The sequence below is a fragment of the Streptomyces sp. NPDC007025 genome, assembly GCF_042869455.1.
In the GTDB taxonomy this organism is placed as follows: domain Bacteria; phylum Actinomycetota; class Actinomycetes; order Streptomycetales; family Streptomycetaceae; genus Streptomyces.
In genome coordinates this window covers 1-57537 of sequence record NZ_JBIAFT010000013.1, presented here as the reverse complement: position 1 = coordinate 57537, position 57537 = coordinate 1, and the positions used below count along the sequence as shown (strand labels likewise).

The window sequence follows — 57537 nt, the reverse complement described above, 5'->3', positions numbered from 1 at the left end:
GGCGGCCGTCGTCGAGCCGTTGGTAGCCGCGGTTGTGCGGACCGTGGATCCGCGGGTCGGTGCCGCGGGGGAAGGACGTGTGCCGCATCCCCGCCGGGCGCAGCACGTGCAGCCACGCCTGGTGCGCGTAGGAGTCGCGGGTGACCTTCTCGACGAGCAGGCCCAGCACGGTGTAGTCGATGTTCGCGTACCGCTGCTTCTTTCCGGGCCCCTCGTCCGCACCCCGGTAGGGCCCCTTGGCGACCGACGAGGCGACGACCTGCTCGGGGGCGAGGGTCTTGAAGCGGTTCTCGTACCCCTCTCCCGAGACCGGGCCGAGGCCGTCGCCGGGCTGGAGTCCGCTGGTGAAGGTGAGCAACTGCCGTACGGTGACGGGCTCGAACGCGTCGGTCAGCAGCCCGGGAAGGTAGTGCTGCACGGTGCCGTCGAGGTCGATGCGGCCCTGTGAGGCGAGCTTCAGCACCAGCGCCGCGGTCACCACCTTGGTGGTGGACCCGGCCCGGAACCGCCCGTGCTCCAGCGCCTTCCGGCCGGTGCGCAGATCCCGTACGCCGGAGCTGCCGTGCCAGCTCCCCTTCCCGCCGACCCGGGCGAGCGCCGCGGTGGTCGTCCCGTCCGGCACTCCGCGCAGTGCCTTGTCCAACGCGGCGGTGTCGGGGCCGCCGTCCTGCTGCCGCGTCACCTCCGCCTGTGGGCTGCGCTGCTGGGCGAGCGCGGGCGCCGCGGCCGGGCCGGTGAGTCCGGCGACCACGAGCGCCGCGAGGAGGGTGTTCCGCAGACGTATGGGCACGATGCACTCCGCGAGGGGAAGGGGATCCGGTACGGAGAAGATCCTTCCGCCGGACGGCGGGCCCCGGATCACCGCCGCGGACGACCTGCTCCCCTGACTCCGCCCCGTCCCCGCGCCGGAACCGGGTCGGGGCAGGTGGAGGGATCGTCCCTAGGTGTATTGGCCTGGAGCGTTGTTCACGCGGGTGCGGCGCGGCGAGCCGGTCGCCCCGTGCGCGATCTGCCGGGTGCCGTCGGTGAACCGGGCAGAGGGCGGTGCCGACGTGGCCGGCCTGCGGGAGTCCCGTGCACCCGGGCGCGGGTACGTTGACCGGCGGACAGGAGTTGGTTGTAGAGTCACAACTGTTGTATTCGTATAAGCGATGGGGGACTGCTGTGTCCGACGCCGAACTCCCGCCGCGCCGCCGACAGCTCGTGCTGGCGATCTGCTGCATGTCGCTGCTGATCGTCAGCCTCGACACGACGGCGCTCAACGTGGCGCTGCCCGACATCCGCGCCGAACTGGGCGCCTCGGTGTCGGGCCTGCAATGGGTGGTCGACGCCTACACCCTGGTACTGGCCGCGCTGCTGATGCTGTCCGGCTCCACGGCGGACCGGCTGGGCCGCCGGCGGGTCTTCCGATGGGGGCTGTTGCTCTTCGTCCTGGGCTCGCTGCTGTGCAGCCTGGCCCCGGGGCTCGGCTGGCTGGTGGCGGCCCGAGCCCTGCAGGCGGTGGGCGGCTCGATGCTCAACCCCGTCGCGATGTCGATCATCACCAACACCTTCACCGAACCCCGCGAACGAGCCCGCGCGATCGGCGTGTGGGGCGGGGTCGTCGGCGTCAGCATGGCGGCCGGACCCCTGCTCGGCGGGCTGCTGGTCGACGTCAGCGGCTGGCAGGCGATCTTCTGGGTGAACGTGCCGGTCGGCCTGGCCGCGTGGCTGCTGACGACCCTCTACATCCCCGAGTCCCGCGCGCCCCGGGCCCGCAGGGCCGACCCTGTGGGCCAGCTCCTGGTGATCGTCCTGCTCGGCACCCTCACCTACGGCATCATCGAGAGCCCGCAGCACGGCTTCGGCTCGCCGCTGGTGCTCGGCTGCCTGGCCGCCGCGCTCGGCGCCCTGGCCGGGCTGGTGGCCTACGAGTCGCGCCGCGCCGAACCCCTCGTCGACCCGCGCTTCTTCCGCAGCCTGCCGTTCACGGGCGCGGTCGCGGTCGCGGTGTGCGCGTTCGCGGCGCTGGGCGGCTTCCTCTTCGTCACGTCGCTCTACCTCCAGGAGATCCGCCAGCTGAGCGCGCTGCGTGCCGGACTGTGCATGCTGCCGATGGCGCTGATGACGCTGGTCTGCGCGCCGCTCTCCGGCCGCCTGGTGGGCTCCCGCGGCGCGCGGCTGCCGCTGGCGGCCGCGGGCGCGGGGATGACCGCCGCGGGGACACTGCTGGCCTGCACGGTCTCGGCCGACCTGCCGCTGGGGGTGCTCTTCACCGGGTACGTGCTCTTCGGTATCGGCTTCGGACTGGTCAACGCGCCGATCACCAACACCGCCGTCTCGGGCATGCCCCGCGCGCAGGCGGGCGTCGCCGCCGCGGTCGCCTCCACCAGCCGGCAGGTCGGCTCCTCCCTGGGCGTGGCCGTCATCGGCGCGGTGATGGCGGCGGGCGGCTTCGGCGCGGGCGGCGGCCTCCAGCAGGCCGCCGGGTTCCAGGAGACCGAGCGGGCCGCCTGGTGGATCGTCTCCGCCTGCGGACTGGCCGTGCTCGCGCTCGGTATCCTCTCCACCGGCAACCGGGCCCGGGAGACGGCACGCCGCGCGGCCCACCTGCTGGACGGGGGCGACGGGGGTGACGAGGCGGCGCGGCGTCCGGCCGCGGGGCGTACGAGCAGCGAGGCAGCGGGATGAACAGCACGGAGTCCGCGCACGGCGGACCGGAGGGCACCGAGTCCGGGACCTGGGCCGGAGCGCCCGAGAGCGCGGGCGCGGGTGCTCCGGGGGCCGACGCCGTCGAGCAGGAGGCCGTCCGGGTCTGGCGCGGCATGCGCACCCTCGTCCTGGAGACCGCGGACGTGCGGCCCCGGGTCGTCGAGGCGCTGGGGATGAGCTACTTCCGCGCCAAGGCGCTGCGGTACGTCGCGGACGAGGGCCCGCTCACGCTCAGCGCGCTGGCCGCCGCCCTGTTCGCCGACGCGCCGTACACCACGCTCTCCGTCGACTACCTGGTGCAGCGCGGGCTGGTCACGCGGGAGCCGAATCCGGCCGACCGCCGCTCCAAACTGGTCGAGGTCACCGGGGCGGGAGCCGCGGCGGCGGCCGAGATGGCGCGGATCACCGACACCCCGCCCCCGGCCCTCCGCGGCCTGGCGGCGGCTGACCTGGCGGCCCTCGCCCGCATCCTGGACCGGGCCCTGCACACCGGCCCCGCGGACTGAACCGGCATTCCGGAACCTGAACCGGGGGCCGTACCGGGCCGGTGGCTCGCGTTCCGGCCGGGTCCGCCGGCCCGGCCCGGCCTGACCCGGGTTCGCCGCCCCGGACAGGCCGAGGGCCCGGCCGGACTGCGTCGTCCGGCCGGGCCCTCGGCACACGGAGCGGGCCGCACCTCGTGGGGCGGCACCCCGCGTCACTCTTCGACCATCAGCCCCTTGCGGAGCTTGCCCAGGGTGCGGGAGAGCAGCCGTGAGACGTGCATCTGCGAGATGCCGAGCTCCTCACCGATCTCCGACTGGGTCATGTTCGCCACGAAGCGCAGCGAGAGGATTCTGCGGTCCCGCGGGGGGAGTTCGGCGATCAGCGGCTTCAGGGACTCCACGTACTCGATGCCCTCGAGCCCGTGGTCCTCGTAGCCGATCCGGTCGGCCAGCGCGCCCTCGGTGTCGTCCTCCTCGGGCTGCGCGTCCAGCGAGCTGGCGGTGTAGGCGTTGCTCGCCGCCATGCCCTCGATGACTTCCTCGCTGGAGATGTTCAGCCGCTTGGCCAACTCCTCCGCGGTCGGCGCCCGGTCCAGCTTCTGGGCGAGTTCGTCGCCCGCCTTGGCCAGGTCGAGCCGCAGCTCCTGGAGGCGCCGGGGTACCCGCACCGACCAGGACGTGTCGCGGAAGAAGCGCTTGATCTCGCCGACGATGGTCGGCATCGCGAAGGTGGGGAACTCGACGCCGCGGTTCAGCTCGAAGCGGTCGATCGCCTTGATGAGGCCGATGGTGCCGACCTGGACGATGTCCTCCATCGGCTCGCTGCGGGAGCGGAACCGGGAGGCCGCGAACTTCACCAGGGCGAGGTTGAGCTCGACCAGGGTGTTGCGGACGTAGGCGTACTCGTGGGTGCCCTCGTCGAGGTTCTCCAGCCGCTCGAACAGCGTCTTGGACAGGGCCCGCGCGTCCAGCGGACCGACCTCGTCATAGGGTGGGATCTCGGGGAGCTGGAGCTGGTCGAAGAGGTCGGCTTCCACCGCCTCCGCGATCTGCTCGGCGCTCGCCGGATCGCCGAGGGTTTCGGGGGCCAGGGACCGGGAATCCGGCAGCCGGTCCGTGCTGCGCTGCTCCGGAACGGCGGGAAGGGCCTCGACCTGCGCGTGCGCGGGGTCGGATATCCCATTGTCGAGCCGGGGTGACATGGCTGTCCTCCATGGTTTCTCGGCATATGGCTGCCGAAGCCGTGACGTGCACTACGGGGTGCGGCGCCTCCAGGGCCGACGTTGTTTCGGTATCCCTACTAGACCTACCTGTTCCTGCACAGCGAGGGCAAGCTCCTTATGTCCATCTGTGACCAATCTGTCCGATGTTCGGCTACCGGTAAGGCTGTCGAAGGCGTAGGGTTGCCAACCGCTCGACGGGGGAAGCAGTGAAGGCCCTCACATGGATCAGAAGGGGTGTGCATGGACCGCGGGATGCCCGGCAGCACGAGCCAGGGTCGGCTGACGGTCGAGGTGCGGCACGAGGGGATCAGTGCCGTGGTGACCCCTGAAGGTGAGCTCGACCACCACACCGCCGAGCTGTTGCGCGAGCCGCTGGAGCGGAGCGTCGAAGAGGGGTACACCCGCCTCGTCGTGGACTGCTCGCGGCTCGAATTCTGCGACTCGACGGGATTGAACGTGCTGCTCGGCGCCCGCCTGAAGGCGGAGGAGGCCGACGGCGGCGTCCATCTGGCGGGGATGCTCCCCGTAGTGGCCCGCGTCTTCGAGATCACCGGGGCCAGCGCGGTCTTCACCGTGCACGACACCCTCGAATCCGCGCTCCGGAACCCCTCGGGAACGGAACAGCAGCCCGAGTCGTAATCAGGGCGTTACGCGCATCACACAGGTCCGGCCGAATCCGTAAGTGTTCTCACGGTGCGTCCGGGCAGGAGTCCATCGAATCTGTCAGACATTCGTGTACAGCGCGTCACGGCCCCGCACTGCTGCGGGGGGCGCGGGACGGCGAAACGCAACCGGTGATCGGTGAGGTGAACCACTGATGAGCACCACCCGGCCGCAACCGGCGGGCGACCGCGGTCCGGAGCCCGAGGGCACTCCGGCGACCGCGGGCCCGGGGTGCGGTGCCGCCGGGAGTGCTGACGCACGGGTGCGTACCGGTACGGACACGGGGCGTGAGCAGCTCTCGGGAGCCGCGGGCTCCGGGGCCGCCAACACGTCCGCACCCGAACCCGAGGGGGGGAGTGGCGCCATGGGGACCGCTGCGGAGAGCACGGCCTCGGCCGCGGCAGGGGCCGCACGCCGGGCAGGGCAGCCGATGCGGCAGGTCCGCAGGCTGCGGCTGGTCGGCGCCAGCGGAGCCGTGCCGCGGGCCCGGGACTTCACCCGCCGAGCCCTCCAGGACTGGGGTTGGCTGCCCGCCGCCACCGCGGACCAGCGCGCGGCCGCCGAGGACGTCCTGCTCGTCGTCTCGGAGTTGGTCACCAACGCGTGCCTGCACGCCGACGGCCCCGAAGAGCTGCGCGTGGGTGCCAACGCGAAGGTGCTGCGCCTGGAGATCGTCGACCCGGGGAGCGGTTCCCCGTCCCCGCGCACCCCGCACCGCGCCGGACGGCCCGGCGGGCACGGGATGTTCATCGTCCAGCGGCTGTGCCTGGACTGGGGTGTCGTCCGCAACCCCGAGGGCTCCGGCAAGACCGTGTGGGCGGAGCTCGCCGCTCCGCACTGAGGCGGCCCGCCGCCTCATCCGCTCTTCCCTTTTTCGCTGCTGTCCTCCCCGTCACCTTCCCGCCTCCGGGCCACGGTGCCGCTCGCGATCCACCGGCCGCCGGTCACCGTCCGTCCGGGGACCATCCGCCGCGAGCCGGGCGGCCCTCGTCCGGACGCCGTCGGACCCCGCCGCGCGGCTGCGGCGGGGTCCGACGGATCAGCAGGGGGCCGGCGTGCCCGACGGGAGCCGGTGCGGCCCGGCCGGGGTCCGGGCGCGGAGGCCTACTGGGGTTCGTCCATGGTGGCCGCGATCTGCCGCCGGTACATGTAGATGGCGAAGCCCGCCAGGGCGGAGAGGGTGGCCTCGACGGCGACGACGCCGGTGGTGCTGAGGTCGGCGCCGCCGATGGACAGCAGGCCGGTGATGCTGTCGCCCGCCGTCACGGCGAGGAACCAGACACCCATGAGCTGGCTCGCGTACTTGGCGGGGGCCAGCTTGGTGGTCACCGACAGGCCCACCGGCGAGAGGCACAGCTCCGCGATCGTGTGCAGCAGGAAGATGAGGACCAGCCACATGGGGCTCACCTTCGTCCCGCCGGAGGCCATGCCCATCGGGATGACGAAGACGAAGAACGACAGGCCCATCACGACCAGCGAGAACGCGAACTTCGAGGTGGTCGACGGCTCCTTGCCGCGCCGGTTGAGCGACAGCCACAGTGCGGCGAAGAGCGGCGCGAGCAGGATGATGAAGAGCGGGTTGATCGACTGGAACCAGGTCGAGGGGAAGTGCCAGCCCAGCACCTGCGTGGTGGTCTTGGCGTCGCCGAAGGCCTGCACGGTCGAGGCACCCTGGTCGTAGATCATCCAGAAGATCGCCGCGGCGGCGAAGAACCAGATGTAGCCGGTCATCCGGCCCTGCTCGGCCCGGGTGAGGTCCTTGTCGCGCTTGATCCGCACCAGCATGCCGAGCGGGATCAGCAGGCCCAGGACGGTGAGCGGGACCATCGCCCAGTTGAGGGTGAAGGTACCGGTGGCCACCACGACGCCGTAGAAGAGGACGGCGACGATCAGCCACAGCAGTGCCTTGCGCAGCACGGCCGACTTCTCCTGCGCCGAGAGCGGCGAGGGGATCTGGCTGCTGCGCGGGTCCAGGTGGCGCGAGCCGACGAGGAACTGGATCAGGCCCAGGCCCATGCCGACGGCGGCCATGCCGAAGCCCAGGTGCCAGTTGACGGTCTGGCCGACGGTGCCGATGGCGAACGGGGCGAGGAAGGAGCCCGCGTTGATGCCCATGTAGAAGACTGTGAAGCCGCCGTCCCGCCGCGGGTCGTCGGGGCCGTTGTACAGGTCGCCGACCATCTTGGAGATGTTGGCCTTCAGCAGCCCGGAGCCGGTGGCCACGCAGGCCAGGCCGACGAAGAAGGCTCCCTCGCCCGGCACCGCCAGGGTGAGGTGGCCGAGCATGATGATCCCGGCGCCGACGGTGACCGTCTTGCGGGGTCCCCAGAGCCGGTCGCCGAACCAGCCGCCCGGCATGGTCAGCAGGTAGACCATGGCGTTGTAGACGGAGTAGATCGCGGTGGCGGTCGCCAGGTCCATGGCCAGGCCGCCGCCCTGGTGGCCCGCGCCGCCCTCGCCCGCGTCGGGCCCGCCGGCCACGAGGTAGACGACGAGCAGGGCGCGAAGGCCGTAGAAGCTGAAGCGCTCCCACATCTCCGTCATGAAGAGCGTGGCCAGACCTCGTGGGTGGCCGAAGAAGGTCCTGCCGCCGGTGTTGCCGGGGGCGTCCTTCGTCAGGCTGGGCGCCATAATCGGTGTTCCTTGCCGTTGCGCTGCGGGGCCGCGCTGACCAGCGGCGTTGCTCGCAAGCGGGGCCCGTACACGGAGAAGGACCCCTGGCCGTGGTGCTGTGGCGCCAGGAGTCCTCGACGTTCACTACATAAGTGCATTCACCATAAGTCACCGTTCGCGGTACGAGGGAAGGCCTTGCGAGACAGATCACAGGTGAACCGTGCAACCCTCCCGCTGTTTCGACGGTGTCGTGTTCATATCACCTGGAGATCGACAGTGCCGGTGAAGGGAACGCACCATGTCCCCACTGGCGCTCTGCCACGCGGATTACCATCGGTGCATGACCCGTGTACTGCTCGCCGAGGATGACGCATCGATCTCGGAACCCCTGGCCCGCGCCCTGCGCCGGGAGGGATACGAGGTCGAGGTCCGCGAGGACGGCCCCGCCGCGCTCGACGCGGGGCTGAGCGAGGGAATCGACCTCGTCGTGCTCGACCTGGGGCTGCCCGGCATGGACGGCCTGGAGGTGTGCCGCAGGCTGCGCAACGAGGGCCACGCCTTTCCCGTCCTCGTGCTGACCGCGCGCGCCGACGAGGTGGACACCGTCGTCGGCCTCGACGCGGGTGCCGACGACTACGTCACCAAGCCCTTCCGACTCGCCGAGCTGCTCGCGCGCGTCCGCGCCCTGCTGCGCCGCGGCACGCCCGCCGAGCCCGCCCAGCCCCCCGCCACCCACGGCGTACGGATCGACGTCGAGTCCCACCGCGCCTGGATGGGCGAGGAGGAACTCCAGCTCACCGCGAAGGAGTTCGACCTGCTGCGGGTGCTGGTGCGGGACGCGGGCCGGGTCGTCACCCGGGACCAGCTCATGCGCGAGGTGTGGGACACCACCTGGTGGTCCTCGACCAAGACGCTCGACATGCACATCTCCTGGCTGCGCAAGAAACTCGGCGACGACGCGGCCAACCCGCGCTACATCGCCACCGTGCGCGGCGTCGGCTTCCGCTTCGAGAAGAGCTGACGCCCCTCGGACCGCGCAGGGAGCCGGGGAGCCGGGGTCGCCCGGAGGAGCCCGTCCCGGGCCCCTCCGGGCGGCCGCGGGAACCCCCGGCCCGGAGACACCCCTCGCACACCGTCCCCTCGTGAACAGCCGGCCCCCGAAAACAGCCAGGCCCCCGGAAACAGCTAGGAAAGAAGCCAGCACGTGCGCCGTCGGCTCATCCTGTCCATCCTCGCCGTCGTCCTGGTCGTCGTCGCGGTCTTCGGGATCTCGCTCGTCATCGTGGAGTCCCGCACGATCGAGAACAGCACCAAGGAGAACGTCCGCTCCGAGGCGGTCCGGCTGGTCTCCACCGTGGAGAGCCGGCTGGTGGCCGGGGAGCGGGTGACCGAGGAGTCCATCGGCGTCACCACTTCCAAGGACCGCTACGTCCGCTACATCCGCGTCGAACTGCCCGGCCGGCGTCCCATCGAGGTCGGTGACAAGCCCTCCGGCGAGGTCGTCGAGTCCCGGCAGACCGGTGCGCACGGCGAACGCATCACGGTCCAGGCCTCCCGGTCGGCGGTGCGCGCCGAGGTCGGCCGTACGCTGCTGATCATCCTCGCGGTCGCGCTGCTGGCGGTGGTCGCCGCCGCCGTGCTCGCGGTCCGCCAGGCGCACCGCGTGGCGGCCCCGCTCACCGACCTGGCCGAGACCGCCGAGCGCCTCGGCTCCGGCGACCCGCGCCCCCGGCACCGGCGCTACGGGGTACCGGAGCTGGACCGGGTCGCGGACGTGCTGGACGGCAGCGCGGACCGGATCGGCCGGATGCTGACGGCCGAGCGCCGACTGGCGGCGGACGCCTCGCACCAGCTGCGGACGCCGCTGACCGCGCTGTCCATGCGGCTGGAGGAGATCATCGCGATGGCCGAGGGCGACGAGCCCGAGGACCGCGCCGTGGTCAAGGAGGAGGCGACCATCGCGCTCGCCCAGGTCGAGCGGCTCACCGACGTCGTGCAGCGGCTGCTGACCAACTCCCGCGACCCGCGTACCGGCTCGGCGGTCAGCTTCGACCTGGACGAGGTGGTCAAGCAGCAGATAGAGGAGTGGAAGCCCGCCTACCGCAGCGCGGGCCGGGCCATCGTGCGCTCGGGCAAGACGGGCCTGCGGGCCGTGGGCACGCCGGGCGCGGTGGCGCAGGTGCTGGCGACGTTGATCGAGAACTCGCTGATGCACGGCGCCGGGACGGTCGCGCTGCGCACCCGGGTGACCGGGAACCAGGTCGTCGTGGAGGTCACGGACGAGGGCCCCGGGGTGGACGAGGCGCTGGGCTCGCGCGTCTTCGAGCGGACGGTGAGCGGCCACAACTCCACAGGCCTGGGCCTCGCGGTGGCGCGGGACCTCGCGGAGGCGGACGGCGGGCGGCTGGAGCTACTTCAGCAGCTGCCGCCGGTCTTCGCGCTGTTCCTCAGCCGTGAGGCCGCCGACCTCGAGGCGTCCGGCGCCGGCTGAAGCCGCCGCCCCGACGGCCAACCGGACCCCGGCCGCGTCCCCCTCCCGGAACCCGGCCGGTTCCGCGCCCCGGAGGGCTGCCGCGCCGCCGCCGACCCCTGCGGCGCCGCCCGCGGGCCGGCGCTGCTCGGGGGCAGGACCGTCGGTCGGCGGTCCCGCGGCGTCGGCCCCGCGGATCCGCGCGGGCGCCTTCGTGCGCGCCCGGAAGACCCAGGTGCGGTACGCCCAGAAGCGGAAGGCGGTGCCGACGGCGAGCCCGATGACGTTCTTGGCGATGTTGTCCGCGAGTGTCGAGGTGTAGCCGAAGCCGTAGTGCGAGAGGGCGAGGATGCCGTTCTCCAGCACCAGCCCGGCCCCGCTGAAGAGGAAGAAGAGGACCGTCTCGCGGTGGATCCGGTTCTTGTCGGTGTGCCGGTAGGTCCAGTAGCGGTTGCCCAGGTAGTTGGTGCCGATCGCGACGACCTGCGCGATGACGCCGGAGCGGATGGGCGCGAGCTGGAACGTGTGCATGCACAGGTTGAAGATCGCGACATTCACCAGGAAGCCCAGCGCACCGACGGCGCCGAACTTGCCCAGTTCGCGCACAAGCCGTTCCAGCCCCGGGCGCATCGTGCGCCGTTCACCCATAGCGATACTGAGCCCCGTTTCGGTCGGTGTCGAAGCTGCCCCATGCTAACCAGGCGCGCATTCGCCCTGTAGGGCGATTGACGCACACAGGTGTGCCGAAGGTTGCGCCCGCGGCGGTGCGCTGCCGGACGCGGTGCCGGTCGAACCGCGGCCCGGTCACGGTCGGTCCACGACCGTGATCCGGAAAGTGACGACCCGGACGGGGTGGTCCTCGTCCGCCCGCGGATGCCCGGTCCCGCACCCGAAGCACTCCCGCAGCGCGAGCTCCGTGCTTCCGGACCGCTCGGCCCGGAGGGTGTACCAGCGCTCGCCGCGGTCGCCCGGACGGTCAGGCGTGAAGCCGTGGCTGGTGGTGCTCAGCCGGGTGAGGATCCGCCGGTCGGGCCGCTTTCCGCGGACGACCCAGCCGTATCCCTCGGAGGGCCGGTAGGGGACCTTCAGCACGAACGTCTCGTGCGGGCCGACCCGCACCCGGGTCCGGTCGGTGCCGAACTCGCGGGGCCGCGGGACGCCGGTGCCGCCGTCGTCCCCGCCGCTGCCACCGCCCGCGCCGCACGCCGTGGCGGCCAGCAGGACGGTCAGCGCCAGTGTGGCTGGTTTCATACGCCGCAATCCCGGCCCCCGTTTTCCGCAGGTCCCTGTCAGGACCGACCGGCGCCGAGCATAGGGCAGCGGGGCTGCCGGGACCCGGGCGGACCGGGCGCCCTCTCACGCGCCGTACCCTGGAGCCGTGACATTCCCGGTGGTCGGCATGGTCGGCGGTGGCCAGCTCGCTCGTATGACCCACGAGGCGGGCATCCCGCTCGGCATCAGGTTCAAGCTCCTCTCCGATACGGCGCAGGACTCGGCGGCACAAGTCGTCAACGAGGTTGTCGTTGGCGACTACCGAGATCTGGACACGCTGCGGCGCTTCGCCGAAGGCTGCGACGTGATCACTTTCGATCACGAGCACGTGCCCACCGAGCACCTCCGCGCCCTGGAGGCGGACGGCATCCCCGTCCGCCCCGGGCCGGACGCGCTCGTGCACGCGCAGGACAAGGGCGTGATGCGCGCCCGGCTCGCCGGACTCGGCGTGCCCGCCCCGCGCAACCGCCTGGTGAGCGACCCCCGGGACGTCGCGGCCTTCGCCGCGGAGGGCGCGGCCCCCGGCACCGGCGACGGCTTCCCCGTCGTCCTCAAGACGGTGCGCGGCGGCTACGACGGCAAGGGCGTGTGGGTCGTGCGCGGCGCCGACGACCCGAACGCGGCCGAGCCCTTCAAGGCGGGCGTCCCCGTGCTCGCCGAGGAGAAGGTCGACTTCGCGCGGGAGCTGGCGGCGAACGTCGTGCGCTCCCCGCACGGGCAGGCCGTCGCCTACCCGGTCGTGGAGTCCGTGCAGGTCGACGGGGTCTGCGACACCGTGATCGCCCCCGCGCCCGAACTGGCCGAGGACCTCGCGCTGGGAGCCCAGCAGATCGCGCTGAAGGTGGCGCACGAACTGGGAGTCGTCGGGCACCTGGCCGTGGAGCTGTTCGAGACCGCCGACGGTCGGCTGCTCGTCAACGAGCTGGCCATGCGGCCGCACAACTCCGGCCACTGGACCCAGGACGGCGCGGTCACCTCGCAGTTCGCCAACCACGTGCGCGCCGTGCTCGACCTGCCGCTGGGCGACCCGCGCTGCCGGGAGCGCTGGACGGTGATGGCCAACGTGCTGGGCGGCGACTACCCCGACATGTACGCCGCGTACCTGCACTGCATGGCCCGCGACCCGCAGCTCAAGATCCACATGTACGGCAAGGACGTGAAGCCCGGCCGCAAGGTGGGGCATGTCAACGTCTACGGTGACGATCTCGCCGAGGTGCGGGAGCGCGCCGCGCACGCCGCCGGGTATCTGCGCGGCACCGTCGTGGAGTGAGCCCGCGGGCGGCGCGCACCGCAGGGCGGATCGCCCCCGGCGAGCCGGTCCGGACCAGCTACCTAGGAGCCGTATGAGTACTGCTGCCAGCCCCCTCGTGGGGATCGTCATGGGGTCCGACTCGGACTGGCCCGTCATGGAGGGGGCCGCCAAGGCGCTGGAGGAGTTCTCGGTGCCCTACGAGGTGGACGTCGTCTCCGCGCACCGGATGCCGCGCGAGATGCTCGCCTACGGCGAGGACGCCGCCGACCGCGGCCTGAAGGCGGTCATCGCGGGCGCGGGCGGCGCGGCGCACCTGCCGGGCATGCTCGCGTCGGTCACCCCGCTGCCGGTCATCGGCGTACCCGTACCGCTGAAGCACCTGGACGGCATGGACTCGCTGCTGTCCATCGTGCAGATGCCCGCGGGGGTCCCCGTCGCGACCGTCTCCGTCGGCGGAGCGCGCAACGCCGGGCTGCTCGCCGTCCGGATGCTCGCCGTGCACGACGGCGAACTCCGCGAGAAGATGCGCGACTTCCAGCAGGAGCTCAACGAGCAGGCCACCGAGAAGGGCAAGCGGCTGCGGGCCAAGGCCGCCGGGGAGACCGGGTTCGGCTTCGGCCAGGCGGGAGGCAACCGGTGACGCGGCCCGACAGCCCCCGCCTGGAGCACGCCCGCGCGCTGCTGACCGCGCACCCTGTCGTGGACGGGCACAACGACCTGCCCTGGGCGCTGCGCGAGCAGGCGCACTACGACCTGGACAAGCTCGACATCGCGCTCGACCAGCGCGAGAAGCTGCACACCGACCTGGCGCGGCTGCGCGCGGGCGGGGTCGGGGCGCAGTTCTGGTCCGTCTACGTACCCGGCGAGCTGACCGGGGACGACGCGGTGAGCGCCACCCTGGAGCAGATCGACGCCGTACGGCTGCTGGCGGCGCGCTATCCGCAGGATCTCCAACTGGCCTTCACCGCCGAGGACGTGGAGGCGGCGCACGCGCAGCGGCGCATCGCCTCGCTGATGGGCGCCGAGGGCGGGCACTCCATCAACAACTCGCTGGCCGCGCTGCGCGCTCTCTACCAGCTCGGGGTGCGCTATCTGACGCTCACCCACAACAACTCGCTGGACTGGGCCGACTCGGCCACCGACGAGCCGCGTGCGGGCGGCCTGAGTCGCTTCGGCGAAGAGGTCGTCCGGGAGATGAACCGGCTCGGCATGCTGGTGGACCTCTCGCACGTGGCGGCCGGGACGATGCGCGACGCGCTGCGGGTCACCGAGGCGCCCGTCATCTTCTCGCACTCCTCGGCGCGCGCGGTCTGCGACCACCCGCGCAACATCCCCGACGACGTGCTCGCCCAGCTCCCCGCCAACGGGGGCGTGGCGATGGCCACCTTCGTGCCGAAGTTCATCCTCCCCGAGGCGGTGGCCTGGACCCGGGCGGCCGACGAGAACATGCGGGCGCACGGCCTCGACCACCTCGACCTGTCCGACGAGGGCCGTGCGGTGCAGCGCGAGTTCGAGCGCGCCAACCCGCGGCCGATCCCGGACGCGAGCACCGTCGCCGACCACCTCGACCACATGCGCGAGGTCGCGGGCATCGACCACATCGGCATCGGCGGCGACTTCGACGGCACCGCCTTCACCCCGGCCCAGCTCTCGGACGTGGCCGGCTACCCGCACCTGGTGGCCGAGCTGCTGGACCGCAACTGGTCCGAGGCCGACCTGGCCAAGCTGACCTGGTCCAACGCCCTGCGCGTGCTGCGCGAGGCGGAGGAGGCGGCCCGGACGCTGCAGACGCAGCGCGGACCCTCCATCGCCACGATCGACCAGTTGGACGGCGCCCGGCGCGCGAGCTGACCGGCCGGCACCGGTTCGGTGGGCCGATTCCGCGCCGGGAGGGCCGCGCGGCCCGGCGCGCCGGGCACCGCCACGGGCGTGCCCGGTGCGCACCCCGGAACGGGCCGGGGCCCGGGGAAGCACCCTGTGCTGCCCCGGGCCCCGGGCGGGAACCGGTCTCCCGGACGCCGGACGCCGCCGACCTGCGAAACCGCTACGGCAGGTTCCGCGCCATCACGATCCGCTGCACCTGGTTGGTGCCCTCGTAGATCTGGGTGATCTTCGCGTCCCGCATCATCCGCTCGACGGGGTAGTCGCGGGTGTAGCCGTAGCCGCCGAGGAGCTGGACGGCGTCGGTGGTGATCTCCATGGCGGCGTCCGAGGCGTAGCACTTGGCGGCGGCGCCGAAGAAGGTCAGGTCCTCCTTCTCGCTGCCTTCCGAGACCCGCTCGGAGCGCGCGGCGGCCGCGTAGGTGAGTTGCCGGGCGGCCTCGATCTTCATGGCCATGTCGGCCAGCATGAACTGCACGCCCTGGAAGTCGCCGATGGGCTTGCCGAACTGCTTGCGCTCCTGGACGTACCCCTTCGCGTAGTCCAGCGCCCCCTGCGCGATGCCCAGGGCCTGTGCGGCGATGGTGATGCGGGTGTGGTCGAGGGTCTTCATGGCGGTGGCGAAGCCGGTGCCCTCGGCGCCGATCATCCGGTCGGCCGGGATGCGCACGTTGTCCAGGTAGACCTCCCGGGTGGGGGAGCCCTTGATGCCCAGCTTCTTCTCCGGGGCGCCGAAGGAGACGCCCGGGTCGTCCTTCTCCACCACGAACGCGGAGATGCCCTTGGTGCGCTTCTCCGCGTCGGTGACGGCCATCACCGTGTAGTAGTCGGAGACCCCGGCGTTGGTGATCCAGCGCTTGACCCCGTCGAGGACCCAGTGGTCACCGTCCCGCACGGCCTTGGTCTTCATGCCGCCCGCGTCGGAACCGGCGTCCGGCTCGCTCAGGCAGTAGGAGAACATCGCGTCGCCCTTGGCCAGCGGCGTCAGGTAGCGCTTCTTCAGCTCTTCCGAGGCGGAGAGGATCACCGGCAGCGAGCCGAGCTTGTTGACGGCCGGGATGAGGGAGGACGAGCCGCAGACCCGGGCGACCTCCTCGATGACGATGACGGTGGCCAGCGCGTCGGCCCCGGCGCCGCCGAAGGCCTCGGGTACGTGCACCGCGTGCAGGTCGTTGGCGACCAGGGCGTCCCGGGCCTCCTGCGGGAACCGCGCCTCCTCGTCCACTTCGGCGGCGTGCGGCGCGATCTTCGCCTCGGCGAGCGCGCGCACCGAGTCGCGGAGCATCTCGTGCTCCTCGGACGGCCGGTAGAGGTCGAAATCAGACGCCAAGGTGTCTCACTCCTTCGAGAGGATGCGGAATGCCTGGGGTGCCACGGACTGCTGGGTGCCTCGGGAGTCGTGCCGGGTGCCCCGGGATTGCTAATTACCGTTAAGTAACCCCAATTTTAGTGGCCGCCGGCTCCTCGGGGGTACGTGAGGTTCGCGACAGCAGCGGTCCCGTTATGCTCGCGGACAGCGTTCTGCCGTCACAAGGAGCTCATCGCATGGCCTCGCCCAAGATCACCGTGATCGGCCTCGGCTATCTCGGCGCCACCCACGCGGCCGCCATGGCCGAACTGGGGTTCGAGGTGCTGGGGCTGGACGTCGTCCCGGAGAAGATGCGCAAGCTGGAACAGGGGCAGGCGCCCATGTTCGAGCCGGGCCTGGAGGAGCTGCTGCGCGCACATGTCGCCGGGGTCGAGGGCTCCACCGGCCGGCTGCGCTTCACCGACTCCTGGGAGGAGCTGGGCGCCTTCGGTGACGTGCACTTCCTGTGCGTCAACACGCCGCAGAAGCACGGCGAGTTCGCCTGCGACATGAGCTACGTCGAGCGCGCCGTCGACTCCCTCGCGCCGCAGCTGCACGGGCCCGCGCTCGTCGTCGGCAAGTCCACCGTCCCGGTCGGCAGCGCCGAGCGGCTCGCGACCCGGATCGCCGAGCTGGCGCCCGCCGGGCAGCAGGCCGAGCTGGCCTGGAACCCCGAGTTCCTGCGGGAGAGCTTCGCCGTCAAGGACACCCTCCACCCCGACCGCATCGTCGTCGGGGTCGGCGGGCCACGCGGCGAGGAGCTGCTGCGCGAGGTGTACGCGCAGCCGGTCGCCGAGGGCACCCCCTTCCTGGTGACCGACTTCCCGACCGCCGAGCTGGTCAAGACCGCCGCAAACTCCTTCCTGGCCACGAAGATCTCCTTCATCAACGCCATGGCCGAGGTCTGCGAGGCCGCGGGCGGCGACGTGGTCAAGCTCGCCGAGGCCATCGGCCACGACGACCGCATCGGCCACAAGTTCCTCCGGGCCGGCATCGGCTTCGGCGGCGGCTGCCTGCCCAAGGACATCCGCGCCTTCATGGCCCGCGCCGGCGAGCTGGGCGCCTCCGAGGCGCTCACCTTCCTGCGCGAGGTCGACTCCATCAACATGCGGCGCCGCGCCCAGATGGTCGAGCTGGCCCGGGACGCGCTGGGCGGGGTGCTGCTCGGCAAGCGGATCGCGGTGCTGGGCGCCACCTTCAAACCCGACTCCGACGACGTACGCGACTCGCCCGCGCTCAACGTCGCCGGGCAGCTGCACCTCCAGGGCGCCCAGGTGACGGTCTACGACCCGAAGGGCATGGAGAACGCGCGGGCCGTCTTCCCCACGCTGGGCTACGCGGACAGCGCGCTGGACGCCGCACGCGGCGCCGACGTGGTGCTGCATCTGACGGAGTGGCCGGAGTTCAAGGAACTCGATCCCGCCACGCTGGGCGACGTCGTCGCCTCCCGTCACCTCCTCGACGGCCGCAACACCCTGGACTCCGCGCTCTGGCGCAAGTCCGGCTGGCTCTTCCGCGCACTCGGCCGCCCCACCGCGTGACCCCGGCGGCCCACGCGGCCTGACCACCCGGCGCCGACCGGCCTCGCCCCGCTCCGGGCCGGGACGCCCCGTCCCGCTCCGGGCCGGCCCGCGAACCTGTGGCCCGCGCCTCCGCGCCCGGAGGCGCGGGTCGGGCCCCGGGCCCGCTAGCCGCGCCGGGCGCGGTAGGCGCGCATCTTGGCGCGGCTGCCGCAGACGGCCATGCTGCACCAGCGGCTGCGGCCCGCGGGGCTGCGGTCGTAGTAGACCCAGCGGCAGTCGTGCGCCTCGCACGCCTTCAGCCGCTGCCAGGTGCCCTCGCCCGCCGCGGTGGCGATCCGGGCGGCCAGCTGGGCCGTGAGCGCGGGCAGGCCCGTCAGGCCGGGTGCGGGGCGCAGCACGGCCGCACCCCGGGAGTCGAGGCGCAGCGCGAGCGGTGCCGCGTTCAGCAGCCGCTCCAGGGATGCGGCCGCCTCCGGCGGGACCGCCGTGCCCGTGTGGGCCGTACAGGCCGCGCGCAGCGCCTCCCGGAGCTCGCGCAGCTCCACCAGGTCGGCCGGGCCGAGCCGGTACCGCGCCAGCCCGTGGTCGTCGGCGAACCCGGCCAGGTCCGCCGGGGAGGCCAGCTCGTCGATGCCGGATTCGATGTCGAGGGTGTTCACCAGCTCCTGCACCAGGCGGAGGGACTCCGGCGCTTCTCTGTCTCCCACTCTTGTGACGTTACCGGTCTTCGCCCATCATGGGGTAACTCAGGCCGTTACCCCATACACCTTTCTGCCGGTAACGGTTCGCGGCGGTCGAGACGGTGGCCGCCGAGCAGCGGAGAGAGGAATCACGATGGCCATCCCCACGATGGGCGTAGTCGTACTCGACTGTCCCGACCCCCTGCGCCTGGCGGACTTCTACGCCCGGATGCTGGGCTGGAAGGTGGATCCGGGCGGCGACAGCACGTGGGCCGAGGTGCTGGACACCGACGGCCGCAGGCGGCTGGCGTTCCAGGAGGCGCCCGGGTTCGTCCCGCCGCAGTGGCCGAGCGGGGAGCACTCCCAGCAGCTCCACCTCGACCTGGACGTGCCGCGGGCCCACCTGGCGGAGGCCGAGCGGGAGGTGCTGGCGCTGGGCGCCCGGCTCATCCAGGGCGACGCGGACGGTGCCCGGGACTTCCGCGTCTACCTCGACCCGGCGGGGCACCCCTTCTGCCTGTGCCTGTGCGACCACTGAGCCGCCGGGTGGCCGGCCACTGAGCTGTCGAGGGGGAGCCTGCCGCGGTGCGGAACGACGGCGGCCAGGCCCCCTTCCGGGAGCCCGGCCGTCCTGCGTGCCGCGGGGTGGCCGCCTCGGCGGTCACCTCAGGGTGTGCCTCAGCGGTCGGAGGTCACCGTCACCTTCTCGTCGTTGTTGAGCTGGTCGACGAGCTTCTTGACCTTGGCCTCGTCCCACTGCAGGTTGCCGTTCGGCGTCGAACCGGAGATCGGCATGTTCATGGAGGTGCCGTCGCCGCCGGAGACGCCCTTCATCGCCCAGAACATCGAGGCGACGTTCCACAGGCTCATGTCCTTGTCGACCTTGAGGGTGTCCAGACCCGCGCCCATCGTCGGGTAGAGCTTGAACGGGTTGAGTACGGTGCCGGGGGTCGCGGCCTGGTTCGCCAGCGCGGCGAGGAACTTCTGCTGGTTCTTGGTGCGGTCCAGGTCGCTGCCCGGCAGCGCGTACCGGGTGCGGACGAAGGCGAGCGCCTCCCGGCCGTCGAGGGTCTGCTTGCCCTTCTCGAAGTCGGCGCCGGACTTCTTGTCCTTGATGTCGCGGGGGATGTCCATCTCCACGCCGCCGACCGCGTCCACGATCTTGGCGAAGCCGCCGAAGCCGATCTCCGCGTAGTGGTCGATCCGCAGCCCGGTGTTGTGCTCGACGGTCCGGACGAGAAGCGTGGGGCCGTCCTCGGCGTAGGTCGCGTTGATCTTCGTGTGGCGGTGCCGGGCCGGGTACTTCTTGCCGGACTCGGAGCCGGTGTAGGACGGCACCTCGACGTTGGAGTCACGGGGCAGCGAGATCATGGTGTTCCCGTTGCTGCCGACGTGCAGGATCATGATCGAGTCGGTGCGGCCGCCGTCGGTGGGCCCGCCGGTGTGCAGGTTCTGCCGCTCCTCGTCGCTCATGCCCTCGCGGCTGTCCGAGCCGACGATCAGATAGTTGGTCCCGTCGCCCGCGTCCGGACGGTCCTCGACGATGCTGAGGTCCACCTCGCGGCGCAGCTTGGAGTCCGCCCAGAAGTAGGTGCCGACCGACCACACCAGCAGGACGACGACCAGGGTGAGCAGCGTCCACTTGGTGCGGCGGCGCCAGTCGGGGCGGGGGCGGTCGCCGTAGTCGCCACCGCCGCGTCCGCCGCCGTAGACCTGGCCCTCGCTGTAGCCGGAGTCGTAGCCGTCCTGCGGCTGTCCGTAGCGCGCGTCGTGGCCGCCCGGGCCGTACCCGGGGCCGCCCTGCCCGGAGCCCCGGGTCTGCGGGGGCACGCCGGGGGCCGATGTATGGGGCATGACACGTGTGGGGTCGGGCCGGGGCGCGCCGCGGCCACGACCTTCCCGGCCCCGCGAGCTGTCGGTCCAACCATCGGGCCACTGATTCATGCCCGCAGTGTGCCTGCACTCCGGGGGAGGAACACAGGCCGGGTACCACTTCGGGGGAAGGCTGTAGCAGTTCTGATGCAGAATGCCGGGTTCTGAGGGGCTTCCTCCGCGCGCATAGGGTGGTGCACATGACCCACCAGGCGCACACGGCGCACGGCGAGCTCCCGGGCAAGCCGACGGCCGCCTCCCGTACCACCCTCTCCCACATCATGACCGCGGGTGACACCAACCTGCTCGGGACCGTGCACGGCGGGGTGATCATGAAGCTGGCCGACGACGCGGCCGGAGCCGTGGCCGGGCGCCACTCGGAGGGCCCGGCCGTCACCGCCTCCATGGACGAGATGGTCTTCCTCGAACCTGTCAGAGTGGGCGACCTCGTCCATGTGAAAGCCCAGGTCAACTGGGTCGGACGGACCTCCATGGAGGTCGGTGTGCGGGTGCTGGCGGAGCGCTGGAACGAGTCGACGCCCGCCACCCAGGTCGGCTCCGCCTATCTCGTCTTCGCGGCGATCGACGAGGACGGCAAGCCGCGTTCCGTGCCGCCGGTGATCCCGGAGACCGAGAAGGACCGGCGCCGCTACCAGGAGGCGCAGATCCGCCGGACCCACCGGCTGGCCCGCCGCCGCGCCATCAAGGAGCTGCGCGCCAGCCGCTCCCCGGACTGAGTCCGGCGCCCCGGCGGGCACGCGGCCCGGGCCCCGGGCTCAGCCGCAGTCGGCCTCGTCCCCGCGCATCGGGGCCTCGTCCGGGGTGCCGTGTGCGGCCGGGGCGCGCACGGGCCTCACGCGCTGGTCCGGGGCGCCGACCGTGACCTTCATCCGCGCTCCGCGGTGCGGGTCCTTCACCAGCTTCGCCCCCGGCAGCGCCGCTGCCAGCGAGCGGGCCGAGCGGTCCCAGCGCGGGTCGTAGGCGATGGTCGTCCGGGCGTGCTCGGCGTGCCGGGCGTTGGAGGGTGCGCCGGTGGTGGCGAAACCGGTGCCGCGCAGCTCCCGGTCGATCCGCGCCCCGAGCCCCCGGTGGCCCGTGGCGTTCGCGACCTCCACGCGGATGTCGCGTGGGGCGACCTCGACCCGCGGTCCCGCGTCCCGGTCGGAGTCGTCCTGCTCGGAGGCGTCCGTGTCCGACGCCGCCGGGTCGGACGCCGCCGATCCGGGTTCGGCCGGCGCGGAGAGCGGCCGGTCCGCGCGCAGCGCCGCGAACAGCTTCGCGGCCCTGGACCGGTCCCACTCGACCGTGGAGCCCAGTCCGGGCACCCGGTGGTCGACGTCGGACAGCGGTACCGAGGCGAACTCCGAGGAGGCGAGGCTGAAGCCGCGCATCGCCCGGCCCAGCGCCATCATCTGCTCGGTGCCGAACCCGGGGTCGGCGCGTACCGACTCCAGCAGGGTGGCGGCCACCTTGTTGAAGCGGACGGGGTTCATCAGGACCCCGGTGTCCGTGGCCCGGGAGATGACCGAGGCGAGGAAGTGCTGCTGCCGCTTCATCCGGCTCAGGTCCGAGCCTCCGTCCAGGTGCCGGGCCCGCACGTACTGCAGGGCCTGGCCGCCGTTCAGCTTGGTGGTGCCCTTGGGCAGGTCGAGCCCCGAGTAGCTGTCCTTGAGCGGCTCGGTGGTGCAGACCGGAACGCCGCCCAGGACGTCCACCGTGCTCATGAAGCTGGTGAAGTCGACCTCCAGGTAGTGGTCGATGTGCACATCGGTGAGCTTCTCCACCGCTCGCACGGTCAGCGGGGCGCCACCGGCGGTGTAGGCGGCGTTCAGCTTGGCCGGCCGCGCGGCCACCCGCTTGCCGGTGGCGCGGTCCTCGTGCGGCGGGAGCTTGGTGTAGGTGTCGCGGGGGAGGCTGACGACGGTGGCCCGGTCCCGGTCGCCGGAGAGATGCACCAGCAGCATCGTGTCCGTGCAGTCGCAGGCCGAGCCGCCCAGGTTGTACCGCTCCTTCTGGGTCGCCGAGATCCCGTCCCGCCGGTCGGTTCCGACGACGAGGAAGTTGACGCCGTTGTCGCCCCTGGGGCGGCTGTCGGTGTCGAGGTCGTCGAACGGGTCGACCCTGCGCACGTCCTCGCTCAGTCCGGTCACCATCGCATGGCCGACCCCGCCGGCGGCCAGCAGCAGCACGGAGGCGCCCGTGGCGATCCGCAGCCCCCAGCGCGGGCCCGGACGGCTCCAGCTCGGGCGGCGGCGGCCCCCGCGGCGGTTCCGGCCGGGGCTCTTGCGGGTTCCCCGGGTGCTGCCGTGGGGACTGCTTGGACTGCCAGGAGGGGAGGAGGCGCGTCGAGGCAAGGGTGGCCGCCTTCCGCGAGAGAAGAACAGGGACAATACCTAGAGTGACAATAAGGTGACGTGAAGTTCCCACACTGTATGCCGGTACGATCTCCGGATCGTGCGTACACGCCGTCCCGTCCCGGGAGCCGCCTGCCGCGGGGCGCCGTGCGTACGGACCGTTCGCCCGATCGCGGTAACGTGAGCGCCGTGACTCGCGAGAACCGACGTCCTTCCGCGGACGAAGCCCCGCCCCCCGTTTCCGTGATCATGCCGGTACTCGACGAGGAACGGCACCTGCGCAGCTCCGTGCGGCACATCCTGGAGCAGCGCTACGAGGGTGAGCTGGAGGTGATCATCGCACTGGGTCCCTCCACGGACCGCACGGACGAGATCGCCGCCGAGCTGGTCGCCGAGGACCCCCGCGTGCGTACGGTGCCCAACCCCACGGGCCGCACCCCCGCGGGGCTGAACGCCGCCATCGGGGCGTCCCGGCATCCGGTGGTGGTGCGGGTCGACGGGCACGGCATGCTCTCCGCCGACTACATCGCCACCGCCGTGCGGCTGCTGGAGGAGACCGGTGCGGCCAACGTCGGCGGCATCATGCACGCCGAGGGTGAGAACGCCTGGGAGCACGCCGTCGCCGCGGCGATGACCTCGAGGATCGGGGTGGGCAACGCCGCCTTCCACACTGGAGGCGCCGCCGGCCAGGCGGAGACGGTCTACCTGGGGGTCTTCCGCCGCGAGGTGCTGGAGCAGCAGGGCGGGTACAACGAGGAGTTCATCCGCGCCCAGGACTGGGAGCTGAACTTCCGCATCCGCTCCGCGGGCGGGCTGATCTGGTTCTCACCCGAGCTGCGGGTCTCCTACCGCCCCCGGCCCAGCGTGCGCGCCCTGGCCAAGCAGTACCGCAACTACGGCCGCTGGCGGCACGTCGTCGCCCGCTACCACGCGGGCTCCATCAACCTGCGCTACCTGGCCCCGCCGGTCGCCCTGTGCGCGGTCGCGGCGGGCCTGGTGGCCGGTGCCGCCCTCACGCCCTGGGCGCTGGTGGTCCCCGGCGGCTACCTCGCGGCCATAGCGGCCGGTTCGCTGCCCGCGGGCCGGGGCCTCCCGCTCGCGGCGCGTGCGCAGATCCCCGTCGCGCTCGCCACCATGCACATGTCCTGGGGCTGGGGCTTCCTGACCAGCCCGAAGAAGCTGGCCCGCAAGGTCATCGCCAGCCGCCGCGAGCCGGTGCCCGCGACGCGGTAGCAAAGCCGCGGGCGGCCGCGACCCCGGCAGCCCGGCACGAGCAAGGGGCGCCCTCCCGCGGGAGGGCGCCCCTTGCTCGTGCCGACGTGGTGTCAGGTCCTCAGCACGCGGTCCTGTGTCAGGGCCACGTTCAGGACCTCACCATGTGTAGTTCGGGTTGACGTCCATGCACGCCTTCTTGTTGTCGCCCCGCAGCGTGTCCGCACTCTCGGGCGCCTTGTGGTGGCCCTTGTCCGCGCCCCCGCCGCCGTCGCCCTTCGGATAGCTCGTGCCCTCCCGCCAGTCGGCGCCGATCACCAGGGTGACCTGCTGCACGCCCGTGGAGTGCTTCACCAGTCGCTCGGGGATGCCGAGCGTCTCGGCGACGGCCAGCGCGTCACCGCGCAGCTCCTCGCGCGGGTAGCGAATGGTGGTGTCCGCACGGGACTGGGGCGTCGGGTCGGCCGCGGCCCGGCCGAAGCCCTCGCGGGTCAGGGTCTGTGCGACCTGGCCCGCGCGGCCGGTGACCGGCCGCTGGAGCGAGGTGCCGGTCCCGTTCATCACACTGACCGGGATGTCGGCCTTCGGCCGGGACGGCTCCGTCGGCTGTGCGGACTTGCTCGCCTCCGCCTTCTTCTTGTCCTTGCCGTCGAGCGCCACATCGTTGCGTATGAGGGAGAAGACCTGGTCCGCGTCGTCCTTCTTCGGGACGACGTAGCTGCCGCCGCCCCCGTACACCCACGGCATCGTGGCCATGGTGATCCGTTCGGTCGGCACCTGCTTGAGGTCGTTGCCCAGGTCGTAGAGCTTCTTGACCGTGCCGATCCCCTTGTCGACGGTGAGCGCCTTGGTGGCGGACTCCGCCAGGCCGCGCAGCTTGCCCGGGTCGCTCAGCTTCGTCCCCGCTTTGAGCTGGCGCACCATCGCGTTCATGTACATGTGCTGGGCCCTGGCCCGCCCTATGTCCGTGCCGTCGCCGAAGCCGTGCCGGGTCCGCAGCCAGCTCAGCGCCTGCTCGCCCTTGATGACGGTGGTGCCCTTCTCCAGTTTCAGCTTCGACTTCGGGTCGTGCACGTTCTTCTTGACGCAGACCGGGACGCCGCCGACCGCGTCGGCCATGGAGACCACACCCGAGAAGTCGATCATCATGAAGTGGTCGACCGGAATGCCGGTCATCTCTTCCCAGGTCGCCACGGTGCACCCGGGGCCGCCGTGCTGGAGGCTGGTGTTGATCTTGTCCGTGGTCGTCGGATAGACCTTCCCGTCGTCCGGGTCGGTGCACTTGGGAATCGTCGTCCTGGTGTCCCGTGGTATGGAGACGACGGACATGTTGCTGCGGTTCGCGGAGACGTGCAGCAGCATCTGCACGTCCGCCAGCGGCGGCCGGTCGCGGTCGGCGCGGGAGCCGCCGAGCCGGACGTTCTCCTTGGAGGCCCGCGAGTCGGAGCCCAGCAGCAGGATGTTCAGCGGGGTCTGCCCCGCGGCGTTCGGGTCCGAGTGGTGGAGCTTGCTGTCCCCGAGGTTGAGGTCGTCCTTGTGCAGGTTGCCGTTGAGGTGCTGGTAGTAGAAGTAGCCCGCCGCCGCGGTCGCGAGTATGAGCACCGAGAGGACGGCCACGGACCAGCGCAGCACCCGGCGGCCGCGGCTGCGCCGCGGGGCGCCGCTCACCGCCGCCGGACTCTCGCCGCCGGCTCCGGAGGGGCCGCCGCCGTCCGGTCCGCTCCGCCCGCCGCCGGCACCGGGTGCGGTACCGGGCGCGGACGCGGCGGAGGCGCGCCCGGGGCGGGGGCCGGGCTCCGCCGGGGGCTCCCCGTACAGGCTCTCGTCCCAACCGCGGTCGGCGGCGGTGGGGGCGCCGCGCTGCGTCTGTCTGCCGCCGTCGGTGTCGTCGTGCCGCACGGGACCTCCCAGGGATGTTCATGTTGTGCTGCCCCCGGGCGTCCGGTGGGACCTGCCGGAGGGGTCTGCGTCATTTCGCGCACTTCTTCTCGTTGGCGTTGACCTCTTCGACCCCGGACGGTGCCTTGTCGGGAGCTCCGACCGACTCGCCCGGGGCGGTGAAGTCCTTGCCGAGGGTCAGCTTCATGCTGGGACCCGCTCCCTCGGTCTTCTTCAGGGCCGAGGCCGGCAGCTTCAGCATGTCGGCCAGCCTGGCGGCCGCGCCCTCCTGGGAAGGGGCGAATTCCAGCCGCGTCTTGGAGAGCTGCTGCGGTGCGTTGCCGCCCGAGACCGCGTTGCCCGCGCCCTTGTTCACCAGCCACTCCACCGTCCCGGCCGCCGCCCCCGAGGGGCCGCCGCCGTTGAGCACGGAGACGTCGACCTCGGATACCGGGGCCTTCTCCACCTTCGGCTTGTCCGACTTCTTCTTGTTCTTCCCGGTCAGGGACTTGTCCTCCTGGACCATCCTGAACAGCGGGTTGGCCTTGTTCTGGTTCAGGAGAACGGTGGCCTTGTTGTTCGGGTTGTCGACGACCGGGACCGTCGCGAAGGTGATGTTCTTGATGTTGACCCGCTTGAGGTCGTTCGCCAGGGCCATCAGCTTCTTGACGCTGCCGATGCCGGGGTCCACGGTCAGAGCCTTGGTCGTGGCGTCGCTCAGCTTGAACAGCTTGGAGGGGCTGCTGAGGGTGTCCCCGGACTTCATCTTGCGGATCATCGAGCTGAGGAACTGCTGCTGCAGCTTGATCCGGTCCAGGTCGCTGCCGAAGCCCACCGCGTGCCGGGTCCGGACGAACGCGAGCGCCTGCTCGCCCTGGACGATGTGCTTGCCCGCCGTCAGCTTCAGATGCGACTTGGGGTCGTTTATCGCCTTCTTGGTGCAGACCTCGACGCCGCCGACCGCTGTCGAGAGCTCCTTGACGGCATTGAAGTCGGCCATCATGAAGTGGTCGATCTTCACCCCGACCAACTCCTCGACCGTGTTCCAGGTGCAGGTCGGGTCCCTGTCCTTCTGGCCGAGGCTGGTGTTGAAGCGGACGTTCTGGTCCCCCCGGATGACCTTGGTGGAACCGTTCTCCTGCTTGATCTCGCAGTCCGGGATGTCGGTGATCATGTCGCGCGGGATGGACAGCGCGGTGGCGTTGGAACGGTCCTCGGACACATGGAAGAGGAAGGTGGTGTCGGCGTGGCCGACGCTTCCCGCGTCGCCGTAGCCCGTGTTGCCCTTGCCCTCGCGGGCGTCGGTGCCGATCACCAGGATGTTGACCGGGCCGTCCTTGACCGCGGGGTTGTTCCTGCCGACGTCGACCTTGTTGATGTTGCCGTTGAGCCGCTGGTACCAGACGACGCCGCCGACGCAGCCGGCGACCATCAGCAGGCCGACCGTGCCGCCGCCGATGCGCAGCACCTTCTGCTTCCGGGAGAGCTGGCGCTTGGCCTTCCGGCGTCCCCGGCCGCCGCCCTTGCCCGGTGCCTCGCCGGAACCGGTCCGCTCGGAGGCGCGGGCCCGCCGCTGGGCGGGCAGCCGTGCCTCGGCCCGCCGCGCCGAGCGGGACCCGGCGCCGTCGCCGCCCTCACCCGTCCGGGAGCGCGGACGGTCCCCGTCGGAGCCCTCGGAGCGCCTTCCGTCGCCGGCGGGTGTGTCCGTGCTCTCGTCCGGGGAGGCGCTTCTCTGGCGCGGTGCGGAAGTGCGGCGGGAACCGGGCCGACGGGGAGAGTCGTCGGCGTCGGGGTTCAGTCGCAGTTCGTAGCTGCCGGTGTCCGGGTTGAACACCCACTGATCCGCGGGATCGACATTCCCCGCGTGCCCACGGCCTTGCGCGTCCACGATTGCGTAAGTCCTCCATAGAACCGGCTGCTGATGCCGCCCCGGGGCTGACCGGAGCGCTCACACTATCCGGCAGGTTCCGCGGCCAGCGACGGCGGTGACAAGTTCTGTGCAGCCGGAAACGGTCAATTCGCCTCAATCTCAGCGTGCTGTGTTCGCGCAGATGTCCAGGTCCGCCGTCGTCCCGCGGTACGACCCGTCCGCCTTCTCCTTTCCGTCCTTCTCCTTCGGTCCGTCTCCGCCGACGGTCACCGGGCTGTCCTCGCGCAGCTTGGTGAAGAGCTCGTCGGCGGCGGGCTGTACCAGCTCATCCCGATTGATGTCCAGTTTGTACGACTGCCGGGGCACCGTAAGGAAACGGATGTGGTCTTCCGGGATATCGCGTACGCTCCGCACCAGTTCGTACAGTTCGGAGAGGGAATCAAGTCCGGAATCCGCGGTCAGTGACGAGGTCGCGGCATCCAGCACGGGATAGGCGCGTGTGGGGTTCAGCAGAACTCCCTTGCTGCGCACCTTCTTCACCAGAGATCCCAGAAATCGTTGCTGGCGCTCGATGCGCTGGGTGTCGCTGCCGTTCCCCAGGCCGTGCCGGGCGCGGACGTAGCCGAGCGCGTCCTCCCCGGCGAGGGTCTGCCGCCCGGCGGGCAGGTCGAGCTTCGCCTCCCGGTCGTGCACCGGCTCCGCCAGGCAGACCTCCACCCCGTCCACCGCGTCCACCAACTTCTTGAAGCCGTTGAAGTCCACGACCAGGTGGTGGTCGACACGGATCCCGGTCAGCTTCTCCACCGTGCGGATGGTGCAGGCCGCGCCGCCCCGCTGGAACGCCCAGTTGAACTGCGCGAACTGCGGGGCGGTGGTGGAGCCGTCCGGCTGCCGACAGTCGGGGATGTCCACCATCAGGTCCCGCGGTATCGACATTCCCGTCGCGCCGCGCCCGTCGGCGGCTATGTGCAGCAGGATCGCGGTGTCCGAGCGCTGGCTGCCCTCGTCGTGCCCGTAGGCGCCGTTCCCGTCGCCGCGGTTGTCCGAGCCGAGGACGAGGATGTTGCGCGCCTCCTGGGTGCCGCGCACCGGCGTGGGCCGCTCTTTCTCATAGGGCGCCAGTGCCTGCGCGGTGCCCGCGTCGGTGCGGATGTTGCCGTCCAGCTTCCGGTAGAGGGACCAGCCCGTTGCCGCGGAGGCCAGGACGAGCACCGCGGCGCCCAGCGCCGCCCAGCGGGGCCAGCGGCGCGGGCGCGTCCGGACGGAAGCCGTACTGGACGCGCCGGAATCGGCATCGGTGGTGCCCGGATCGGTCACGAGTGTTCATCCCTCGGGTGGCGGCGACACCGGCGCACGCGGAGTAAGGCGTACGCCCGCAAGGGTGCGCCGGTCATGAAGACAGACGCTCGAATCACTCGCAAGGTTGTACGGACCATCCGGCTCAGGTGTCCCGGGAGGGGCCCGGCCGGGAGTTCAGTCGGCGGTGTGCGTCACCCGCTCGTCTTCCACGCGCTGCCGGCGGGCGGCGGCGTCCAGCTGCCCTGCGCGGGGTGCGAGTACCACCGATCCGCCCACGGCCAGCGGTGCCAGCAGTCCCGCGCTGAGTCCGTCCCAGCCGTCCCACGGCAGCGTGGACAGCAGCCGGGCGCCGGGCTCCAGCCCCCGCGCGGCGGCGTCCGCCCGGGCGCGCTCCACGACCTGCGCGCCCGTCAGCTCGCCGCCGTCGGGCAGCGCCAGGCTCGCGGCGTCCGCGTCCACGGGTGCGTACGGGGCGAAGTGGTCGCCCTGGCCCGGCACCTCCACCGCGTAGTCGGCGAACCCCTCCGGCGGCTGGGGGAAGCGCCCGCCCATGGGGCGCAGGCCGAGTGCCACCCGCTCCCCGGAGCAGCCGCGAGCCGCCTCCAGGGTGTCCGGTCCTGTCACCACCAGGTCGGCACGGGCGGCGTCGCCGCCGAGGTCGGCCACGACCCCCACCGAGGAACAGGCCAGCAGCCAGACCGCTGTCTGCCAGTGCGCCGGGAGCAGCAGCGCGAGCCGGTCCCCGGGTTCGGCCGAGAGCTCGTCCTGGAGCAGGTTCGCGGTCTTCGCCACCCAGTTGGCGAAGGTCGCCACCGAGAGCTCGACGCGCTCGCCGGTGGCGTCGTCGTAGTAGGTCAGCAGGGGGCGTGCCGGGTCGGCGGAGAGGGCGGTCCGCAGCAGCTCGGCTGGGGTGCGGTCGGAGGCGTTCATTCCTGCAAGCGTACGCGGGCGCCCAACTGGCGGTGCGTCAATGGACGGGAATGATCATATATGTCCATGATCTGAAGTATGCGTGCGAATCGTGTTCAAACGGTCGGTGTCGTGAGTGCGGCGGCGCTGCTGCTGCCCCTCGCCCCCCTCGCCACGGCGGCCCCGGCGTCCCCGTTCTCCTCCGCCAAGGCGCCCGAGTCCTCCGCGGCTTCCGAGTCCTCCGCGGCTTCCGAGTCCTCCGGGTCCTCCGCCTCCGCCAGGTCCGCGATCCCGGGCCGCACCCAGTCGCTCTCCTTCGACGCGTCCTCCGAGGGGGATTCCGGCGCCCGCGCGGCGGAATCACCCGAAGCCGTCGTGCGAGTCCCGGCCCGCGCCGTCCGCCCGTACTCCCTGCTGGGCGTGGTCTGGGACGGGGCCGGCACCCCGCTGCGCGGGCGGGTGCAGGTCCGCACCCGCGACGCGGACTCCGGGCACTGGTCGGCGTGGCGGCACCTGGAGAACCATCCCGTCGACGCCCGGCGTGGCGGCGCCCGCGGACCGGCCCGCGGCGCCACGGCTCCGCTCTGGGTCGGCACCTCCGACGGCGTCGAGGCCCGGGTGCTGCCCGAGCGCGCGGACCACGGTGGGTCGCTGCCCCACGGACTCCGCCTGGAACTCGTCGACCCGGGCCCCGACCCGAGCCCGGCCAGTCCGGACCAGGGCAGGCAGCCGGACCAGTCCGCGGTCCCCGGTCAGTCCGCTTCCCCAGGCCGGCCCGCGGCCTCCGGCCAGTCCGCGGCCTCCGGTCGGCCCGCGGCTCCCGGTCCGGCGGAGGAGCCGGCGGGCGGTCATCGGGACAGCGCGGCGGCAGGTGCGGCGGCGGAGGGGGCCGGGGGCGGTGCCGCGGGAGCGGGGCCCGCGGAGGCGGACTCCGCAGCGGGCGCCGGCGGCGGGGTGCTGCCTGCCCTCTCCCGGGAGGCGACCCGCTCCCAGTACCCGGAAGCCGGGTCGTTCGCCGGGCCCCGCCCGCGCATTGTGACCCGCGCGGGCTGGGGCGCCGACGAGAAGCTGCGGGAGGCGGAGTTCCGCTACACCAACACGGTCAAGGCCGCCTTCGTGCACCACACGGCCATGACCAACGACTACGCGTGCGACCAGGCGCCCTCCATCATCCGCGCGATGTACCGCTACCACGTCAAGAGCAGCAAATGGCGGGACATCGGCTACAACTTCCTCGTGGACAAGTGCGGAACCGTCTACGAGGGGCGGGCCGGGGGCGTGGCCAAGCCGGTGATGGGAGCCCACACCTACGGGTTCAACACCGACAGCACGGGCATCGCGGTCCTCGGCTCCTACGGCAAGCAGGAGCCCTCCGAGCGCGCCGTGGACGCGCTCGCCCGGCTCACCGCGTGGAAGCTGGGGCTCTTCGGTGCCGACCCGGCCGGCAAGACCTGGCTGACGTCAGGCGGCGGCAAGTTCAAGAAGGGGCGGAAGGTCCACTTCCACACCGTTTCCGGGCACCGGGACGGGTTCGTCACCGAGTGCCCCGGCGACCGGCTCTACGCGAAGCTCGGCGACATCCGCAGCGCGGCGGCCCGGCTGCAGGGCCGCTGACCCGGCGCCGGTCCACCGGGCCGGGGTGCCGGACCGCGGTGCTCCGGCGGAGCGGAGCAACCGCCGGGCCTCCGGCCGCGTCTGCCGGGGACGGCCGTACCGGGCCGCCCACGCGTCCGCACGCGTCTGCATAGACTGTCCGCCGGCCACCCGAAGGGCGGTCGGCGGACCCCGGCAGGAAGCAGAGACAACAGGTGACAGAAGCGATCCTTCTGGTCGGGGGCAAGGGCACCCGGCTGCGTCCGCTCACGGTGAACACCCCCAAGCCCATGGTCCCCGCCGCGGGTGTGCCCTTCCTCAGCCACCAGCTGGCCCGGGCCCGCGCCGCGGGCGTCGACCACGTGGTGATGGCCACCTCCTACCTCGCCGAGGTCTTCGAGCCGTACTTCGGCGACGGATCCCAACTGGGCCTGCACCTGGAGTACGTCACCGAGGAGGAGCCGCTGGGCACCGGCGGCGCCATCCGCAACGTCGCCTCCCGGCTGCACTCGGGCCCCGACGAGCCGGTACTCGTCTTCAACGGCGACATCCTCTCCGGTCTCGACATCCGCGCCCTGGTCGACGAGCACTCCCGGGCCGCGGCCGACGTCTCGCTGCATCTGACCCGGGTGACCGACCCGCGGGCCTTCGGGCTCGTCCCCACGGACGGCTCGGGACGCGTGACGGCCTTCCTGGAGAAGCCGCAGACGCCCGAGGAGATCGTCACCGACCAGATCAACGCGGGTGCCTACGTGTTCACCCGCTCGGTCATCGACACCATCCCCGCGGAACGCCCCGTCTCGGTGGAGCGCGAGACCTTCCCCGGGCTGCTGTCCGCCGGGGCGACGCTGCACGGCATGGTCGACTCGACCTACTGGCTCGACCTGGGCACCCCCGAGTCGTTCGTCCGCGGTTCCGCCGATCTCGTGCTGGGCCGCGCGCCCTCGCCCGCCGTACCCGGCCGGTGCGGGGAGCGGCTGATCCTGGAGAGCGCCGACGTGGCGCAGGACGCCAAGCTGACCGGCGGCACCGTCGCCGGAGCGGGTGCCGCGGTCGGCTCCGGCGCCCGGATCGACGGCAGCGCCCTGCTGGACGGCGCGGTGGTGGCGCCCGGCGCCCGGATCCGCGACTCGCTGATCGGCGCGGGCGCCCGCATCGGCGCCGACACCGTGCTGGACGGCGCCGTCATCGGTGACGGAGCCGTCGTCGGCGAGGGCAACGAACTGCGCGGCGGCATCCGGGTGTGGTGCGACGCCCGGATACCGGCCGGGGCGGTCCGCTTCTCCTCGGACCAGTAGCCGCGGCCCGCCACCCGGCGCTCCCGGCCTCCCGGGTCTCCCCGCGCTTCTTTCCAAGCAGTGGGCCGGGAGGTCCCGTCCGGGCGCCGCCCGGTCGGGCTGTCGGTGCCGGGCCGTAGTCTTGCTGCCCGTGTCACTCACCCGCTCCTGGACCCCGCCGGGCCCGTACGACCTGCACGGCAGCCTGCGCGTGCTGCGCCGAGGCCCGTACGACCCGACGTACCGCACCGAGGACGGTGCGGTCTGGCGCGGCACCCGCACTCCCGACGGCCCGGCGACACTGCGGCTGTCCCGTCGGCGGGAAGCCGACGGCGGCGCCGTGTGCGCCGAGGCGTGGGGGCCGGGGGCCGGGTGGCTGCTGGACGGGCTGCCCGCGCTGCTCGGCGCGGAGGACGACCCGGCGGCCTTCGTCCCGCACCACGATGTCGCGCGGGAGGCGCACCGGCGTCACCCCGGGCTGCGGCTCGTCCGCACGGGGCGGGTGCTGGAGTCGCTGATCCCCTCCGTACTGGAGCAGAAGGTCACCGCCGAGGAGGCGTACCGCGCCTGGCGGCTGCTGGTCCGCAGATTCGGCGAGCGCGCCCCGGGGCCGCATCCGCACCTGTGGGTGATGCCCCACCCGCGCGACTGGCTGCGCATCCCCTCCTGGGAGTGGCACCGTGCCGGGGTCGACCAGAAGCGCTCCGCCGCCGTGCTGCGCGCCCTCCAGCGGGCCGGCCGGATGGAGGAGGCGGCCCACCTGGGTCTGGACGCGGCACTGGCCCGGCTCCAGGCCATTCCGGGCATCGGCCCCTGGACGGCCGCCGAGGTCCTGCAACGCTCGAACGGGGAACCCGACGCCGTCACGGTGGGGGATCTGCACCTGCCGGGCCAGATCGGCTACGCCCTCACCGGCGCCCGCGGCACCGACGACGATGGCATGCTGGAACTCCTGGCCCCCTACGAGGGGCAGCGGCACCGCGCCAGCCGGCTCATCCTGCTGGGCGGCCCGCGGATGCCGCGCCGCGCTCCCCGCTTCCCGGTGGGGAACATAGCGCCGCTGTAGGGCGCGCGGGCGAACCGACGGCACCGCTACCGACGGCACCGCACGGGTCGGTCCTCAGCGGGGGTTCACCGCTCGACGACGAAATCGGCCGCGGAGCGCGGCGGGCGCTCCCGGGGTGGGGCCGCCGGATGGCCGATGGCGACCGCGCCCATCGGGTCCCACCCCGCGGGCAGGTCCAGCACCTCGCGCACCACCTCCCGGCAGAACATCGTGGAGGAGATCCACGCGGACCCCAGTTGCTCCCCGGCCAGTGCGACGAGGAAGTTCTGGATGCCGGCGCCCGTCGCGACGACGAACATCTCCCGCTCGGCGGCGTTCCGCCGCGCGTCCGGGTAGGTGTGCGAGCCGTCCATCACCAGGCAGGGCACCGCCAGGCAGGGCGCGTTGCGCAGCACGTCGCCGCGCTTGACGCGCTTGGCGATGCTCTCCTCGCTCTTCCCGTCGCCGCGCAGGTCGGCGATCCAGGCGTCCCGCATGGCGTCCAGCAGCCGGGTCCGGGACTCGGCGCTCTCCAGCAGGACGAACCGCCACGGGGTGGTGTGGTGCGGAGCCGGCGCGGTCACGGCGGCGGCGACCGCGCGCCGCACGGCCTGCCCGTCCACCGGCTCCGTGGTGAACTCCCGTACGGTGCGGCGCAGCGTCACCGCCTCGCGCACGGCCTCCGAGGTGCCCAGCCGGAACATGTCGGCGGCCGCGTCGCGGACCAGTGCGCGGGCCGTCGCCTCGTCCTCGGGTGTCTCGGGTGACCCGGTGGCGGGCTGCGCGCTGCTGCCGGGCGCTGGCCGCACGTGGTGGGCCAGTCCGCGCACCACCGCGACCGGCAGCCCGCTCGCCTTGCGCTTGACCAGTTCGCCCGCTCCCGCCAGTTCGTCGCCGACGGCGGTGACGGTCACGCCCAGCGGGTTGCCGTACATGTCGACGCCGCCGCGCAGGTCCTCCAGGACCCGCACCCCGGCCGCGCCGATCGCCACGTCGGTCTGGCCCTCGCGCCAGGGCCGCCCGAAGGTGTCGGTGACGACGACGCCGACGGTGACCCCCAGCGCCTCCCGCACCCCGTCCCGCAGCTGCCGGGCCGTCGCGTCCGGGTCCTCGGGCAGCAGCAGCACGGTTCCCTTCGGGGTGTTGGAGGCGTCGACCCCGGCCGCGGCCATCACGAAGCCGTGCCGGGACTCCACGATCCGGGCCGGGCCGCGCCGTGCGACGACCCGCACGGTCTCCGCGTCGATGGCGGCCTCGCGGTCGTCGGCCCGGACGATGCGGCCCTCGGCCTTGCTCACGATCTTCGAGGTGACGACGAGCACGTCGCCGTCCGCCAGCCCCCGCCCACCGGGTGCGGCCGCCGCGTCGACCAGGAGCCGGACCAGGTCGTCGCCGGGGCGCACGTCCGGGATGCCGGGCAGCGCCCACACCTCGTAGGAGGTGCCGGGCCCGCTGCGCTCCCGGTCCGCCGGCTCGGCGGCCTCCGCGGGTGCCGTGGCCCGCGGGTACCGCTCCTGTCCGGGTGCCCCGGTCGTCACCGCCGTCACGCGCGCACCTCCTCCGCCAGCGCCAGCGCCTGCCGGGCCATCTCCGCGGTGGTCTCCTCGTCGCGCATCAGCAGCGGCACGGCGCGGCAGCGGATGCCCGCGTCCTCGACGGCCGCCACGGCGTCGGCGTCCGCGGTGTCGACGAGCCAGCCGTCCAGCAGCCCCGAGCCGTAGTGCGCGGCGACGGCCGCCGCCGTGGTCTCGACCCCCACGGCGGCCAGCACCTTGTCCGCCATGCCGCGCACGGGGGCGTTCCCGACGATGGGCGAGAGGCCGACGACCGGTACCCCGGCGTCCGCGATCGCCTCCCGGATGCCGGGGACGGCCAGGATCGTGCCCACGCTGACGACGGGGTTGGAGGGCGGGAAGATGACCGTGTCCGCCGCGGCGACGGCCTCCAGCACGCCCGGTGCGGGTTTGGCGGCGTCGGCGCCGACGGGTACCACGGCGTGCGCGTCCACGGAGGCCCGCAACCGCACCCAGTACTCCTGGAAGTGCACCGCCTTGCGTCCGGCCGTGCCGTCCCCGCCGTCCTCGCCCCGGCCGGAGTCCCCGGCGTCCGGGTCGTCGATCAGCACATGGGTCTCGACCCGGTCGTCCGTCATCGGCAGCAGCCTGACCCCCGGCTGCCAGCGGGCGCACAGCGCCTCGGTGACGGCGCTGAGCGGATAGCCCGCGGAGATCATCTGGGTGCGGACGATGTGGGTGGCGAAGTCCCGGTCACCCAGCCCGAACCACTCGGGGCCCGCGCCGTAGGCGGCCAGCTCCTCTTTCACCGCGAAGGTCTCGCCGGCCCGTCCCCAGCCCTGTTCCTCGTGGATGCCGCCGCCCAGGGTGTACATCACGGTGTCGAGGTCGGGACAGACCTTCAGGCCGAACAGATGGATGTCGTCACCGGTGTTGCCGACGACGGTGATCTCCGCGTCGGGCACCGCGGACCGGAGCCCGTGCAGGAAACGGGCACCGCCGATGCCCCCGGCCAGAACCACAATGCGCTGCATGGGCACCAGTCTCGCAGCCCGGTGCCCGCACCCGACATCAGGTGCCCCGCCCGGTGCCGGAGCGCCGCCTACCCGGTGTCAGGCCGGCGACTCCTGCGCCGGGTTCCGTACGGCGCCGGGGCCGCTGGAGCAGTGCTGGGGCATCTCGGTCAGTCCGGGAGCGTAGATGTGCGCACTCACGACGGGTTCCAGTCCGTCGTTGACCACTTCGTGCACATATCCGGGCGCGAAGACGCGCACCGCGCCGGTGTCGAGTACCCGGGTGCCGTGTCCGGTCGTGCCACTCGTGCCGCGTCCGCCCCCGGTCGTGCCGTATCCGTGTTCGGTCAGCTCGCCCGCGAGCACGCCGAACACGCCGGACGAGCGCCCGTGGTCGTGCCGGCCGCTGCCCTGCCCTGGCAGCCAGCTCAGCAGCCACATCTCGTAGCCGGGGCCGGTGCGCAGCCGGTGGTACCAGCGCAGGGTCGGGTCGTAGCGCACCAGCGGCGCCCAGGCGGCCCGGTCGGCGGCCAGTGCGCCGATCAGCCCGGCGAAGTCCGCGACGGTGGCCGGGTGCGCCGGGGGAGCGGGGAGCAGATGGGGGACGGCGAGCGGATCGCCGGCGATTTCGAGGTCGCTGTTCACGTGCGGAAGTGCCTTTGTGCGGGGCCGGCCGGAACCGGGCGGCGAGCGGAGCCGCACCGGGTGGGAGCCGGGGCGGCGGGGGAGGGGCGCGACAGGGCGCGCGGGGCGTGCGGAGGAGGTGAGGGCGCTCCGCCGGAGCGGCTGCCCGGCGGGGGCGCGGGCGCCCGGATCAGCGTGCAGCCGACCTCAGCGACAGCTCAGCGACAGGGCGTGTGGCAGCCGCGCGGACAGCGACAGCGGTGCGGCTCCAGGACATGAGAGGCGGCACGGAGGAGCGCGGACGCACCTCCGGCAGACCGCATGGCGGGGGCGCCACGGGTCGTACGGGTCTCAGAGGTCACTGCCATGCGCTCCAGAACAGCGCCCCCGTGCCCCAGGTGTCAACCTGTTGTCGCGTTTGTGGCGAATGTTTCACCCCTTCCGGCTCCTTCGGTCGGCGAAAGGTTTGCGCCCGCCCGCGCGGGAGACCTGGCGCAGTAGCCGTGCCTGCACGCCGTTGCGCCTTCGTGATCAGAGTGTGATCAGGGCCATCCGAGGGTTGGTGCGGAACGTGACCGCAGGTCATCGCGTTCTGAATACAGGAGTCGGGAAAACACTCCGACTCCGGGCACGAGTGTCATATTTCGTAGTGATTTGAACACTTACTGCGAAAGCTTGGTTCCGCCGGGTGAATAACGGGCTCAATAGCAGATCTCGGCTTGACTGCCCCGGATCGGCACACTTGTAATTTCACTCGTGTCGTTCATGAGGGTTCGATAACGACAGCATCACGGGGTCGAAGAGACGGATCGAGGGGCGCACATGACCGAGCTGTTCCAACAACTGCTGGTCGAAGAGGCGGACGAGGAGCTGGGTTGGCAGGAGCGCGCCCTGTGCGCGCAGACCGACCCGGAGTCGTTCTTCCCCGAGAAGGGCGGATCCACCCGCGAAGCGAAAAAGGTCTGCCTCGCGTGTGAAGTCCGCTCCGAATGCCTCGAATACGCCCTCGCCAATGACGAGCGTTTCGGTATTTGGGGCGGCCTGTCCGAGCGTGAACGGCGCCGACTGAAGAAGGCCGCTGTCTGACCCGGCCGCGCGCCGGACCGTCGAACAGCCGCACCCAGGAAGGACCCGGGCGACCGGGCCGGGCCCGCGCACCGCTCGCGCCGGGCAACCAGCAGCCGGACCCGGGCAGTTGCCCGGAGGCGCCGGGCGCGTGAGGGTGAGCCGTTAGTGTGGGGCCGTCCACGACGCACACCACCCTGGCAAGGGCGTGCGCTCACCGCTCCGATACGCGTCTTCCGGGGGCTTGCAGCCACACCGCGGCACCGCCGCGAGGCCCCGGCACCCCGGGGAGGGCCCCTACCTCGATGTCCGTGCACAGTCACATGGCGGCCCACTACGAGGCGGCCGCAGCAGGGTTGGCCCCCTTGGAGCCGCCCGAGTCCCCCCGGCACGTCGTCACCGCCGTCCTCGTCGCCCACGACGGCGCCCGCTGGCTGCCCCGCGCGCTGAGCGGGCTGCTGGAGCAGAACCGCCCCGTGCAGAACATCATCGCGGCCGACACCGGCAGCGCGGACGACACCGCCCGGCTGCTGACCGACGCGCTCGGCGCCGAGCGCGTCCTGCACATGGCGCGGCGCACCGGGTTCGGCACCGCCGTCGAGGAGGCCGCCCGCACCGCGCGCCGGCTCACCCCCGAGGACCTGCCGTACCTCAAGCGGCCCAGCGGCTGGGACCCGGTCAACCGCACCTGGCGCGACGACGCCTACGACCTGCCCGAGCTGCCCCACGGCGAGCCCGTGGAGTGGCTGTGGTTGCTGCACGACGACTGCGCCCCCGAGCCGGACGCCCTGGCCGAGCTCCTGCGGGTCGTCGACGCGGATCCGTCCGTCGGCATCGCCGGCCCCAAACTCCGCAGCTGGTACGACAAACGCCAGCTCCTGGAGGCCGGGGTCTCCATCGCGCACAGCGGACGGCGCTGGACCGGCATCGAGCGTCGCGAGCAGGACCAGGGCCAACACGACCAGGTGCGCCCCGTGCTGGCCGTCTCCACCGCCGGCATGCTCATCCGCCGCGACGTCTTCGACCAGCTCGGCGGGTTCGACCGCCGGCTGCCCCTGATGCGTGACGACGTCGACCTGTGCTGGCGCGCCCAGTCCGCCGGGCACCGGGTGCTGACCGTCCCGGACGCCGTGCTGCGGCACGCCGAGGCCGCCTCCCGGGAACGCCGCCCGGTCGACTGCGTGGGGCGCTCCAGCAACGGCGCCAGCCCGCACCGCGTGGACAAGGCGGGGGCCGTCTACACCCTGCTCGCCAACGTGCCCGGTTCCCTGCTGCCGTGGGTGCTGCTGCGCCTGGTCGTCGGCACCGTGCTGCGCACCCTCGGCTACCTCATCGGCAAGGTGCCCGGCCAGGCCCTGGACGAGATCACCGGCCTCTCCGGCACCCTGCTGCGCGGTGGCCGCATCCTGACGGCGCGCCGGCGACGGGGCAGGCCCGCCGTCCCGCACAAGGAGCTGCGGCCGCTCTTCCCGCCCCCCGGCGCCACCCTGCGGGCCACTCTCGAACAGGCCACCAGCAGCCTTCCCGGACGCTCCGAACCGGACTCCTCCGCCGCGGGCCGGCACGGCGCCGCCGAGACGGGCCCCGGGGACGAGGACGCGGACTTCCTGGAGGTCGAACAGTTCGCGCGGCTCAAGCGGCTCGGGCAGCAGCCCGGGCCCGTCCTGTTCGCCGTCCTGCTGGTCGTCTCCCTGGTGGCCTGCCGGGCGCTGCTGGGCGGCGGCGCACTGGCGGGCGGTGCGCTGCTGCCCGCGCCCGACGGGGTCGCGGAGCTGTGGGCGCGCTACGCCGAGGGATGGCATCCGGTGGGAACCGGCGGCACCGTCTCGGCTCCCCCCTATCTCGCCGTCCTGGCCACCTTCGCCACCTTGCTGTTCGGCAGCACCGGGTTCGCGCTGACCCTGCTGCTGGTCTGCTCGGTCCCGCTCGCCGGTGTCACCGCCTACTTCGCCTCCCGCCCCCTGGTCGACTCCCGACTGGTGCGCGCCTGGGGAAGCGTCGCCTACGCCTTCCTGCCGGCCGCCACCGGCGCGCTCGCCCAGGGCCGCATCGGCACCGCCGTGCTCGCCGTACTGCTGCCGCTGCTGGCGCGGGCCGCCGTGGCGGCGAGCGGACTGCGCGGCAGGGGCGGCTGGCGCGCGGCCTGGGCCTACGCGCTGCTGTTGACGTTCACCACCGCGTTCACCCCCGTCGTGTGGCTGATCGCCGCCGTGCTGGCGCTCGCGGTGCTCGCCGTGCGCCGCGCGGACGGCGCCTCGCTCGGCGCGCTCCTCGCCCGGCTGGCCGCCGTCCTGGTGACGCCGCTGGTGCTGCTCGCGCCGTGGTCGCTGACGCTGTTCACCAGCCCCGCGCGGTTCCTGGGCGAGGCCGGTCTGGAGTACGGCACCGGCGCGGCCTCCGCCGTCGACCTGCTGGCCCTCTCCCCGGGCGGCCCGGGGACCACGGACGCGCTGTTCCTCGTCGGCCTCGTCCTGGCCGGGCTCGCGGCCCTGCTGCGCAGCGAGCGGCGGCTCGCCGTGTCCGCCGCGTGGGCCGCCGCGCTGGCCGGACTGCTGGCGGCGGCGCTGTCCAACGGCTCCGCCTGGGCCGGTCCCGCCACCCTCGTCTACGGGCTCGCGCTGCTGTGCGCCGCCGCGGTCGGTGCCGAGGGCGCCAAGGAGCGGGTGGCGGCGCAGAGCTTCGGCTGGCGCCAGCCCGCCGCCGCCCTGGTCGCCGCGGCCTGCGTGCTCGCCCCGCTGGTCGCCGCCGGGGGATGGATGCTGCGCGGCGCCGACGGCCCGCTCTCCCGGCGCGACCCGGTGCAGGTGCCCGCGTTCGTCGCCGAGGAGAGCACCACCAGCGACCAGGCCCGCACCCTGGTCCTCGACCAGCCCGAGGGCGCCACGGGTGTCACCTACACGCTCACCCGCGGTGCGGGCGCCCGGCTGGGCGACGCCGATCTGGCGGCGGCCGAGGGCGACGACGGACGCCTGGACGGAGTGGTCTCCAACCTCGTGGCCGGGTCCGGCGCCGACCAGACCAGCCAACTGGGCGGCTACGCGGTCCGGTACGTGCTGCTGCGCGACGGCGCCTCGCGCCGGGTGAGCCGCACCCTGGACGCCACGCCCGGACTGACCCGGCTCAGCCAGGAGGACGGCAGTGCGCTGTGGCGCGTCGACCGCCAGGTGTCGCGCGTCTCGATCGTCCCGGGCGGCCCGGAGAACGGCGCGGGCGGCGCGGTGACGGCGCCGGTGGCCGTTCCGGCCGGTCCGGTGGCCTCGCACGCGACGCTGCCGTCCGGTCCCTCCGGGCGGGTGCTGCGGCTCGCGGACCGCGCCGCCGACGGCTGGGAGGCCACCCTCGACGGCAGCCCGCTCAAGAGCGTCACGGTGGACGGCTGGGCGCAGGGCTTCGAACTGCCGACCGAGGGCGGCAAGCTGGAGCTCGACTACCGGACGCCCCTCTCGCACACCGCGTGGGTGTGGGCACAGGGCTTCCTCCTGCTGGTCGTCGTCGTCCTGGCACTGCCGGGCCGACGCCGGGACGTGGACGACGACCTGCCCGAGACCGAGCCCGCGGCGCCGGATCCGTCGGCGGCGGGAGAGGGCCGCAGGGCCCGCAGGCTCCGCGCCGCCGCCGAGGCCGCCCAGACGCACCCCGCGCAGCCCGCGCAGGAGCAACACCCGGTGCCGCCCGAACCGGCGCCGCCGCAGGATCCGCAGCAGCAGCCGATGCCGGAGCAGCCGGAGTACGACCCGTACGGTCAGCAGCCGATGCCCGAGCAGCCGGAGTACGACCCCTACGGACAGCAGCAGCCCTACGTGCCGCAGCAGTCCCCGTACGCGGACCCGGGCTACGGACAGCCCGCTCCGTACGAGCAATCCCCCTACGACGCCTACGGCGCGGCCCCCTACGGCCAGGTCCCGCAGCAGTCCTACGGCCAGGGGCACCAGGAGCAGCAGTACTACGGCAGCCGGTCCGGCTACGACGCCTACCCGCAGCAGTCCTACGAGGAATGGCAGGCCCAGCAGTACGCGGCCCAGCAGTACGCCGCGCCGTACGACCACCCGCAGGGCCACGACGGGACGGGCGCGCACGGCTACGACAGCAGGTACGGCAACGGCGACGGGAGCGAGCAGCAGTGAACCGGACAGTCCTCAGCGTCGGAGCGGTCGCCGTCGCGCTCGCCGCGGTCACCGGCGTCGCCGCGCTCACCGCCCCCCAGGAGGCGGCGAGCAGTGCCGAGAGCGTCGGGACGGCGGCCCGCAAGCCGGTCGAGCGCTCGACGCTGGTCTGCCCGTCCCCGAGCACGTCCGATGTCGCGGAGACCGCCTACGAGGCGTTCACGCCCAAGGGCGGTCCCGGCAAGAAGGGCAGCGCGGCCCTGTATGCGGCCGAGCGCGTCGACCCCCAGGACCCCGGGGACGGCAAGGACGACAGCGGCGGCAAGTCCGGCGGCAAGTCCGACTCCGAGGAATCCGACAAGGACAAGGACAAGAACGAGGACGACGGCAAGGACAAGAACCCCGAGGAGGGTGCGGGAGGCGGGGACGCCGCCGGGAAGGGGAACGGCAAGCCCTTCCTCTCCCTCAGCAGCCCCGGCACCCCCGTCGCGGCCGAGACGGACGACTCCGGGGCACCCGCGCTGACCGGCACCGCCGACGGCCCCTTCGCACCGGGCTGGACGGTGCAGCAGACGACGACCGTCGCCGCCGGAGCGGGGCGCGGCCTGCAGGGCACGTCCTGCTCGGTGCCGGACACCTCGTTCTGGTTCCCGGGTGCCGGCACGGCCGAGGGCCGGCAGGACTATGTCCACCTCACCAACCCGGACAGCACCCCCGCGGTCGTCGACCTGGAGCTGTACGGCAAGGAGGGCAAGGAGAAGGCCGGGCAGGGCAGCGGCGAGGGGATCACCGTCCCGCCGCACGCCACCGTTCCCGTGCTGCTGTCCACCCTGACCCCCGAACCGGTCACCAATGTGACGCTGCACGTGATCGCGCGGTCCGGCCGGGTGGGCGCCCAGATCCAGTCCTCGGACCGCAAGCTGGGCGGTGACTGGCTGGCGCCCGCCGCCGACCCGGGGCCCGGCCAGGTGCTGCCGGGCATCCCCGAGGACGCGACGGCGGTCCGGCTCTCGGTGCTCGCCCCCGGCGGCGCGGACGCGGACCTGAAAGTGCAACTCGCGGGCAAGTCCGGGCGGATCAGCCCGGCCGGGCACGAGTCCCTGCACGTGAAGGCGGGCATGGTCACCACCGTCGACCTCAAGGGCCTGATCAAGGGCGAGGCCGGGTCGCTGGTGCTCTCCCCGGCCGAGGACGGCGACGACGCCCCCGACGTGGTGGCCGCGGCGCGGGTGCTGCGCGGCAAGGGGAGCAAGCAGGAGACGGCGTTCATCCCGGCGACGGCACCGGTCCAGAAGCGGGCCACCGCCGCCGGCAACACCGCGAGCGGAACCACCCTGGCGCTGGCCGCTCCGGAGGGCGGCGCGAAGGTGCGGGTGACCGCGTCGCCGGGCAGCGGCGGCGGCAGCCCCAAGAGCACCACCGTCACGCTCAAGGCGCACACCACCAAGGCGTTCGCGCCACCCCGTCCCGCGGACGGCAAGGGCGGCTACGCGATGACGGTGGAGCGCCTCTCGGGCGGCCCGGTCTACGCCTCCCGCACGTTGGAGCAGGAGCAGTCCGGCGTCCCCGGGTTCACGGTGCAGACGCTCCCCGACGACCGGAGCACGGTCGCCGTACCGGAGTCGGCCCAGGACCTGTCGGTGCTCAACGACGACGAGTGAGCGGACGGAGCGGACGGGGACCGGACCGTCCGCTCCCGCCGGGATGTCTGGTCCCGGCCACAGCGGGGCGCCTAGTCCTGGCCGTAGCGGGGGTCCACCGACTCGGGTTCCAGGCCCAGCAGTTCGGCCACCTGCTCGACCACCACCTCGTGCACCAGGAGGGCCCGCTCGTCCCTGCTGCGGCTGCGGATCTCCACCGGGCGCCGGAAGACGATCACGCGGTCCGGATGCTCGCCGCCGCCCTCGGTGACCCGGCCCAGCGGCACGGCGTCGTCGCCCTCGCGCACCTCCCCGTTGTCCGACCGCGGCACCTCCTGGACGGCGAACTCGACACCGGCCAGTTGCGGCCAGTGCCGCTCCAGGCGGGTCACCGAGTCGCGCACCAGGTCGTCGAACGCCTCTGCCCGGCTGATGGCGAGCGGTACTTGGGGAGGGGCGACGGGGCCGCGCATGCCGCGGCCGTGGCGGTCTCGGCGGCGCGGCCGGGAGTCGGCCCGGCGCGGCGGTACGGGGCTGTCCATCGCCCCCGAGCGTAGCCCGCCGCGGGGCCCGCGCGGGGCGCGACGGGCGGGTGCGGGCCGCGCGGGCCCGCTTCGGCGGACGGCGGCGCCGCGCCCACGCCGCCGGGGCGGACGCCGTTCCGGCGGCGTGGGCACGGGAACCGGTCATGACCAGGTGCGGAGCCCGGGGCGTGCGCGCCCGCCGGCTGCGCGGGGCGATCGGGGGCGGGGGCGCCGGGCCTCTCGGTCTGCCTTTCAGCAGATCAGACGTTTCCGGAGAACCCGGACGACACGGCAGGGTGACGTCCTGGCGAGTCGTCGCAGCCCGCTCAAGAGTGCGGTACGGTCCAACGCTGTGAGCCCTGTACGTCGCTGTTCGCGCACCGCTTGCGGTCGTCCCGCCGTCGCGACGCTGACGTACGTCTACGCGGACTCCACCGCCGTCCTGGGCCCCCTCGCCACCTACGCCGAGCCGCACTGCTACGACCTGTGCGCCGAGCACTCCGAGCGGCTCACCGCACCCCGCGGCTGGGAGGTCGTCCGGCTCGCCGTCGACACCGCCGCCGCCCGCCCCAGCGGCGACGATCTGGAAGCCCTGGCCGATGCCGTGCGCGAGGCGGCCCGGACACCGCGCCCCGACCCGCGGGACCCGACCCCGCGCGACCGGCGGGGCGGGCCCGAGGCGGGCGAGGCCGACGCGACGGAGGTCGCCCGGCGCGGCCATCTGAGGGTCCTGCGGTCCCCGGAGCCGTAGCGCACCGCGCTGCCGCACGGCGCCCTTCCGTGCCGCGGGTAGATTTGGGACCGTTTACGACCGACGACCCAGGAGAGGCTGGCCGTGGCTGATCTGTCTCAGATCGTGAAGGCGTACGACGTGCGCGGTGTGGTGCCGGACCAGTGGGACGAGGCGACAGCCGAGCTGTTCGGCGCCGCCTTCGTCCATGTCACCGGCGCTTCGGCGCTCGTCGTCGGGCACGACATGCGGCCCTCCTCGCCCGGCCTCGTCCGGGCGTTCGGCCGGGGCGCGGCCGGGCAGGGCGCCGACGTCACCGAGATCGGCCTGTGTTCGACCGACGAGCTGTACTTCGCCAGCGGCAAACTCGGCCTGCCCGGTGCGATGTTCACCGCCAGCCACAACCCCGCCCGTTACAACGGCATCAAGATGTGCCGGGCGGGTGCGGCGCCGGTGGGCGAGGAGACCGGGCTGGCCGAGATCCGCACCCTGGTGGAGCGGTGGACGGACAGTGGCGGCGCACCCGCCTCCGACAAACCCCAAGGCACCGTCACCCGGCGGGACATGCTCGCGGAGTACGCCGAACACCTGCACTCCCTGGTCGACCTGTCGCACATCCGCCGGCTCAAGGTCGTGGTCGACGCGGGCAACGGGATGGGCGGGCTGACCGTTCCCTTCGTGCTGTCCGGGCTGCCGCTCGAACTGCACGACCTGTACTTCGAACTGGACGGCACCTTCCCCAACCACGAGGCCAACCCGCTCGATCCGAAGAACATCGTCGACCTGCAGCGCCGGGTCCGCGAGGTCGGCGCCGACCTCGGCCTGGCCTTCGACGGCGACGCCGACCGCTGCTTCGTGGTGGACGAGAACGGCGACCCGGTCCCGCCGTCCGCGATCACCGCGCTGGTCGCCTCGCGTGAGCTGGCCAAGGCGCCCGGCGCCACCGTCATCCACAACCTGATCACCTCCTGGTCCGTCCCCGAGGTGATCAGGGAGAGCGGCGGGCAGCCGGTCCGCACCCGCGTCGGCCACTCCTTCATCAAGCAGGAGATGGCCAGGACGGGCGCCATCTTCGGCGGCGAGCACTCGGCCCACTACTACTTCCGCGACTTCTGGAACGCCGACACCGGCATGCTCGCCGCCCTCCACGTGCTGGCCGCGCTCGGCGGACAGGACGGCACCCTCTCCCGCCTCGTCGCCCACTACGACCGCTACGCCTCCTCCGGCGAGATCAACAGCACCGTCGAGGACCAGTTCAACCGCACGGCAGCCGTCAAGGCCGCCTTCGCGGGCCGCGAGAGCGTCACCATGGACGAGCTGGACGGCCTCACCGTCACCGGCGTCAACTGGTGGTTCAACCTGCGCCCCTCCAACACCGAACCGCTGCTGCGGCTGAACGTGGAGGCCCGTGACGCCGCCACCGTCGAGCGGGTCCGTGACGAGGTGCTGGCCATCGTGCGGGCGGAGGGCGAGCGGACCCTCACGGTCTGACGGCCGCCCCCGGTACCGCCGACCGCACCCGGCGGTACCCTGACGGCACAGTCACCGCAGCCGCAGCCGCAGCCGCAGCCGCAGCCGCAGCCGCAGCCGCAGCCGCAGCCGCAGCCGCAGCCGCAGCCGCACACCGCACCTGGAGGAAGACATGCCGCTCGAAGCCGGACTCCTGGAGATCCTCGCCTGTCCGGCGTGCCACGCGCCGCTGCGCGAGGAGGGCGACGAACTGCAGTGCACCGGGGACGCGGAGTGCGGCCTGGCCTACCCCGTACGCGACGGCATCCCGGTGCTCCTGGTGGACGAGGCCCGCCGGCCCGCCTGACCCGGGCCCGTAGCGGCACCCGGCGACACGGCGGCGCCTCCACCGGGACGCGCCGCCGGAACGAGCCGGCGACGTGCCGACGGAGCGCCGCACCCGCGGTGGCTGCCACCACGCGCAGCACCGGAAGCCGATCGGAGGCACGGAAGATGCTCGACGAGACGCTCCTCGACGCCCCCGAGGACCTGGCCCGCGCCGACACCCGCGGTCTGCTGCGCGGCGCCGCACAGGCCGGTGCGCACGTGCGCACCGGCATCCGGCAGGCAGCCGAGGCGGGTGTGGACACGCTCCGGCCGGAGGGCCGCCCCCGTGCGCTCCTGGTCGCCGGCCCGGGGACCGCCACCGCGTGTGTCACCGACCTCCTGGGCGCCCTCACCAACGGCTCCCTGCCCGTCACCGGACTGCGCACCAGCGGTGCCCAGACCACCGGCGACGCACTGCGCTGGACGCTGCCCGGCTGGGCCGGGCCGCTGGACCTGCTGCTGCTCGTCACCCCGGACGGCACCGAACCCGGTCTCCCGGCGCTGCTCGACCAGGCGTACCGGCGCGGCTGCTCCGTCGTCGCCGTCACCCCGCGCGGCACCCCGCTGGCCGACGCGCTCGGTGAGACCCGCGGCCTCACCCTGCCCCCGGCCCCGGCCCCGCACGGAACCCGCTCCTCGCCGGACCGCCCCGGGCACCCGCTGGACCCCGCGGCCCCCGCCGCTCCGCCCGGCGGCGGACCCGGCACCTTCTGGAGCCTGCTCACCCCGCTGCTGCTGCTGTGCGACCGCCTCGGACTGACCCGCAGCGGCCCCGCGGAGCTCGCCGGGGTCGCCGACCGGCTGGACGAGGTCGCCGAACGCTGCGGCCCCGCCGTCCCGACCTACAGCAACCCCGGCAAGACCCTCGCCGTCGAACTGGCGGGCTCGATACCGCTGCTGTGGAGCGAGGGCGGCGTCGCGGGCGCTGCGGCGCGGCACTGGTCCGCGGTCCTGGCCGCGCTCTGCGGGCGCCCCGCGCTCGCGGCGGGCCTGCCCGAGGCCCTGACGGCGCACGGGGCGCTGCTGACCGGCCCCTTCGCCCCGGCCTCCGGCCAGGACGACTTCTTCCGCGACCGGGTCGAGGACGAGCAGACGACCCGCGTCCGCGTCGTCCTGCTCCGCGAGGCACCGCCCGGCGGCGACTCCGCGACCGTGCCGGCCCGCGACCTGGCCTACGCGCACGGAGCGGCACTCAGCGAGCTGGAACCGGCCGAGGGCAGCGGGCCGCTGGAGGCGGCCGCCGAACTGATCGCCACCGCCGATTTCGCCGCCGTTCACCTCACGCTCGCCGACAGCGACTCCCCTTGGGCAGGACGCGGCACCCGGGCGTGACACGGCACCCGGGCGTGACACGGCCCCCGGCGTGACCACGCGCCCACCGCACCCCGCACGGAACACCTCCCCGCACGACAGGAACAGCACCTCTCATGGACCGTCTGGAGAACTCCGTCAGGCCGTACGCCTGGGGCTCCACCACCGCCCTCCCGGAACTGCTCGGCCAGGAGCCCACCGGCCGCCCGCAGGCCGAACTGTGGATGGGGGCACACCCCGGCGCGCCCTCCCGCATCGACCGGGGCGCCGGACCGCTCCCGCTGTCCGAGGTGATCGACGCCGCTCCGGAGCGCGAACTGGGCACCCCGGCGGTGCGCGCCTACGGCCCCCGGCTGCCCTTCCTGCTGAAGCTGCTGGCAGCCGCCGCCCCGCTCTCCCTCCAGGTGCACCCCGACAGCACGCAGGCCGCCCAGGGCTACGCCGACGAGGAGGCGCGCGGCATTCCGCTGGACGCGCCGGAGCGCAACTACAAGGACGACAGCCACAAGCCCGAACTCCTCTGCGCCCTCACCCCGTTCGAGGGGCTGTGCGGATTCCGGCACCCCGAGGAGGCCGCCGCACTGCTGGACGGACTCGGCGTCCCCGGACTGAAGCCGTACGTCGACATCCTGCACGCCCGCCCCGGCGGCGAGGCGCTGCGCGAAGTGCTCTCCGCCCTGCTGACGGCGGACCGCGACGCGATGGCCGGCACCGTCGCGGCGGCCGCCGAAGCAGCCGCCGCGCGCCCCGGGTACGCGGTCTACGCGGACATCGCGCACCATTACCCGGGCGATCCCGGAGTGCTCGCCGCGATGCTCCTCAACCACGTCGTGCTGCGCCCCGGTGAGGCGCTGTACCTCGCCGCCGGAGTGCCGCACGCCTACCTCGGCGGCCTCGGCGTCGAGATCATGGCCAGCTCCGACAACGTCCTGCGCTGCGGCCTGACGCCCAAGCACGTGGACGTACCCGAACTGCTGCGCATCGTGCGCTTCGAGCACACCGCGCCGGGTGTACTGCGGCCCGAGGCCGACGAGGTGAGCGGCGAGGAGGTCTACGAGACACCCGTCGGGGAGTTCCGGCTCTCCCGCTTCGTCCTCCTCCCCGGCGCCCCGGCGCACCCGCTGGACCCGTCCGCCGCGCAGATCCTGCTGTGCACCGCGGGAGCCGTCGTCCTGCACGGCGGGGCCGACGGCAGTGCGGAACTCGCCCTCGCGCCCGGGCAGTCCGCCTACGTTCCGGCCGACGAGCCGGTACGGATCTCGGGTGACGGTACGCTCTTCCGCGCCACCGCTGCCGTCTGATCGGACGGTCGCACAGCAGCAGGAAGGGACCTCTCACTCGTGAGTGCATCAGGCGGAACAAAGGCGATCGTCGCCGCTCTGGGCGCCAACCTGGCCATCGCCGTCGCCAAGTTCGTCGCGGCGGCCTTCAGCGGCTCGGCCTCCATGCTGGCCGAGGGCGTCCACTCCGTGGCCGACTCCGGGAACCAGGCACTCCTGCTGCTGGGCGGAAAGCAGGCCAAGAAGGAAGCCAACGAGGAGCACCCCTTCGGCTACGGCCGCGAGCGCTACATCTACGGCTTCCTGGTCTCCATCGTCCTGTTCACCGTCGGCGGCGTCTTCGCGCTCTACGAGGGCTACGAGAAGATCGTCCACCCGCACGAGATCGAGCACTGGTACTGGCCGGTCGGCGTCCTGGTCTTCGCCGTGGTGGCCGAGGGCTTCTCCTTCCGGACCGCCATCCGGGAGTCCAACGAGATCCGCGGCAAGCAGAGCTGGACCCAGTTCGTCCGCCGGGCCAAGGCACCCGAACTGCCGGTCGTGCTGCTGGAGGACTTCGGCGCGCTCGTCGGCCTCGTCCTCGCCCTCGGCGGCGTCGGCCTCGCTCTGCTGACCGGCGACGGCGTCTGGGACGGGGTGGGCACCATGTGCATCGGTGCGCTGCTCGTCGTCATCGCGCTGGTGCTCGCGGCGGAGACCAAGTCGCTGCTGCTGGGCGAGTCCGCCGCCCCGGCCGAACGGGACCGGATCCGCGCCGCGCTCGTCGACGGCGAGACGGTCACCCGCGTCATCCACATGCGCACCCTGCACCTGGGCCCGGAGGAGCTGCTGGTGGCCGCCAAGGTCGCCGTACAGCACGACGACACGGCCGCACAGGTCGCCCGTGCCATCGACGCCGCCGAGCACCGCGTCCGCGAAGCCGTCCCGATCGCCCGGGTCATCTACCTGGAGCCGGACGTCTACCGTGCGGAGCAGGACCCCGAGCCGGAGCAGGACCCCGAGCCGGAGCCGGCGGCGGAACCGGCTGACGCCTCCGGCCGCGGCCCCGGCGCCTGACCGGGCCACCGGGCCTTCCGCCCTCCCGGTTGCGCCGGGCCCGCGTGGCCGCCGCGTGCGGCGCGAGGGCCCGCCCCGTGGGATCGTGGGCGGGCCCCCTCGCGGCGTCGGCACTGCCGCGGTGGGGTGCTCTGTCCCGGCGCCGGCGGTGCGCCGGGCTCAGCCGATCTCGGCGAGCGCGGCCAGCACCGCGCCCTTGTCCGGAGCCTCCAGCAACCGGGTGCGGAACGCGGGATCCATCAGCTTCCGCGACAGCAGTGCCAGGATGCGCAGGTGCTCGTCACCCGCCGCCGCCTCGGGCACCGCGATCATGAAAACCAGCCGCGCCCTGGTCCCGTCCAGCGAGCCCCACTCGATGCCCTCGGCGGACCGTGCGAACCCCACGACCGGAGCGCTGACCGCGTCCGTCTTGGCGTGCGGGACGGCGATCTCCTCGCCGAGCCCCGTCGTGCCCTGCTCCTCGCGGGCGAGCGCGGCCTGTACGAGCGCCTCGCCGTCGGCGACCTTGCCGCTGCGGCCCAACAGCTCGGCCATCTCCCGGATACCGGCTTCCTTGCCGTCGGCCGCGAGCTGCTCGCGCACGGTCTCCGCGGACAGATATCCGGACAGCGCCCCTGACGACTCCGCGGCGGCCGGGGGCTGCCGCGCCGCCTGGGCCGAGTGCACGGCCGAATCCGGCGCGGGGTCCGCCGCGCTCCGGGCGACCGGCGTGTTCGCCGTGGCCGGCGTGCTCCGGGCGGTGTCCTCCGCGCCGTCCCCGGTGCGGCCTCCGGCGCCCACCGCGGCCGGGACGGGCACCGCCTGCTCCGCGGAGTCCGGGCCGGGAGCGTTCTGCCCGGAACGCCGTGCTCCGAGCGTCACCAGGCCGACCGTGGCCGCCGCCGTGACCGCGGCACCGGTCAGGAGCGCCACGAAGAACATCGCCACACCGTCGACCGCGCCCAGCACCGCCACGATCGGCCCGCCGTGCGGCACGTTGTCCCCGACCGAGGCCAGCCCGGCGATGCCGCCCGCGACGGCGCCGCCGAGCATGTTCGCCGGGATCACGGTGGCGGGCCGCGCGGCGGCGAACGGGATGGCGCCCTCCGTGATGCCGAAGAAGCCCATGAACAGTGCGGCCAGGCCGGTCTCCCGCTCCTGGTCGGAGTAGAACCTGCGGCGCAGCAGCGTCGCGAGGCCCTGCCCCAGCGGCGGCACCGGAATGGCCGCCGCGCACATCCCCATCACCTCGGGGCTCTTGGAGACCAGTCCGGCCCCGAACAGGAAGGCGGTCTTGTTGACCGGGCCGCCCATGTCGAAGGCGATCATCAGCCCGAGCACCACACCCAGCAGCGCGGCGCTGGTCCCCGTCATACCGCCCAGGAAGTCGGTGAGGTTCTCGAAGACCCAGGAGATCGGCCTGCCGATGACATAGATGAAGAACAGGCCGAGCGCGGAGGTCGCCACGATCGGGATCACGATGATCGGCATGATGGGGCGTACGAACCGCGAGACCGGTATCCGCTTGATCCAGCGCACCAGGTACCCGGCCAGGAACCCGGTGACGATCGCGCCGATGAAGCCCGCACCGGACTCGGAGTCGTACAGCTCGCCGGTGTTGGCGATCCAGCCGCCGATCATGCCCGGAACCAGTGCGGGACGGTCGCCGATCGCATAGGCGATGTAGCCGGAGAGGATCGGCACCATCAGCGTGAATCCGATCACGCCGATGTCGTTCACGTGCTTCCAGAAGCTGCCGTCGGGGATCACCAGACCGCCGTCGGCCTGCGGATGCCCGCCCAGCGCGAGCGAGACCGCGATCAGCAGTCCGCCGACGACCACGAACGGGATCATGTACGAGACGCCGTTCATCAGCGCCTTGTAGCCGGCACTCCGCTCCCGGCCCCTGGCCCCGGCGGGTCCGGTGGCCGCCGTGCCTCCGTTGCCCCCGTCGCCGGCGCTGCCGCCGCCGTGGGCGTCTCCGGCCGGAGCGGAGTCCGCGCCGCCTGGATGCACCGGGGCTGTACGCACCCGGTCGATGAGCCCGTCGGGGTCGCTGATGCCCTCCGCCACTCCGACGCAGAGCACCCGCTTGCCGCCGAACCGGCTGAGGTCCACGTCCTTGTCGGCGGCGACGATCACGCCGTCCGCGGCGTTGACATCGTTGTCAGACAGGACGTTCTCCGCGCCGATGGACCCCTGGGTCTCCACCTTCATGGCAATACCACGGGCTTGTGCGGCCTGGGTCAGTTTTTCCGCCGCCATATACGTATGGGCGATACCGGTCGGACACGCCGTCACAGCGAGCAGTTTCAGCCCCGGGTCGGCTGGGGGAGCCGCTCCGTCTCGGGGGTCGGCAGGACTGGTCACGTGGGAACTCCTAGCTCGGCCAGGGTGTGGAGGGATGCGTTCTCGCGCCATCGCAGTCTCAGTCGCAGAGGCCGCACGGTGCACCGAACCAGCCGCACGGGCAAAAAAGCAAGCGGCCGAAAACTGACCCCGAGGCGCCCTTGCTGTCAGCGGCGCCCGTCTTGTCCCCTGGACGGGCGGTGTAGATTCGTAGAGCCAGACGTCGCTGCTGATGGCGGTCGGGAAGGCCCGGACCCCGGGCCACCGAGGGAGAGAGGGCCTCCGACGGACTGAGCTGCGAGCAGGGGACGAGTGTGTCCGGTCACGATGCGCGCCTCCGCGCGACCGGTACCGCACCGCCCCGGCGCCGCAGCACGGACCAGCCTTATTTCTCGACACCGAGGAGCAGCTCGCAATGACGACGACCTCCACGACCGGCCAGGACTTCAAGGTCGCGGACCTCTCGCTGGCGGCCTTCGGCCGCAAGGAGATCAAGCTGGCCGAGCACGAGATGCCCGGCCTGATGGCGATCCGCAAGGAGTACGCCGCCGACCAGCCGCTCGCGGGCGCCCGGGTCACCGGCTCCCTGCACATGACCGTCCAGACGGCGGTGCTCATCGAAACGCTGGTCGCCCTGGGGGCCGAGGTCCGCTGGGCCTCCTGCAACATCTTCTCCACCCAGGACCACGCCGCCGCGGCAGTCGCCGTGGGCCCCGACGGCACCCCGGAGAACCCGAAGGGCGTCCCGGTCTTCGCCTGGAAGGGCGAGACCCTGGAGGAGTACTGGTGGTGCACGGAGCAGGCCCTCACCTGGCCGAACGCCAGCACCGGCGGCCCGAACATGATCCTCGACGACGGTGGTGACGCCACCCTCCTGGTGCACCAGGGCGTCGAGTGCGAGAAGGCCGGCTCCGCACCCGCGGTCGAGACCGCCGAGAACGACGAGCACCGCGTCGTCCTCTCGGTGCTCAACCGCACCCTGAGCGAGAACCCGCAGAAGTGGACCCAGCTCGCCTCGGAGATCCGCGGCGTCACGGAGGAGACCACCACCGGCGTCCACCGCCTGTACGAGATGCACCAGGCGGGCACGCTGCTCTTCCCGGCGATCAACGTCAACGACGCCGTCACCAAGTCGAAGTTCGACAACAAGTACGGCTGCCGCCACTCGCTGGTCGACGGCATCAACCGCGCCACCGATGTCCTCATCGGCGGCAAGACGGCCGTCGTGTGCGGCTACGGCGACGTCGGCAAGGGCTGCGCCGAGTCCCTGCGCGGCCAGGGCGCCCGGGTCATGATCACCGAGATCGACCCGATCTGCGCCCTGCAGGCGGCGATGGACGGCTACCAGGTGGTGACCCTGGACGACGTGGTCGAGACCGCCGACATCTTCATCACCACCACCGGCAACAAGGACATCATCATGGCCTCGGACATGGCCAAGATGAAGCACCAGGCCATCGTCGGCAACATCGGCCACTTCGACAACGAGATCGACATGGCGGGTCTCGCCGCCATCGACGGCGTCGTCAAGGACGAGGTCAAGCCGCAGGTCCACACCTGGACCTTCAAGGACGGCAAGACCCTCATCATCCTCTCCGAGGGCCGTCTGCTGAACCTGGGCAACGCCACCGGCCACCCCTCGTTCGTGATGTCCAACAGCTTCGCGGACCAGACGATCGCCCAGATCGAGCTGTTCACCAAGCCCGAGTCCTACCCGACCGACGTCTACGTCCTGCCCAAGCACCTCGACGAGAAGGTCGCCCGCCTCCACCTGGAGGCCCTGGGTGCCAAGCTGACCACGCTCCGCCCGGAGCAGGCGTCCTACATCGGCGTCCCGGTCGAGGGCCCCTACAAGCCGGACCACTACCGCTACTGAGCACCGCAACCGGTCGGGCCGGTGCGGGACGCGTACGCGACCGTGCGCACCCGCACCCGGCCCGCACCCGGACCCGGACCCAGGCCCCCCGCCTCGCGGGGGGCCTGCCCGTCACCGCACCGACCCCGGACACCGCCCATGCCCCGCGGCCGCTATTCGCTGCACGATCCGCACGACCACACCTTCCTCGGAGAAGAGCACTTCCACTGCGCCACCGGCCCCTCCGGCTGGCGCTACGTCTCACAGCTCACCGACCCCGCGGGTGAGCACACCGGGTCCGTCGACCTCACGCTCGACGATCTCGGCCGGCCGATCCGGCTCGAACTCCGCGCCGCGAACTGGCGGATCCGCGGAGCGGCACTCGACGGCGTCACCTGGGTGCGTTCCGACCCCATGGGCGAGCAGGCCCAGGAGGGCAACGCCGCCGCGCACTCCTTCACCGGCGCCTCCCCCGCCTTCCTCATCGCGACCGCGCGGCTGCTGCGCCCGGCTCCCGGTGACCGGGCGACCCGCGTCCGCCTCGTCGCGTTCACACCCCCCGTCCTCGCCCCCCGCACCCTGGATCAGTCCTGGGCGCTGTCCGACAGCGAAGCACACGACACCGACAACGGCCCGCTCGTCGTGCACAACTACCAGGTCAACGACGTGCAGACGGGGGAGCAGCACGCGGTGCACCTCGCCGGCGACGTCGTTCTGGCGGCCCCGGGCATCGAGTTGGAGGACCTGGAGTCCCCCCCGTCGGTGTTCGGCCAGGGGTAGACGCGTCGGAGTCCGGTCCCCGTGCTCCCGTGCTCCGGGATCCCGGATGCCCGTGCTCCCGGCACCGGCCGGATCGGGAACGGGCTACGAGGGCGGCACGAAGCCCGTGCGCGGAGTGGGCGGTCCGTCCTCGCCTCTGCCCTGGGCCGAGCTCTCCCGCCCCGAGGCGGGCCGGGAAGGAGGCGGAGCAGCCGTGGACGATGACGGCTGTGGCTGTGGCTGTGACTCCGATGACGGGGAGGGCGGCATCCCGGGGGAACCGAAAGACCGCCGCGCCTCCCGCTCCCGCCGCTCCGCAGCGACCCCGGCCAGATAGCTGATCGCGGGCACTCCGTTCGGCACCGGCGCTCCGGTCCGCTCGATGACATCGTCGGCCAGCCGTTCCGCCATCGAGTGCCGCACGGCGGGATCCAGTTGCCCGGCACGCAGCAGGAACTGCCGGATCGCGAGCCAGAGCGTATCCGGGACGCGCGAGAGATCGAGTTCGGCGAACTCCGCGGCGCACCACCGGGGTGGAGGCGGCACCGCCGTGCGCCCCGGCCGGGGACTGCGTTCCCGTACCACCAGCGTTCCGGCGAACACGTCCCCCAGCCGACGGCCCCGCTCGGACACCAGCGAGGCCGTACAGGCCACCACACCGAACAGCAGCTGCATCTCGACGACGCCGACCGCCCCGCGCACCAGCGCGTGCCGGAACCGGATCGGACCGCCGTCGTCCCGCACGACCCGCAGCCCCGCTGCCATCTTCCCGACCGAACGTCCACCGGTGAGCGTCTCGACCGCGATCGGCACTCCGACGAGCACCACCACGAACAGCCCCACCTGCACGGCCGCGAGCGCCGCTGTGTCCAGCGCGCCCACCGCCACCAGCAGGGCGAGCGCCAGCGCGAGGTAGATGACCCAGACGATGACCAGGTCCAGGCAGACGGCCAGTGCCCTGCTCGGCAGCCGCGCCGGACGCAGCCCGAGCACGACGGCCTCCCCGGTCACCAGCTCACTCATCGCACACCCCCGGTTCGTCGGCCGCGGCGCGATGGCACCCCAGGTACGAGCCGCCCTCGCACCTGGGGACGCTCCCGCCGCGGAACCACTCGGCACCCGCGGCGACCATCAGGCGCCGCAGCCCCAGTCTTCCAGTAAGACGATCTGGGAAACTCGCTCCATGGACCTGGACGTCTTCGTCTCGGCGCACCGCGCGGAGTGGGACCGCCTGGACGCACTGCTGCGCCGCCACCGCCGGCTCTCCGGCGCCGAGGCCGACGAACTCGTCCGGCTCTACCAGCGCGCTGCCACCCACCTCTCCCAGGTGCGGTCGAGTGCGCCGGATCCGGACATCACCGAACGCCTCACCCACCTCGTCGCCCGCGCGCGCAGCGCGGTCACCGGAGTGCACACCGCCTCCTGGCGGGATGCGGCGCGCTTCTTCACCGTCGGCTTCCCCGCCGCCGTCTACCGCTCGCGCACCTGGTGGCTCCCGACAGCCCTGCTGTCCATCGTGCTGACCGCGCTCATCGCGGGGTGGGTGGGCACCCACCCCGAGGTCCGCGCCACCATCGGAGCACCGGAGGAGCTCCGCGAGATGACGCGCCCCGGCGGCCAGTACGAGGCGTACTACTCCAGCCACCCCGCCACCTCCTTCGCGGCCCAGGTCTGGACGAACAACGCCCAGGCCGCAGCCCTCTGCCTGGCCTTCGGGGCCCTCCTCGGCATCCCCGTGCTCTGGGTGCTCTTCCAGAACGTCCTCAACCTAGGTGTCGGCATCGGGCTCATGGGGTCGGCCGGCCGCCTCGACACCTTCCTCGGCCTGCTGCTGCCGCACGGCCTCCTCGAACTGACAGCCGTCTTCGTCGCGGCGGGCACAGGACTGCGGCTGGGCTGGACTGTCGTCGATCCGGGACCACGGAGTCGGCGCACAGCACTGGCGCAGGAAGGACGTTCGGCACTCGGCATGGCCCTCGGACTGGCGGCCGTCCTCCTCGTCTCCGGCGCGTTGGAAGCCTTCGTGACCCCTTCCGGCCTGCCCACCTGGGCGCGGATCCTGATCGGAGTCCTGGTGGAACTGGCCTTCCTCGGCTACGTGTACGTCCTGGGACGACGCGCGGCCGGGATGGGCGAAACCGGTGACATCGCCGTGTCGGACCGCTCAGCCGAGGCACCCAGCGCCGCATGATGTGCGTGGACAGCCGGGAACCTGCTACTGTCCTCTCCGCCCCGGAAAACCGTTGACGCGGTGGCCTGCGGGCAGTAGATTCGAACAGTTGCCTAGAGTTGGACAAGCTCGGCAGCAGCGGTTAGATTCTTCTCCGCTTCGACTCACGAAATCCGGCAACGGAATTCTCGTGCGAGAGGCACTCCGAAACTCCAAGCAGATTCGATCTGATAGAGTCGGAGACACCGAAAGGGCAAACGTCCGGAGAAACCAGTGAGATGGTTTCGAAGGAAGCGTCCGTTCCTTGAGAACTCAACAG

General features: G+C 72.7%; 46 protein-coding genes and 1 pseudogene (1 of these 47 only partly in view). 28 read left to right on the top strand and 19 right to left on the bottom strand.

The annotated features are described in order from the left end of the window. Positions 1-790: the 5' portion of a serine hydrolase domain-containing protein gene (locus ACFYMO_RS24600; protein ID WP_366773776.1), read on the bottom strand. Its footprint begins 419 nt before the window's first position; the window shows 790 of its 1209 coding nt (coding positions 1-790); the start codon lies at positions 788-790; the stop codon falls past the left edge of the window. A gap of 431 nt (positions 791-1221) precedes the next feature. Between ACFYMO_RS24600 and ACFYMO_RS24595 the strand changes: the two genes are divergently transcribed. Continuing rightward, the gene (locus tag ACFYMO_RS24595) at positions 1222-2670 is read left to right on the top strand and encodes a DHA2 family efflux MFS transporter permease subunit (RefSeq protein ID WP_366773817.1); all 1449 of its coding nucleotides are present in this window, start codon (positions 1222-1224) and stop codon (positions 2668-2670) included. Continuing rightward, a complete protein-coding gene (locus ACFYMO_RS24590; protein WP_366773777.1) occupies positions 2667-3197 on the top strand; it encodes a MarR family winged helix-turn-helix transcriptional regulator in 531 nt (176 codons plus the stop codon). The genes ACFYMO_RS24595 and ACFYMO_RS24590 overlap by 4 nt, the downstream gene beginning before the upstream one ends. Before the next feature lie 191 nt (positions 3198-3388). Here the strand turns inward: ACFYMO_RS24590 and ACFYMO_RS24585 are convergent, their stop codons facing one another. Continuing rightward, positions 3389-4378: an RNA polymerase sigma factor SigF gene (locus ACFYMO_RS24585; RefSeq protein ID WP_366773778.1), complete on the bottom strand. Its 990-nt coding sequence runs from the start codon at positions 4376-4378 to the stop codon at positions 3389-3391. Positions 4379-4639: 261 nt separating this feature from the next. Here ACFYMO_RS24585 and ACFYMO_RS24580 point away from each other — a divergent pair, with 261 nt between their 5' ends. Further along, positions 4640-5038: an STAS domain-containing protein gene (locus ACFYMO_RS24580; RefSeq protein ID WP_366773779.1), complete on the top strand. Its 399-nt coding sequence runs from the start codon at positions 4640-4642 to the stop codon at positions 5036-5038. A gap of 178 nt (positions 5039-5216) precedes the next feature. Beyond that, entirely contained in the window at positions 5217-5903 is a 687-nt protein-coding gene (locus ACFYMO_RS24575; RefSeq protein WP_388548937.1) for an ATP-binding protein, read from the top strand. A 263-nt stretch (positions 5904-6166) separates the two neighbouring features. On the opposite strand, the gene ACFYMO_RS24570 is transcribed toward ACFYMO_RS24575, so the two are convergent. Continuing rightward, the gene (locus tag ACFYMO_RS24570) at positions 6167-7693 is read right to left on the bottom strand and encodes an oligopeptide:H+ symporter (protein WP_366773780.1); all 1527 of its coding nucleotides are present in this window, start codon (positions 7691-7693) and stop codon (positions 6167-6169) included. Between the two features lie 322 nt (positions 7694-8015). Here ACFYMO_RS24570 and ACFYMO_RS24565 point away from each other — a divergent pair, with 322 nt between their 5' ends. Together ACFYMO_RS24565 and ACFYMO_RS24560 are read left to right on the top strand one after the other, a co-directional pair. Continuing rightward, positions 8016-8696 carry a response regulator transcription factor gene (locus ACFYMO_RS24565; protein WP_027760256.1) on the top strand — a complete coding sequence of 227 codons (681 nt, stop codon included), beginning with the start codon at positions 8016-8018 and terminating at the stop codon, positions 8694-8696. Between the two features lie 183 nt (positions 8697-8879). Further along, positions 8880-10166, top strand: a complete 1287-nt coding sequence (locus ACFYMO_RS24560; protein ID WP_366773781.1) for an ATP-binding protein — start codon at positions 8880-8882, stop codon at positions 10164-10166. A 180-nt stretch (positions 10167-10346) separates the two neighbouring features. Here ACFYMO_RS24560 and ACFYMO_RS24555 read toward each other — a convergent pair. Together ACFYMO_RS24555 and ACFYMO_RS24550 are read right to left on the bottom strand one after the other, a co-directional pair. Next, positions 10347-10793 (bottom strand): annotated as a pseudogene (locus ACFYMO_RS24555) (GtrA family protein); the annotation flags it as partial. 156 nt (positions 10794-10949) lie between these two features. Beyond that, positions 10950-11396, bottom strand: coding sequence for a protease inhibitor I42 family protein (locus tag ACFYMO_RS24550; RefSeq protein ID WP_366773784.1), 447 nt, complete (start codon positions 11394-11396; stop codon positions 10950-10952). 127 nt (positions 11397-11523) lie between these two features. On the opposite strand from ACFYMO_RS24550, the gene ACFYMO_RS24545 reads away from it, so the two are divergent. From ACFYMO_RS24545 to ACFYMO_RS24535, 3 genes are all read left to right on the top strand, one after another. Then, positions 11524-12687, top strand: a complete 1164-nt coding sequence (locus ACFYMO_RS24545; RefSeq protein WP_366773785.1) for a 5-(carboxyamino)imidazole ribonucleotide synthase — start codon at positions 11524-11526, stop codon at positions 12685-12687. Between the two features lie 73 nt (positions 12688-12760). Next, positions 12761-13309, top strand: coding sequence for a 5-(carboxyamino)imidazole ribonucleotide mutase (gene purE / locus ACFYMO_RS24540; RefSeq protein WP_366773786.1), 549 nt, complete (start codon positions 12761-12763; stop codon positions 13307-13309). Further along, positions 13306-14520 carry a dipeptidase gene (locus tag ACFYMO_RS24535; RefSeq protein ID WP_388548930.1) on the top strand — a complete coding sequence of 405 codons (1215 nt, stop codon included), beginning with the start codon at positions 13306-13308 and terminating at the stop codon, positions 14518-14520. The genes purE and ACFYMO_RS24535 overlap by 4 nt, the downstream gene beginning before the upstream one ends. A gap of 193 nt (positions 14521-14713) precedes the next feature. Here ACFYMO_RS24535 and ACFYMO_RS24530 read toward each other — a convergent pair whose 3' ends face one another. Next, a complete protein-coding gene (locus ACFYMO_RS24530) occupies positions 14714-15880 on the bottom strand; it encodes an acyl-CoA dehydrogenase family protein (protein WP_366773788.1) in 1167 nt (388 codons plus the stop codon). A gap of 215 nt (positions 15881-16095) precedes the next feature. Between ACFYMO_RS24530 and ACFYMO_RS24525 the strand changes: the two genes are divergently transcribed. Continuing rightward, positions 16096-17439, top strand: coding sequence for a UDP-glucose/GDP-mannose dehydrogenase family protein (locus ACFYMO_RS24525; protein ID WP_366773789.1), 1344 nt, complete (start codon positions 16096-16098; stop codon positions 17437-17439). A gap of 146 nt (positions 17440-17585) precedes the next feature. Here the strand turns inward: ACFYMO_RS24525 and ACFYMO_RS24520 are convergent, their stop codons facing one another. After that, positions 17586-18128 (bottom strand): CGNR zinc finger domain-containing protein, encoded by a 543-nt coding sequence (locus ACFYMO_RS24520; protein WP_366773790.1) that lies wholly within the window; start codon positions 18126-18128, stop codon positions 17586-17588. A 127-nt stretch (positions 18129-18255) separates the two neighbouring features. On the opposite strand from ACFYMO_RS24520, the gene ACFYMO_RS24515 reads away from it, so the two are divergent. Next, entirely contained in the window at positions 18256-18639 is a 384-nt protein-coding gene (locus ACFYMO_RS24515; protein ID WP_366773791.1) for a VOC family protein, read from the top strand. A gap of 140 nt (positions 18640-18779) precedes the next feature. Here the strand turns inward: ACFYMO_RS24515 and ACFYMO_RS24510 are convergent, their stop codons facing one another. Continuing rightward, the gene (locus ACFYMO_RS24510) at positions 18780-20045 is read right to left on the bottom strand and encodes an LCP family protein (protein ID WP_366773792.1); all 1266 of its coding nucleotides are present in this window, start codon (positions 20043-20045) and stop codon (positions 18780-18782) included. A gap of 128 nt (positions 20046-20173) precedes the next feature. Here ACFYMO_RS24510 and ACFYMO_RS24505 point away from each other — a divergent pair, with 128 nt between their 5' ends. Continuing rightward, on the top strand, positions 20174-20710 hold the full coding sequence (locus ACFYMO_RS24505; RefSeq protein WP_366773793.1) for an acyl-CoA thioesterase: 537 nt from the start codon (positions 20174-20176) through the stop codon (positions 20708-20710). Between the two features lie 39 nt (positions 20711-20749). Here ACFYMO_RS24505 and ACFYMO_RS24500 read toward each other — a convergent pair whose 3' ends face one another. Next, on the bottom strand, positions 20750-22162 hold the full coding sequence (locus ACFYMO_RS24500; RefSeq protein ID WP_366773794.1) for an LCP family protein: 1413 nt from the start codon (positions 22160-22162) through the stop codon (positions 20750-20752). A 354-nt stretch (positions 22163-22516) separates the two neighbouring features. On the opposite strand from ACFYMO_RS24500, the gene ACFYMO_RS24495 reads away from it, so the two are divergent. Further along, positions 22517-23560: a glycosyltransferase family 2 protein gene (locus ACFYMO_RS24495; protein WP_366773795.1), complete on the top strand. Its 1044-nt coding sequence runs from the start codon at positions 22517-22519 to the stop codon at positions 23558-23560. A gap of 138 nt (positions 23561-23698) precedes the next feature. On the opposite strand, the gene ACFYMO_RS24490 is transcribed toward ACFYMO_RS24495, so the two are convergent. The 4 genes from ACFYMO_RS24490 to ACFYMO_RS24475 all read right to left on the bottom strand — a co-directional run bounded on the left by ACFYMO_RS24490 (position 23699) and on the right by ACFYMO_RS24475 (position 29516). After that, a complete protein-coding gene (locus tag ACFYMO_RS24490) occupies positions 23699-25438 on the bottom strand; it encodes an LCP family protein (RefSeq protein WP_388548923.1) in 1740 nt (579 codons plus the stop codon). 70 nt (positions 25439-25508) lie between these two features. Further along, entirely contained in the window at positions 25509-27305 is a 1797-nt protein-coding gene (locus ACFYMO_RS24485; protein ID WP_366773797.1) for an LCP family protein, read from the bottom strand. Between the two features lie 141 nt (positions 27306-27446). After that, positions 27447-28604 carry an LCP family protein gene (locus tag ACFYMO_RS24480; protein WP_360291152.1) on the bottom strand — a complete coding sequence of 386 codons (1158 nt, stop codon included), beginning with the start codon at positions 28602-28604 and terminating at the stop codon, positions 27447-27449. Positions 28605-28760: 156 nt separating this feature from the next. Continuing rightward, positions 28761-29516 (bottom strand): TIGR03089 family protein, encoded by a 756-nt coding sequence (locus tag ACFYMO_RS24475; RefSeq protein ID WP_366773798.1) that lies wholly within the window; start codon positions 29514-29516, stop codon positions 28761-28763. 78 nt (positions 29517-29594) lie between these two features. Here ACFYMO_RS24475 and ACFYMO_RS24470 point away from each other — a divergent pair, with 78 nt between their 5' ends. The 3 genes from ACFYMO_RS24470 (at position 29595) to ACFYMO_RS24460 (ending at position 33431) form a co-directional block, all read left to right on the top strand. Next, complete coding sequence (locus ACFYMO_RS24470) at positions 29595-31109, top strand: N-acetylmuramoyl-L-alanine amidase (RefSeq protein WP_388548919.1); 1515 nt, start codon at positions 29595-29597, stop codon at positions 31107-31109. Between the two features lie 194 nt (positions 31110-31303). Continuing rightward, on the top strand, positions 31304-32386 hold the full coding sequence (locus ACFYMO_RS24465; protein ID WP_388548917.1) for a sugar phosphate nucleotidyltransferase: 1083 nt from the start codon (positions 31304-31306) through the stop codon (positions 32384-32386). A 124-nt stretch (positions 32387-32510) separates the two neighbouring features. Further along, positions 32511-33431, top strand: coding sequence for a DNA-3-methyladenine glycosylase family protein (locus ACFYMO_RS24460; protein ID WP_388549136.1), 921 nt, complete (start codon positions 32511-32513; stop codon positions 33429-33431). 65 nt (positions 33432-33496) lie between these two features. On the opposite strand, the gene ACFYMO_RS24455 is transcribed toward ACFYMO_RS24460, so the two are convergent. The 3 genes from ACFYMO_RS24455 to ACFYMO_RS24445 form a co-directional block, all read right to left on the bottom strand. Then, entirely contained in the window at positions 33497-34840 is a 1344-nt protein-coding gene (locus ACFYMO_RS24455; protein WP_366773818.1) for a coenzyme F420-0:L-glutamate ligase, read from the bottom strand. 113 nt (positions 34841-34953) lie between these two features. After that, the gene (gene cofD, locus ACFYMO_RS24450; RefSeq protein WP_388548914.1) at positions 34954-35958 is read right to left on the bottom strand and encodes a 2-phospho-L-lactate transferase; all 1005 of its coding nucleotides are present in this window, start codon (positions 35956-35958) and stop codon (positions 34954-34956) included. Between the two features lie 78 nt (positions 35959-36036). Further along, positions 36037-36582, bottom strand: a complete 546-nt coding sequence (locus ACFYMO_RS24445; protein WP_366773802.1) for a cysteine dioxygenase family protein — start codon at positions 36580-36582, stop codon at positions 36037-36039. Between the two features lie 801 nt (positions 36583-37383). Here ACFYMO_RS24445 and ACFYMO_RS24440 point away from each other — a divergent pair. From ACFYMO_RS24440 to ACFYMO_RS24430, 3 genes are all read left to right on the top strand, one after another. Then, a complete protein-coding gene (locus ACFYMO_RS24440) occupies positions 37384-37647 on the top strand; it encodes a WhiB family transcriptional regulator (protein ID WP_004952403.1) in 264 nt (87 codons plus the stop codon). Between the two features lie 284 nt (positions 37648-37931). Then, positions 37932-41750 carry a glycosyltransferase gene (locus tag ACFYMO_RS24435; protein WP_388548910.1) on the top strand — a complete coding sequence of 1273 codons (3819 nt, stop codon included), beginning with the start codon at positions 37932-37934 and terminating at the stop codon, positions 41748-41750. Continuing rightward, complete coding sequence (locus tag ACFYMO_RS24430; RefSeq protein ID WP_388548907.1) at positions 41747-43390, top strand: DUF5719 family protein; 1644 nt, start codon at positions 41747-41749, stop codon at positions 43388-43390. The genes ACFYMO_RS24435 and ACFYMO_RS24430 overlap by 4 nt, the downstream gene beginning before the upstream one ends. Positions 43391-43461: 71 nt before the next feature. Here ACFYMO_RS24430 and ACFYMO_RS24425 read toward each other — a convergent pair whose 3' ends face one another. After that, positions 43462-43911, bottom strand: a complete 450-nt coding sequence (locus ACFYMO_RS24425; protein ID WP_037706488.1) for a metallopeptidase family protein — start codon at positions 43909-43911, stop codon at positions 43462-43464. A 286-nt stretch (positions 43912-44197) separates the two neighbouring features. On the opposite strand from ACFYMO_RS24425, the gene ACFYMO_RS24420 reads away from it, so the two are divergent. The 6 genes from ACFYMO_RS24420 (at position 44198) to ACFYMO_RS24395 (ending at position 50106) form a co-directional block, all read left to right on the top strand. Next, entirely contained in the window at positions 44198-44644 is a 447-nt protein-coding gene (locus tag ACFYMO_RS24420) for a DUF3499 domain-containing protein (protein WP_388549133.1), read from the top strand. Positions 44645-44728: 84 nt separating this feature from the next. After that, on the top strand, positions 44729-46114 hold the full coding sequence (locus tag ACFYMO_RS24415) for a phosphomannomutase/phosphoglucomutase (protein ID WP_366773805.1): 1386 nt from the start codon (positions 44729-44731) through the stop codon (positions 46112-46114). 151 nt (positions 46115-46265) lie between these two features. Further along, entirely contained in the window at positions 46266-46439 is a 174-nt protein-coding gene (locus ACFYMO_RS24410; RefSeq protein ID WP_019356880.1) for a Trm112 family protein, read from the top strand. 146 nt (positions 46440-46585) lie between these two features. Further along, on the top strand, positions 46586-47791 hold the full coding sequence (locus ACFYMO_RS24405) for an SIS domain-containing protein (RefSeq protein WP_366773806.1): 1206 nt from the start codon (positions 46586-46588) through the stop codon (positions 47789-47791). 95 nt (positions 47792-47886) lie between these two features. Beyond that, entirely contained in the window at positions 47887-49071 is a 1185-nt protein-coding gene (gene manA / locus ACFYMO_RS24400; protein WP_366773807.1) for a mannose-6-phosphate isomerase, class I, read from the top strand. 39 nt (positions 49072-49110) lie between these two features. Continuing rightward, positions 49111-50106, top strand: a complete 996-nt coding sequence (locus tag ACFYMO_RS24395) for a cation diffusion facilitator family transporter (RefSeq protein ID WP_388548901.1) — start codon at positions 49111-49113, stop codon at positions 50104-50106. A 159-nt stretch (positions 50107-50265) separates the two neighbouring features. Here the strand turns inward: ACFYMO_RS24395 and ACFYMO_RS24390 are convergent, their stop codons facing one another. Continuing rightward, positions 50266-52455, bottom strand: a complete 2190-nt coding sequence (locus tag ACFYMO_RS24390) for a fructose-specific PTS transporter subunit EIIC (protein ID WP_366773809.1) — start codon at positions 52453-52455, stop codon at positions 50266-50268. A 394-nt stretch (positions 52456-52849) separates the two neighbouring features. On the opposite strand from ACFYMO_RS24390, the gene ahcY reads away from it, so the two are divergent. Both ahcY and ACFYMO_RS24380 read left to right on the top strand, forming a co-directional pair. Further along, positions 52850-54310, top strand: coding sequence for an adenosylhomocysteinase (gene ahcY, locus ACFYMO_RS24385; protein ID WP_366773810.1), 1461 nt, complete (start codon positions 52850-52852; stop codon positions 54308-54310). Between the two features lie 138 nt (positions 54311-54448). After that, positions 54449-55069, top strand: a complete 621-nt coding sequence (locus ACFYMO_RS24380; RefSeq protein ID WP_366773811.1) for a hypothetical protein — start codon at positions 54449-54451, stop codon at positions 55067-55069. A gap of 84 nt (positions 55070-55153) precedes the next feature. On the opposite strand, the gene ACFYMO_RS24375 is transcribed toward ACFYMO_RS24380, so the two are convergent. After that, complete coding sequence (locus ACFYMO_RS24375; protein WP_388548896.1) at positions 55154-56071, bottom strand: RDD family protein; 918 nt, start codon at positions 56069-56071, stop codon at positions 55154-55156. Between the two features lie 160 nt (positions 56072-56231). Here ACFYMO_RS24375 and ACFYMO_RS24370 point away from each other — a divergent pair, with 160 nt between their 5' ends. Continuing rightward, on the top strand, positions 56232-57239 hold the full coding sequence (locus ACFYMO_RS24370; protein WP_366773813.1) for a stage II sporulation protein M: 1008 nt from the start codon (positions 56232-56234) through the stop codon (positions 57237-57239). Positions 57240-57537: the final 298 nt, after the last annotated feature.

What these genes read in the sequence shown, in the direction of transcription:
- ACFYMO_RS24595 (WP_366773817.1), top strand. Translation starts at nt 1,222, where the DNA reads ATGTCGCTGCTGATCGTCAGCCTCGACACGACGGCGCTCAACGTGGCG.
- ACFYMO_RS24590 (WP_366773777.1), top strand. Translation starts at nt 2,667, where the DNA reads ATGAACAGCACGGAGTCCGCGCACGGCGGACCGGAGGGCACCGAGTCC.
- ACFYMO_RS24585 (WP_366773778.1), bottom strand. Translation starts at nt 4,378, where the DNA reads ATGTCACCCCGGCTCGACAATGGGATATCCGACCCCGCGCACGCGCAG.
- ACFYMO_RS24580 (WP_366773779.1), top strand. Translation starts at nt 4,640, where the DNA reads ATGGACCGCGGGATGCCCGGCAGCACGAGCCAGGGTCGGCTGACGGTC.
- ACFYMO_RS24575 (WP_388548937.1), top strand. Translation starts at nt 5,217, where the DNA reads ATGAGCACCACCCGGCCGCAACCGGCGGGCGACCGCGGTCCGGAGCCC.
- ACFYMO_RS24570 (WP_366773780.1), bottom strand. Translation starts at nt 7,693, where the DNA reads ATGGCGCCCAGCCTGACGAAGGACGCCCCCGGCAACACCGGCGGCAGG.
- ACFYMO_RS24565 (WP_027760256.1), top strand. Translation starts at nt 8,016, where the DNA reads ATGACCCGTGTACTGCTCGCCGAGGATGACGCATCGATCTCGGAACCC.
- ACFYMO_RS24550 (WP_366773784.1), bottom strand. Translation starts at nt 11,396, where the DNA reads ATGAAACCAGCCACACTGGCGCTGACCGTCCTGCTGGCCGCCACGGCG.
- purE (WP_366773786.1), top strand. Translation starts at nt 12,761, where the DNA reads ATGAGTACTGCTGCCAGCCCCCTCGTGGGGATCGTCATGGGGTCCGAC.
- ACFYMO_RS24525 (WP_366773789.1), top strand. Translation starts at nt 16,096, where the DNA reads ATGGCCTCGCCCAAGATCACCGTGATCGGCCTCGGCTATCTCGGCGCC.
- ACFYMO_RS24515 (WP_366773791.1), top strand. Translation starts at nt 18,256, where the DNA reads ATGGCCATCCCCACGATGGGCGTAGTCGTACTCGACTGTCCCGACCCC.
- ACFYMO_RS24510 (WP_366773792.1), bottom strand. Translation starts at nt 20,045, where the DNA reads ATGAATCAGTGGCCCGATGGTTGGACCGACAGCTCGCGGGGCCGGGAA.
- ACFYMO_RS24505 (WP_366773793.1), top strand. Translation starts at nt 20,174, where the DNA reads ATGACCCACCAGGCGCACACGGCGCACGGCGAGCTCCCGGGCAAGCCG.
- ACFYMO_RS24475 (WP_366773798.1), bottom strand. Translation starts at nt 29,516, where the DNA reads ATGAACGCCTCCGACCGCACCCCAGCCGAGCTGCTGCGGACCGCCCTC.
- ACFYMO_RS24470 (WP_388548919.1), top strand. Translation starts at nt 29,595, where the DNA reads ATGCGTGCGAATCGTGTTCAAACGGTCGGTGTCGTGAGTGCGGCGGCG.
- cofD (WP_388548914.1), bottom strand. Translation starts at nt 35,958, where the DNA reads ATGCAGCGCATTGTGGTTCTGGCCGGGGGCATCGGCGGTGCCCGTTTC.
- ACFYMO_RS24440 (WP_004952403.1), top strand. Translation starts at nt 37,384, where the DNA reads ATGACCGAGCTGTTCCAACAACTGCTGGTCGAAGAGGCGGACGAGGAG.
- ACFYMO_RS24435 (WP_388548910.1), top strand. Translation starts at nt 37,932, where the DNA reads ATGTCCGTGCACAGTCACATGGCGGCCCACTACGAGGCGGCCGCAGCA.
- ACFYMO_RS24425 (WP_037706488.1), bottom strand. Translation starts at nt 43,911, where the DNA reads ATGGACAGCCCCGTACCGCCGCGCCGGGCCGACTCCCGGCCGCGCCGC.
- ACFYMO_RS24410 (WP_019356880.1), top strand. Translation starts at nt 46,266, where the DNA reads ATGCCGCTCGAAGCCGGACTCCTGGAGATCCTCGCCTGTCCGGCGTGC.
- ACFYMO_RS24405 (WP_366773806.1), top strand. Translation starts at nt 46,586, where the DNA reads ATGCTCGACGAGACGCTCCTCGACGCCCCCGAGGACCTGGCCCGCGCC.
- manA (WP_366773807.1), top strand. Translation starts at nt 47,887, where the DNA reads ATGGACCGTCTGGAGAACTCCGTCAGGCCGTACGCCTGGGGCTCCACC.
- ahcY (WP_366773810.1), top strand. Translation starts at nt 52,850, where the DNA reads ATGACGACGACCTCCACGACCGGCCAGGACTTCAAGGTCGCGGACCTC.
- ACFYMO_RS24380 (WP_366773811.1), top strand. Translation starts at nt 54,449, where the DNA reads ATGCCCCGCGGCCGCTATTCGCTGCACGATCCGCACGACCACACCTTC.
- ACFYMO_RS24375 (WP_388548896.1), bottom strand. Translation starts at nt 56,071, where the DNA reads ATGAGTGAGCTGGTGACCGGGGAGGCCGTCGTGCTCGGGCTGCGTCCG.
- ACFYMO_RS24370 (WP_366773813.1), top strand. Translation starts at nt 56,232, where the DNA reads ATGGACCTGGACGTCTTCGTCTCGGCGCACCGCGCGGAGTGGGACCGC.